The organism is Qipengyuania sp. B-5 (assembly GCF_056857815.1).
In genome coordinates this window covers 1-56,323 of sequence record NZ_JBSXNU010000026.1, presented here as the reverse complement: position 1 = coordinate 56,323, position 56,323 = coordinate 1, and the positions used below count along the sequence as shown (strand labels likewise).

Below are 56,323 nucleotides of genomic sequence, written 5' to 3'. Positions count from 1 at the left end.
CGGGCCCCAGGCCCCCATCTGCAACCACACCGATCCCGAACCGGGACCGCCATTGTAGATGAAGAATACCGGGCGCGAAGTGTCGCGCGGATCCTTTACATAGCTGGTGGTGACCATCACCGCTTCGGGTTTGCCATCATCCGATTCCAGCACATTTTCGCGAATGGTGGCGGTATAACTCATACGCTGTCCACCGAAGGTGCCCGACAGTTCGCGTGACCTGATCTGCGGATCGATGTTTTCTGCAGCGCTTGCTTCGGAGCCTTCGCCGTTTTGAGCGGTTACGGCTTGCGGTGTCAGCGCAAGGGCGCTGGCGGCGGCTAGGTGGGCGATCAGGCGGCAGTTCGATATCATGTTCAGTCCCCTCATGTGCCGGACCTATGCACAAGCGGGGCGAAGCGCGTCAAATGCGCTTGTCGATCAGGGTTTGCCGCCCATCCGTTTGTACCGCGTCTTGCCATAGCGGGTCTTGCGTGTGCCGGGGCGGCCCGCATCGCTGCGCCCTACACGCGGTGCCTTCTTCTCACCATGGCCGAGGCCGAGCTCGTCGTTCTCCAGCTGGCGGATTTCGTCGCGCAGCCTGCCGGCTTCCTCGAATTCGAGATCGGCAGCGGCAGCGCGCATGCGTTTCTCGAGGTCTTCGATATAGGCGCGGAGATTATGCCCGACGAGATTGTTGCGCTCGTCGTCGCCGATGTCGACGGTGACGCCATCCTGCGATGCAGTATGAGCGACGATATCGGCGATATTGCGCTTGATAGTGGTCGGCGTGATGCCGTGTTCTTCGTTATAGGCGCGTTGCTTTTCACGGCGGCGGTCGGTTTCCGCGATGGCACGTTCCATCGAGCCGGTCACTCTGTCGGCATAGAGGATCACGCGTCCTTCGACGTTACGCGCGGCGCGACCGATGGTTTGAATCAGTGAGGTTTCCGAGCGCAGGAAGCCTTCCTTGTCGGCATCGAGAATACAAACGAGCCCGCATTCGGGAATGTCGAGCCCTTCGCGCAGCAGGTTGATCCCCACCAGCACATCGTAAACGCCGAGCCGAAGGTCGCGGATCAGCTCGATGCGCTCCAGCGTCTCCACATCGGAGTGCATGTAGCGCACCTTGACGCCCGCCTCGTGCATGAACTCGGTGAGGTCTTCCGCCATCCGCTTGGTCAGCGTGGTGACCAGCGTTCTGTAGCCCATCCTGGCGGTCTTCTTGCATTCTTCGATACAGTCCTGGACTTGGTCCTCGACCGGCTTGATCTCGACTGGCGGATCGATCAGCCCGGTGGGGCGGATGACCTGTTCGGCGAAGACGCCGCCGGTCTGTTCCATTTCCCAAGTGCCGGGAGTTGCCGAAACGCAGAAGGTCTGCGGGCGCATCGCGTCCCACTCGTTGAAGCGAAGCGGTCGGTTGTCGATGCAGGACGGCAGGCGGAATCCGTGTTCGGCGAGCGTGATCTTGCGCCGGTGGTCGCCTTTCGACATGGCGCCGATCTGCGGCACGGTCTGGTGGCTTTCGTCGACGAACAGCAGCGCGTTTTCGGGCAGGTATTCGAACAGGGTCGGCGGTGGTTCGCCGGGAAGGCGTCCGGTGAGGAAGCGGCTGTAGTTCTCGATCCCTGCGCAACTGCCGGTAGCGGCGATCATCTCGAGGTCGAAATTGGTCCGCTGCTCAAGTCTCTGTGCTTCGAGCAGGCGGCCTTCCTCCTGCAGTTCCTTAAGCCGCTCGGTCAGCTCGAACTTGATGGCTTCGGATGCCTGCTTCATCGTCGGCCCCGGCGTGACATAGTGCGAATTGGCATAGACGCGCACCTTTTCGAGGCTGGCGCCTTTCTTGCCCGTCAGCGGGTCGAATTCGCTGATTTCCTCGATTTCGTCACCGAAGAAACTGATCCGCCAGGCCATGTCTTCATAGTGCGAGGGGAAGATTTCGAGACTGTCGCCGCGCACACGGAAATTACCGCGCGCGAAGGCCGCGTCGTTCCGCTTGTATTGCAGCGCGACCAGCTTGCGGATCAGCTCGCGCTGGTCGACGGTCTCGCCCTTCTTGATGTCGAAGATCATCGCCGAATAGGTCTCGACCGAACCGATACCGTAAAGGCAGGACACCGAGGCGACGATGATCACGTCGTCGCGTTCGAGCAGGGCGCGCGTGGCCGAGTGGCGCATCCGGTCGATCGCCTCGTTCACCGAGCTTTCCTTCTCGATATAGGTGTCGGAGCGCGGGACGTAGGCTTCGGGCTGGTAGTAGTCGTAGTAGGAGACGAAATACTCGACCGCGTTTTCGGGGAAGAAGCTCTTGAATTCGCCGTAGAGCTGCGCGGCGAGAATCTTGTTGGGCGCGAGGATCAGGGCGGGGCGCTGCAATTCCTCGATCACCTTGGCCATGGTGAAGGTCTTGCCGGAACCCGTCACGCCGAGAAGGACCTGTGTCTGTTCGTCCTCCCGCGCAGAACCCACCAGTTCGGCAATCGCAGTCGGCTGGTCGCCGCTGGGCGTATAGTCGCTGACGAGCTTGAACTTCCTGCCCGGCATCGACTTTTCGGGCCGAGCAGGCTTGTGAGGGACGAACTCACCACTGGTGTCAGGTTCTTCGAGTCCGCGTCGGATAACAAGTTCGGCCATGCGCGCACATATGGGAACAGTTGGTTTGCGCGCAACTTCTGTTGCGCTCTTCCACATGACTGCTAGCTTGTTCTCTTCGTCACCGGAGATACCCATGTCGCGCAGCTTTATGATCGCTCTTTCCGCATTCGCTCTCGCCGGTTGCGGAAGTTCCGAAACGGATTCCGACGGGGACGGAAAGATTTCGATCGAGGAAGCGGCGGCTGTGAGCGACGGGGAATTCGTGAAGCCAGATTCCGGGCAGTATCGATCGACCGTAGAATTCGTGGATGTCCAGATGCCGGGCGCTCCGGAACAGGTGCGCGATCAGATGAGGGCGATGCTGGACCAAGGCCCGCAGACCAACGAATATTGCCTTACCGAAGAAGAAGCCCAGAAAGGCTTCGAAGAAGCTATTCGTGAAGCTCAGGCACAAGACAATTGCAGTTTCGAGACCTTCGATATCGAAGCTGGCGAAATCGATGCGGTCATGGTTTGCCAGGAGCCGGGCCGGGGGACGATGCGCATGACGATTGAAGGCAAGGGTGGGCGCACATCTTCCGACACGACGATGACGATGGAAATGAATGGTCCCGACGGAGAGACGATGACACTCGTCTCACGTTCGCAGCAGGAACGCATAGGCGATTGCGAAAGCTGACGCGCCGCGTTCAGGAACCCGACATCGATGCGGTGCATTGTTGCGAAACGATGGCAACGTTACCTTTTTATGAAACCCGACAGGAATGGGGGCGCAGGCTCGCTCTGGCTGCAGAGCCACGCCCGGATGACGTTCGCGGCCCCAAGGCGTTTCTCCTTGCGCGCGAATTCCTCTGGCCGCTGGAGCCGATAAAACGGCGGCTTTCCCCGCTCGAAATATCCCCGGCTGAAAATCCGAAAAATATCATGCTGTTGCCAGGTTTCGGTGCGCATCCCGTCCGTATGCGCTGGATGGCGAAGCAGTTGGAAAAAGCCGGTCATACGGCCAAGAAGTGGGGACTGGGCTATAATCTGGGAGCCACCGCCGATCGGTTTGAGAAAGTCGAGAACCGGCTACTCGAACTGTACCGGACCAAGCAAGAGCCGCTCGTCCTCGTGGGCTGGAGTCTGGGCGGCGTGATGGCGCGCGAACTGGCCAAGAAACACCCCGACAAGGTCGAGAAGGTCGTGACGATGGGCTCGCCCTTTTCAGGCAGTCCGCGTGCCAACAATGGCTGGCGTGCCTATCAGGCCATAGCCGGTCACCGGGTGGACGAGCCGGAAATCGACACCGTGATCTCCGAAAAGCCGCCGGTGGAAACCGTCGCCATGTGGAGCCCGCGCGACGGAATCGTGGCACCCAAGTCCGCCTGCGGAAGGCCCGGTGAACGCGATCGCGCGGTGGCGCTGCGCTGCTCGCATATGGGTTTTGTCTTGACGAACGAGGCAATGTCCGCGCTTCTTTCGGAACTGGACCGCGCCTGAATCCTTTAATCAGGTGAGACAGCGAGGTGTCCTGCCTCGCGATTGCCGGACATTCAGGGGATCCATGAACGGCTCAGCCGAATTCTTCGACGAAATGCGTGAGCCCGATGGCACAGTGCGCCCCGCCTATGCCGACTATTGCAAGTGGTACGACGGGCAGGACCAGAAACTGCTGCGGCGCAAGCATTCCGAAGCGGAAACCAATTTCCGCAAGACCGGAATCACTTTCAACGTTTACGGTGAAGACGAGGCGGAGGAACGTCTCATACCCTTCGACATGGTTCCGCGCATCATCGATGCAGGCGAATGGCGCCGGCTGACGCGCGGGATCGAGCAGCGCGTCAGCGCGCTCAACGCCTTCATGCACGATCTCTATCACCGGCAGGAGATCGTTCGGGCGGGGAGGCTGCCCGAACGCCTCCTGCGGCACAACGATGCCTGGCTACCCAATATGGTCGGCTTCACGCCGCCGGGCGGCGTCTATACCCATATCGTCGGGATCGACCTTGTGCGGACCGGGCCGGACGAGTTCTACGTGCTGGAAGACAATGCGCGGACGCCGTCGGGCGTCAGTTACATGCTCGAAAATCGCGAAACCATGATGGCGATGTTTCCCGAGCTGTTCCTGCGCTGCCCGGTGGAAAGCGTCTCGGATTATCCGCGCCGTCTGGCCAAGAGCCTCGCGGCCTGCGCGCCGCAACGTTCGGGCGGGCGCCCTGTCGTGGCGGTCCTCACCCCGGGCATCTACAATTCGGCCTATTTCGAGCACGCCTTCCTCGCCGACCAGATGGGCGCGGAACTGGTGGAAGGCAGCGACCTTCGCGTCGTCGACGGACGTGTCGCCATGCGCACCACCAGCGGATACAAGGCGGTCGACGTGATCTATCGCCGCGTGGACGACGAATTCCTGGATCCCCTGACCTTCAATCCGGACAGCGTGCTGGGCGTGCCGGGCATTATGGATGTCTATCGTTCGGGCAAGGTCACCATCGCCAATGCGCCCGGCACGGGCGTCTGCGACGACAAGGCGATCTATTCCTTCATGCCCGACATCGTAGAGTTCTACACCGGGGAAAGGCCGCTGCTGCCCAATGTCGAAACCTGGCGCTGTGCCGATGAGGACAGCCTGAAATACGTGCTCGATAATCTGGAGGAGTTGGTGGTGAAAGAGGTCCACGGCTCGGGCGGATATGGCATGCTGGTCGGCCCCGCATCCTCGAAGAAAGAAATCGGGGAGTTCCGCTCGAAGATCGTCGAGAATCCGCAAAATTACATTGCGCAGCCTACGCTATCGCTCTCCACCTGTCCCATTTTCACCAAGAAAGGGCTCGCACCTCGGCATGTTGATTTGCGACCCTTCGTGCTCGTTTCACCCGACAAGATCGACATTACTCCGGGTGGCCTGACCCGTGTGGCCTTGAAGGAAGGTTCGCTGGTGGTGAATTCCAGCCAGGGCGGCGGGACCAAGGATACCTGGGTGCTGAAGGACTGATATGCTCGGACGCACTGCCAACGGTCTTTTCTGGATGTTCCGCTATCTCGAGCGGGCGGAGAATACCGCGCGCCTGCTCGATGCCGGACTGCGCATGGCCCTGACCAAGGATCTCGTCACGGCGGAAGAAGAATGGCGTTCGGTGATCGCCACTTCGGGCCAGAGGGCTGGGTATGAGGCGAAGCACGCAAGCTATACCGGGATGCAGGCGTGGAATTTCATGCTGCGTGAAAAGAGCAATCCGGCCTGCATACTGTCGATGTTCGGCCTCGTCCGCCAGAACGCGCGACTCGCGCGAAACGCCATCAGCGGGGAATTGTGGGAAGCGATCAACGAGAACTGGCTCGTAGTAAAAGAACAACTCTCGAAGCCGGTCGGTGAGAACCGCGTGCTGGACACGGTGGCAACCATCCGCCGTGCCGGTACGCTCGCCCACGGCGCGATGTCGGGTTCGATGCTGCGTGATGAAGGTTTCCATTTCGCCCGCGCCGGTACTTTCATCGAACGCGCCGATTCCGTCGCGCGCATCCTCGACATCAAATACTACCTGCTGCTGCCTTCGCTCTCCTATGTCGGCTCCAGCCTCGACACGGGACAATGGGATACGGTGCTGCGGTCGGTTTCGGGCGATCGCGCCTATCGCTGGCTCCACGCGGGCCAGATCGATGCACGCGGGATTTGCGAATTCCTGATCCTCGACGATCGGTTTCCGCGCAGTCTGGCCTTCTGCCATTCGGCCCTGCGAGAAAACCTGGCCGCATTGGCGCGCCTTCATGGCTCCGAAGGAGAGAGCAATGCCCTTATGCGCGATGCGGATACCAGGCTCAACGATCTCAGTATCGACGAGATATTCGAGCAGGGACTCCATGAATTCCTCGTCGATTTTACTGTGTCCAATTCCGCCATCGCCGAAGCCATTTCCACAGACTACAGGTTTCTCGCCTGATGCGCCTTTCGATCCGCCATACCACCCGATATCTGTTCGACGCTCCGGTCGTTCATGCCCTTCAACGCCTGCGGCTCACGCCTAAGGAAACGCAAGGGCAGGAAATTCTCGAATGGGAAATGGAATACGAGAACGCCCATGAGGAACTGACCTACGAGGATCAGCACCATAATACGACTACGCTGGTCGGGGTTGAGCCGAATGTGCACGAAGTCAGAATTACGTGCCGCGGGATGGTCGATACCCACGATCATGCCGGCGTGATCGGCAGGCACGCAGGGCATCTGCCGCTGTGGAGCTTCCTTTCCCAGACGCGCCTGACGCGGCCGGGGCCGGGTATCGAGAAATTGGTCCGCGAACTGAGGAATTACGAGGGCGAGCGGCTCGATATGTTGCATGAACTTTCTCGCAGCACACTCGAACGGGTGGAATACAAGATCGGAACCACGGACTGGAGCACCACTGCCGAACAGAGCTACGCGGCGAGAAACGGTGTCTGCCAGGATCATGCGCATATCTTTATCGGTGCTGCCCGCGCCCTCGATGTGCCGGCGCGATATGTCTCCGGCTATCTGATGATGAACGACCGCATCGAACAGGAAGCGACCCATGCCTGGGCCGAAGCCTTTGTCGACGGACTGGGCTGGGTCGGCTTCGACATTTCCAACGGCATCAGCCCGGATGAGCGATATGTCCGCGTTGCCACGGGCCGCGATTACCGCGATGCATCTCCCGTCACCGGCATCAGCTTCGGCAATATGCAGCAGGTTCTGGAGGTCGATGTGGCGGTAGAGCAGCAGCACGTGCAGCAGCAGTAACGAAAGACGATTATGACCTATTGCGTGGGAATGAAGCTCGACAAGGGCCTGGTGCTCATGAGCGATACGCGCACCAATTCGGGCGTCGACAATATCTCGGTATTTCGCAAGATGTTCACCTGGCAAATCCCGGGCGACCGGATCATCACCTTGATGACGGCGGGCAATCTCGCGACCACGCAAGCGGTCATCAGCCAGCTTGAGGAACGCACGAAGGAACCCGACGAGCGCGGCAACATCCTGCTCAAATCGCCGACCATGTTCCAGGTTGCGACCGAGATCGGCAAGCTCCTGCGGAACATCATCGGCGAACGGCAGGAAGCGAACGGCGCAAGGGGCAGGGGCCGTTTTACCGCTTCGATCATCGTCGCAGGCCAGATCAAGGGCATGGAGCCGCGCCTGTTCATGGTCTATCCGGAAGGAAACTTCATCGAAGCCAGCCTCGATACGCCTTTCTTCCAGATCGGCGAGACCAAGTATGGCCGTCCGATCATCATTCGCGGTTACGATCGGCAGATGAGCCTTGAGGATGGCGTGAAGCTACTGATGGTCAGCTTCGATTCCACGCTGAAGGCCAACCTCTCGGTGGGCCTACCGCTGGATCTCCAGGTGATCGAACGTGATACCTACGAAGCCGGACACCAGCACCGTGTCGCCCATGACGACAGCTATTTCCAGGTGATATCCACCTGCTGGGGAGACGCGCTCAAGAACGCCTTCCATTCGCTTCCCGACTACAGTTTCTATCGTCAGGACGACTAGGTAATTTTGCGGAGCTCGTCTGGCATTAGGGGTTCCTACTTAGAGAATTTGCCTGAATTTTCTTTTGTAATCTATTGATATAAAAAACTTTATGGTGAAGTGATCGCAGGGTCCGTAATCTTGCGGACTGTGAATTCTGTCTGATCGTGCATTCTTGCAGACATGGGACAGCACACCAAACTCCACATCGTAGACGGGTCTTCGCGATCACGGGCTCGGCAAGCTCGTCTCGGATTGGCGATGGGGCATCATTGCGAGATATACTCCAATATTGCGGAGTTCGTTTCCGTGTTGCCGACCGAAGGTATCGTCCTGGTTCGTGACGAAGAAAACGGGGAGCCCGTCCGCATGGTGCGCAACCTTGCCGATCGCGGGGCCTGGTTGCCGGTGGTTGCTACTTCGGCCGATCCACGACCGGGTCGGGTCGTGGAAGCGATAAAGAATGGCGCTTTCGATTATGTCCGCCTCCCTCTACGCGAAGATCGTCTCCAAAAGGCGGTGGTGCGGATTCTCGAGGAAGCGCAATCCTATATCCTTGCCCGCCGGAAAATCACCGAAGCTCGAAACCGCATCGCCAGCTTATCCCCGCGTGAACGCGAGGTACTCGACTGGCTGACGGAAGGACGCAGCAACAAGATGATTGCGCATGAACTGCGCATCAGCCCGCGGACCGTCGAAATCCATCGGGCCAACATGATGAACAAACTTGGCGCCCACCATCCCGCCGAAGCGGTCCGTATTTGCATCGAAGCAGGCCTGGAAGACGTGCGGCAAGTCAGCGCCGCTTAGAACGGTAGCGTTCGGTCACTGCATTACCGGCAAAAACTGCCGTCCCCCTGTTCGAGGTGCAGATGATCATGATGCGCCGCATTGTAATCAGGGCCCAGGACCGTGCCGAACCGCTTGCAGGCACTGCGATGGACGACACGCAGGAATTCCCGTTCTTTCGCACTGGCGTTCCAGCCGTCCTTGACGCTGATACGCCTGCCATCGGCAAGTAGGAAAGCGCCGATGTCGACGGCTTCTGCCCGGGAGTGAGCGGATAGCCGCCCGGTACCTGCGACGTTGCGGCAAGAGTAACTGCCCATTGTCTCGATCCGGACCAGAGGGCTGCCGAGTATCTGCCGGGCGGCGCGATCGACACCGTAACGCGCCCAGGCGGCAAAGTCGTTCGCGAGCGGGCAGGCAAGTGGTCCAAGATTGGTCACGGTGAGCGGACCGAGATCCCCGCCGACCCGCTCAAGCTGGACGCTGTCGAGCGTGGAGCAGCCTGCGCCGTACATCCGGTCGGGAAGGGGAGCGAATTGCGAGCCTGACCGGCCCAGTTCTGCAATACACTGGCGGGCCTGCGGGCGTTCCCAATTGGCCGAACCACTTCCGGAAGTCGGCGCGCGGGAGACCGGCTCGCGCGTGTCCGGCGCGACGCCGCATCCGGCAAGGGCAATGGCGAGAATGGCGAGGGAGAAGTCGCGCATCCAGCGAACCTATGCCGATGATAGTGAACGGGAAACGAATGGACCCCTGATCATTCTGGCGCGTCCACCTGTTCCCACAATTCGATCTTCACTCCGTCGGGATCGAGCAGCCAGGCGAACTTGCCATAGCCTTCATCGACGCTGTCGAGCACTTCGACGCCAATACCTTTCAGCTGGGCGACGAAGCCGTCGAGATCGTCGACCCGCAGGTTGATCATGAAGCCGCCCTTGCCGGGCTGGATGTACTGATCGTCCTTGAAATGGCTGACCAGCGAATAGGGCTTCTCGCCGGTCTCCTCGGACCAGTTGAGCTGCGGACCGTACTCGCCGTCCAATCCCAGGACGTCGCGGTACCACGCCCGGGTGGCTTCGGGATCCTTCACCACATAGAAAACGCCGCCGAGGCCGGTAATTTTCGCCATCTCACCCTCCCGCTAGGAGCGGCAGATTAACCCCGGGTTTGCCGAGGATACAAGCCCCTCGTGGGAACCTCAGGCCGCCCGTGCTTCGGGCGCGGAGTAGGTCGCCTTGCTCACCAGCACGATGGCCAGCCATGCTGCGATGAAGCCCGGCACGATCTCATACAGGCCGCCGTCGAGGCCCGGCAGCTGGCTGTTCCAGCCCAGCGCGATCCATGCCGCGACCGTGCCCGCGCCGACCACGAGGCCTGCCACCGCACCCGACCCAGTCATCTTTTCCCACACCAGCGAGAGGATGATCAGCGGGCCGAAGGCCGCGCCGAAGCCCGCCCAGGCGTTGGACACAAGGCCGAGCACCTGGCTCTCCGGATCACTCGCGACCCAGATGGCCGCCAGCGCCACTAGCGCCACGCAGATGCGGCCCACGTTGACGCTTTCCCGTTCGCCTGCATCCTTGCGCAGGAAGAGCTTGTAGAAGTCTTCCGTCAGCGAACTCGACGCCACCAGCAATTGCGAGCTGATCGTCGACATGATCGCCGCCAGCAGCGCTGCCAGCAGGAAGCCGGTGATGAGCGGGTGGAACAGCAGGTTCGCAAGGACGATGAAGATCGTCTCCGGATTGTCCACCACGATGCCGTTACGCTCCACATAGGCGCGGCCCGCTATGCCGATCCCGATCGAGCCGATCAGCGCGCCCCCCATCCAGGTCATGCCGATGTTGCGCGCGGTCCTGACCTTTTCGACCGTGTCGATGGCCATGAAGCGCACGATGATGTGCGGCTGGCCGAAATAGCCGAGCCCCCAGGTCACCGCGCTGATGAAGCCCAGCAGCGTCAGCCCCTGCGTCAGGCTGAGGAAGCCTTCGACCGGTACGTCGGCCAGCGAACCGCCGCCTTCGCCGCCCGCGCCGAACATGACCACCAGCGGCATCAGCACCAGAGCCACCACCATGATGCAGCCCTGCACGAAGTCGGTCAGGCTGACGGCGAGGAACCCGCCGACCATGGTATAGGCCAGCACCACCAGCGCGGTGATCCAGATGCCCCACATGTAATCGCTCATCCCCCAGTCCGGCAGGATGCCCGCGAAGCTTGTCTCGAATAGCAATCCGCCGCCGACGAGGCCCGCCGCAGTATAGACCGCGAAGAACACCACCACGATCAGCGCCGAGACCACCCGCAGGGCCACTGCCTTGTCGGGGAAGCGGTTGGCGAGGAATTCGGGGATCGTCAGGGCATTGCCGAGATCCTCTGTCTGCCGGCGCAGGCGGGGGGCGACCACCACCCAGTTGACCAGCGCGCCCACGAACAGTCCGATGCCGATCCAGGCTTCGACGAGCCCAGCAGCATAGAGCGCGCCCGGCAGGCCGAGCAGCAGCCAGCCGCTCATGTCAGAAGCGCCGGCAGACAGCGCCGCAACCGCCGGATGCAGGTTACGCCCGGCGAGCAGATAGCCTTCGGACGTATCGGTCGAGCGCTTCCACGCCCACAGTCCGATGCCGATCATGGCGATGAAATAGAGGGCGAGCGATATGAGTGTTCCCGTCTGCATGAGAGGGCAGGTAACAAATGCAACCGCCTTTGACTACAGGCGCGCCGCCGGGAGACATGGACCGGGTGTTACACAGTCCAGGGCGAAGAGTTTGTCGGCTTGCGCAAAAAGGCGTCAGCTTGCGACTTCCGGCGTCGGCTTGGGCCGGAAAAGTGCCAGCTTATGAGTGCCGACTGTCGGCTTAGAGGCGCGCCATGTCGGTTTGCCGCGCGCGAATGTCGGCTTGCAGGCGAACCCTGACCTGAAGCAGGCCTGACGGGGATGGACGAAGGGAAAGAGCCTTTGCGCAGATTATCACGGGAGGGCCGGTGTAGGAAAATCAATCCATTGCCGGGCCCCTGCAACGATAGCGTCACAATGTCTTGATTCCGTCCCGCAAGCGACACGATTGCGTCAAACGCCGGTCCTAGACGCGCCTCCAACTGGAGGGCTCACATGACTAAAATAACCCGAAATTCTCTCAAACTTGCTGCGAGCGTGGTCGCATTCTGCGTGGCGGCACCTGCGTTTGCCGGAGATATCACCGGCACGGTGACCGATGCCAACGACACGATTGCCCTGCGTGCAGCCGAAGTCCGTATCGTCGAGCTCGACCGTACACTGTCGACCGAACGCGACGGCTCTTTCCGCTTCGCAAATGTGCCCGAGGGCACCTACACGCTCGAAGTACGCTACGTGGGCGCCGACCCGGTCACTCAGAAGATCGATGTCCCGGCAGCAGGAACGGTCGGCGCGACATTGCGCCTGTCCGGCATCGGTAGCGACGATGAAATCCTGGTCATCGGCCAGGCCGCCAACCTTGCCAGCGCCCTTTCGCGCAAGCGCGAGAACGACGTGATCTCCGACGTCCTGTCCCGCGATGCCATCGGCCAGTTCCCGGACCAGAATGTTGCGGAGAGCCTGCGCCGCCTGCCGGGCGTCAATGTGCTCAACGATCAGGGCGAAGGCCGTTTCGTGTCTATCCGCGGCCTGTCTCCCAGCCTGAACGCGACCTCGCTCAACGGCGTACGCTTGCCTTCGCCGGAAAACGACATCCGCGCCGTGGCGCTCGATGTCATCAGCTCCGATATCATCGAATCCATCGAGGTGAAGAAGTCTCTGACGCCCGATATGGATGCCGACACCATCGGTGCCTCGGTCGAAATCGAGACGACCAGCGCCTTCGACCGCACCAAGGACCTGCTCACAGTCAAGCTCGAGGGCAGCTACAACGAGCTGGCCGATGAAATCAGCCCCAAGGGCAGCGTCGACTTCTCTTACCGCGTGAACGAGAATTTCGGCGTCACGGGTGGTTTGTCCTATTACCGGCGCACGTTCGAGACGGACAATATCGAGGCCGACGACTGGGAAGACGACGACGGCCTGATCTATGCCGAGGAATTCCAGTACCGCGACTACGATGTCGAGCGCGAGCGTATCAGTGCCACCCTGGGCCTGGATTTCCGCGCCGGCGACAGTACCGCCCTCTACCTGCGCGGCATCTACAGCCAGTTCGACGACCAGGAATTCCGCCGTCGGTTGACCTTCGATCTGGGCGATGCCGGGGTCTCGGGCAGCAGCGACAATCTCGTTTACGACGATGACGAGGCCATCACCATCGAGCGCGACGTCAAGGATCGCTTCGAAAGCCAGCGTATCCGCAGCATGGTCGCCGGAGGCGAAAGCGACTGGGGTGCCTGGTTTGCCGATTATTCGGTTAGCTGGGCGAAATCGAGCGAGCGCGAGGATGGAAGCATCGACCCTGCCGCTTTCGAACGCGAATACGAAGGTGAAGGGCTTCAGGTAGGTTTCGACGTTTCCGATCCGCGCCTGCCGCAATATTCGGTAATTTCCGACCCGGGCGACTTCTTCGACCCGTTGGCCTATGACCTGAACGATATCGAATTCGTCGCCCTGTCGGACAGCCAGGACGAGGAATATGCGGCGAAGCTCGATTTCGGCCGCCGCTTCGCAACAGACACGGGCGAATTCACTGTGCAGGCGGGTGCAAAGGGCCGCTGGCGTGAAAAGAGCTTCAACGGCACGGTCGAGTTCTACGAACGCGACAATTACACGCTGGCCGATGCGCTTGGGCTGGAGCAGACCTATCGTATCACCGATATCGAGCCTGTTCCGGGATATACCGAAGCGAGCGACTTCTTCTTCGGCAATTTCGACAGCTTCGAACTGCAGGAAATCGACGGTACCTTCGACAGTGCTGTCGAGGATTTCGTGGTCGAGGAAGATATCCTCGCTGGCTATCTGCTCGGTCGCTGGGATAGCTCCACCCTGTCGATCATCGGCGGCGTGCGCTACGAGAATACGTCGAATATCCTGTCCGGCAACGATGTGCTGCTGGTTGAGGAAGATGGCACGCTGCCCGATGGCAGCACCGCGACCGACGATACGGTAATCGTTACCCCGACATCGATCGAAAAGGATTACGATCACTGGCTGCCGAGCCTCAACCTGCGTTACGAGGCAACGCCCAACCTGGTTCTCCGCGCGGCGGGCTATCGCTCGATCGTGCGTCCGGGTCCGTTCCAGCAGGCCCCGCGCTTTGCCGTGGAGGAGGCGGACGATGGCGAACGCGAAGGCGAATTCGGCAATCCCGAACTGCGCCCGGCCGAAGCATGGAACCTCGATGCTGCGGCAGAATACTACTTCGACACCAACGGCGCGATCTTCGCTTCGGTCTTCTACAAGAGCATCGAGGATTTCTTCGTCGAGACCGTGTTCGAGGCGGACGACGGCCCTTACAACGGCGTATTCCGCGGCGTTCCCTTCGACGAGGCGACGATCTGGTTCAACGGTGACAAGGCCGATGTGCTCGGCTTCGAACTCGGCGCATCAAAGGCCTTCACCGGCGCCCTGGACGGGTTCGTGGTACGGGCGAACTATACGTTCACCGACGGAGATGGCACCGTTACGCTGACGGCAGCCGATGGACCGCGCGACATTCCCCTGCCGACGACCTCGAAGCACACCGGCAACATCTCGATCGGCTATGACAAGGGACCGATCGATATCCGGCTTTCGGGCACATATCGCGACAAGTATCTGGATGAACTGGCAGGCGATCCGGAGCTGGATCGCTATGTCGACGACCACTTCCAGCTGGATCTGAGCGCGAAATATCGCCTGAACGACAACATCCAGCTGTTCTACGAGTGGATCAACATCAACGACGCCAAGTATTTCGCCTACAACAACCTTGGCGGCCAGCGTAACCTCTATCAATACGAGGAATACAACTGGACCATGAAGGGCGGCGTGAGGTCGACGTTCTGATGCCCGGCACATTCAAGCTCTTCGTTCTCGCATCCCTCGGTATCGCAGGCGGCTGCGCTTCGATACCGATCCAGGGAGATCCTGCCGTTCCGGTTTTCGCCAAGGCCGAAACCGTGCCGGTAGGGACCGCGGCAGAAGATGCCGCCGACGATCCGGCCATCTGGCGCAATCCGGAAAATCCGGAAAAAAGCCTGATCGTCGCGACCGACAAGAAGGCTGGCCTGCATGTCTATGACCTGCAGGGCCGGCAGCTTTCCTTCTTCGACGGTGCCGGCTTGAACAACGTCGATCTCGCCGAACTGGAGGATGGACGCATACTGGTCGCGGCGAGCGACCGGAGCGATATCGCCACGGCCCATATCCTGCTCGCCTTTCTCGATCCGGCTACCGGGTCATTGAGCCAGGCTGCCCGCCTCTCGGTTGGGCCGGGCGAAGGCTATGGCATCTGCTTCGGCAAAGACGAACGGGATGGCTCGCTGTCGATCTTCAGCGCACCGAAGAACGGCGTGATCTATCGTACCGTGGTGAACACCGGCGGCGGGCAGATCGCCGGGCAGACGCAGGCTGTCGCCCGCGTAGCAAGCCAGCCCGAAGGCTGCGTGGTCGATGAACGCACCCGCACTCTGTACATCGGCGAAGAGGTTACCGGCATCTGGGCGTTCGACATGGACAGCGCGGATATGGACGCCAGCAAGCGTCTGGTTGCCCGGGTCGACAATCGCATGCTCGTTGCCGATGTCGAAGGCTTGGCGATCTATCCTCAGGGTGAAGACGGCGGAATGCTGGTCGCGTCGAGCCAGGGCGACAATACCTATGCCGTTTATGAATTGCCGGAGATGGCACCCGTGGGCCGCTTTCGCATCGCCGCCGGAACTTTCGGCAGTACCGAGGAAACCGACGGTATAGAGCTGGCTTCGGGCAGTTTCGGGTCGCTTTATCCCGGCGGGCTGTTCGTGGCTCAGGACGGCGCGAACGAACCCGAGGCACAGAACTTCAAGCTCGTGTCCTGGGAAGACGTAATGGAAGCATTGGCGGGCGAATAGCCGGTTTTCTGCAACCGCAGAGGGTGGACCAGGCAAATTTGATGCCTGCCACCCTCGTCACCTTCCTCATGACGCGCCTTTTGCGCGGTGCACCTGCCGGTGGGGCTCTTGTGCTGAGACCCTGAATCAGCCGCCCATCGAGCGCTTGTGGCGCTTGCGTTCGTGAGGGTCGAGGATGGACTTGCGCAGGCGGATGCTTTCCGGCGTCACTTCGACCATCTCGTCGTCGTCGATATAGGCGATGGCCTGTTCCAGCGTCATCACGCGGGGCGGGGTGAGGCGGATCGAATCGTCCTTGCCGGTCGAGCGGAAGTTGGTCAGCTGCTTCGACTTCATCGGGTTGACTTCGAGATCGTCCGGCTTGGCGTTTTCGCCGATGATCATGCCTTCGTAGATCTTGGCACCGCCGCTGATGAACAGCTCGCCACGTTCTTCCAGCATATTGAGCGCATAGGGTACGGCCTCGCCTGAGACCATCGAGATGAGCACGCCGTTCTGGCGTCCCTCGATCTTGCCGCGATAGGTGTCGTACTTCTCGAACAGGCGGTTCATGATGCCCGTGCCGCGCGTGTCGGACAGGAATTCGCCGTGATAGCCGATCAGGCCACGGCTGGGGGCGGAGAAGGTGATGCGGGTCTTGCCCTGGCCCGAGGGGCGCATTTCGGTGAGCTCTGCCTTGCGGCGCTGCATCTTCTCCACGACCGTGCCCGAATGTTCGTCGTCCACGTCGATGACGACGGTTTCGAACGGCTCCATACGCTGCCCGTTCTCTTCACGGAACAGCACGCGCGGGCGGCTGATGCCGAGTTCGAAGCCTTCGCGGCGCATGGTTTCGATGAGGACGCCGAGCTGGAGTTCGCCGCGGCCGGCAACTTCGAAACTGTCCTTGTCTTCGCTTTCGGTGATGCGGATGGCGACATTGGTTTCCGCTTCGCGATAGAGGCGGTCGCGGATCATGCGGCTGGTGACCTTGCTGCCTTCGCGGCCAGCAAGCGGGCTGTCGTTGACGGCGAAGCGCATGGCCAGCGTGGGCGGATCGATCGGCTGTGCCTCGATAGGGGTCTTCACCGAAGGATCGGCGATGGTGTTGGCGACGGTGGCCTTCTCCAAGCCCGCCAGCGCGATGATGTCGCCAGCTTCGGCGCTTTCCACCGGCACGCGGTCGAGCCCGTCGAAGGACAGCAGCTTGGTTGCGCGACCGACTTCGATGATCTTGCCATCGGCATCGAGCGCATGGATCGGATCGTTGAGCTTGACCGTGCCGGACTGGACGCGGCCGGTGAGGACGCGGCCCATGAAGTTGTCACGGTCGAGCAGGGTGGCGAGGAAGCTGAACGGTGCTTCCGTATCGAGGCCCGGCGCGGGCACGTGATCGATGATCAGCTTGAACAGCGGTTCGAGATCGCCTTCGCGGGCATTTTCGTCTTCGCTGGCATAACCGTCGCGGCCCGAGGCCCAAAGGCTGGGGAAGTCGAGCTGTTCGTCTGTCGCATCGAGGCTGGCGAAGAGATCGAACACTTCGTCGAGCACTTCCTGCGGGCGCGCATCGCTGCGGTCGATCTTGTTGACCACCACGATGGGGCGCAGACCGAGGCCCAGCGCCTTGCCGGTGACGAACTTGGTCTGCGGCATCGGGCCTTCGGCGGAATCGACCAGCAGGATGACCCCGTCGACCATGGAGAGAATACGCTCCACCTCGGCACCGAAGTCGGCGTGGCCGGGCGTGTCGACGATATTGATGCGCACGCCGTGCTTTTCCACGCTGGTGCACTTGGCGAGAATCGTGATCCCGCGTTCCTTTTCGAGGTCGTTCGAATCCATCGCACGCTCTTCCACGCGCTGGTTTTCGCGGAACGTGCCCGACTGACGAAAAAGTTGATCGACCAGAGTAGTTTTGCCGTGGTCGACGTGGGCGATGATCGCCACGTTGCGAAGGTCGCGGGACATAGTAGTTGCTTTCGTAAGGATGCCGTAGCGGCGGGCGCAAATCGGCCCTGCCAATTCGTGCGCGCCCCTAGCCGATATGGTGCACTGCGGCAAGCTCAGCCGTGTGTGACTCGAAAGGCACACATTGCTTCTGCCTGTCGAAAGCCGTCGCTAAATCCTTGAGAGCAGGGGACAGACCCAATAATCCGCATATGTCTGCGTGGTTTGGGGACTGCATGTCAGGCCAAAGATACGCATCGTTTGAGAGGACGCCTTAATATGAAATTTTCTGCTGTCGGTCGCGCCGCGACCGTTCGTTCCGCCCTGCTGGTCGGCACCGCCGCCCTCGTTGTGCCTTCGGTGGCATCGGCACAGGAAGAAGGTCAGGAACAGGCCGCCGAATACGATACCGCCGAAGAACAGGCGGAAAGCCCCGATCCGAACGTCATTGTCGTCACCGCCACCAAGCGCGAACAGACGCTGCAGGAAGTCCCCGTTGCTGTCAGCGTGACGAGCGCCGAGACGATCGAGCGCGCACAAATCCGCGACATCGCCGATCTGGCGACCGTGGTTCCCTCGCTTCGCGTCAGCCAGCTGCAGAGCGCTTTCGCCACCAGCTATTCGATCCGCGGCTTCGGCACGGACGGCAATAACATCGGTCTCGAACCCTCGGTCGCCATGTTCGTGGACGGCGTTTATCGCAGCCGTGCGGTTTCGCAGATTTCCGACCTTCCCGACATCCAGCGCGTCGAGGTCCTGCGCGGACCGCAGTCGACCCTGTTCGGCAAGAATGCCAGTGCCGGTGTCATCTCCATCGTGACCAAGGAGCCGGAATTCGACTTCAACGGCATGGTCGAGGCGAGTTACGGCAATTACGATGCCAAGGTCGTAAAGGGCTATATCACCGGCCCCATCTCCGATTCGGTCGCTTTCAGTGCCGGCGCTGGCTGGAACAACCGCGACGGCTATTTGACCAATGGCGTCAACGGCCAGGACGTCAACGATCGCAACCGCTGGTTTACCCGCGGCCAGCTGCTGTTCGACAACGGCGGTCCGTTCACTGCCCGCATCATCGGTGATTACGACAAGATCGAAGAGCGTTGCTGCGGCGTCGTGAACGTCCGTCCCTCGGCGGAAATCGGCGCGATCCAGCTGCTCGGCGGGCAGGTCAACGACTTCCGTAACAACCCCGATGGCGATGTGATCTTCACCGATGTCGATCCGATCAACGAAATCGAGAACTATGGTATCTCGGGCCATCTGGACTATGAACTGGGCCCCGTCACGCTGACCTCGATCACCTCCTATCGTGAAACCTCGCTGATGGCGGATCAGGACGTCGACTTCACCAGCCTCGACGCGGTGACCGGCGCGAACATCGGCGATGCCGCGATCGATACCTTCACGCAGGAACTGCGCATCGCGTCGGATTTCGACGGCCCGCTCAACTTCCTGCTCGGAGGCTATTACTTCGACGAGACCGTCGATACGTCGGACCAGATCGTCTTCGGCGAGGATTTCCGTTCCTATGCCAACCTGCTGCTTCAGGGCGCAACCGACGGAGCGCAGAATGTCGATTCGCTGGAAGCCACTCTCTCCGCGCTCGACGGCACCGACTACACCGGCCAGTTCTTCGCCGAAGGGCAGGGCTTCTTCAACAATATCGTGCAGGATAACGAAGCCTACTCGATCTTCGGCAATCTCGACTTCGCCTTCACCGACCGTCTCGTGCTGACGCTCGGTGCCAACTATACCAAGGACAAGAAGCAGATCGTCACCAATTCGACGAGCACCGACGTGTTCTCGAATGTTGATCTGGTTGGTTCGGGCAATCGCGCGATCTTCGCGCAGGGTCTTGCCACGCAAGTCGGTACACTGCTCGGCCTCGGCCGTCCGGCGACGCAGGCTGAAATAGGCGCTTTCGCCGGTGCGAACCCGGCAGGTTTCCAGCAGGTCTCTGCAGGCGTCCAGGCTTTCGCAGATGCGAACGATACGAACCCGGCTGTAAACCCGCTGTTGGCACTCAGGCCGCTCCAGTTCCTGCCGCCCATGCAAAACTGCCCCAACGCAGTCGAAGATTGTGCGACGGACGATGATGACTGGAGCTACAACGTGCGCCTCGCCTACGAGGTCACGCCGACGCTCAATGTCTATGCAAGCTGGGCGACCGGATACAAGGCACCGAGCTTCAACCTCTCGCGTGACAGCCGTCCGCTGGAGGGCGATTTCGCCCAGTTGCAGGCACAGGGCCTGGCGGTCACCAACCTGCGCCCCGGAACCCGTTTCGCCGAAGCCGAAAATTCCGAAGTCTTCGAACTCGGTATCAAGGGCAACTGGGACTACGCCGCTGCAAACCTCACGGTGTTCCAGCAGAACATCAAGGATTTCCAGGCGAACACCTTCACCGGTACGTCGTTCATCCTGTCGAACGCCGGCAAGCAGGAAACCTTCGGCATCGAGTTCGACGGAAATGTCCGCCCGACCGATTCGCTGACGCTGAATGTCGCGATGACCTATCTCGACCCGATCTACGACAGCTTCGAAAATTCGCCGGTGGGCGACCTTTCGGGCGTACAGGTCGCCGGTGTTCCCGAGCTTTCGGCAGTGTTCGGCGCGACCTACAACAAGGAAATCAACGACGCGGGCGATCGCATCATCCTGCGCGGCGATTTCTCCTACCAGTCGCCCGTCCAGATGCTGAACGGCCTGACGAACTACATCGTCACCGATCCGGTCACGGGCGAGCGTGATTTCGAACCGGCCCGCGATGCGGCGCTTCCGTTCACCCGCGAAGTGAACAGCCTCAACGCCTCCATCACATATGCGATGGATATGGGGCTGGAGCTTACGCTGTGGGGCCGCAACCTGCTCGACGAGCGGTACATCACGACGATCTTCCCGGCGGTCGCGCAAGGGCAGGCGATTTCGGGCTATCCGAACCAGCCGCGCACCTACGGCGTCGCCGCGAAGTTCAAGTTCTGATCCGAAAGATCAGATCGGAAATTGGGGAAGGGGGCTTTCGGGCCCCCTTTTTCTTGTTCGGACTAAAGTGCCCGCAATGCCTGTGCGGGTTTCGTGCGAAGCAGCGGCAGCGATCCGCCTACGGCGAATATCAGCACCACGGCCAATCCCACGCCCAGCACGGCGAAGACCTCGCTCCAGTCGGGCAGCCAGTCGAATTCGAACAGCTGTGTCACCACCAGCCACGCGGTCAGGCTGCCGAGGCTGAGGGCGACTATCGCCAGTGCGCCTGCCAGTAGCGCATATTCGGCCAGCTGCATGGCCAGCAACTGCCGCCGATCCGCGCCGAGCACGCGGAGCACGACTGTATCGTAGGTGCGCGAGGCGCGTGCGGCCGCGATAGCGCCGAGCAAGACGGCAAGTCCTGCCAGCACAGCAACGCTTGCCGCAGCGAGAGTAGCCAGGCCAACCTGCTCGAGGATTGTGCGCGCCTGTTGCAGGACACCGCCGACCTCGATCACCGAGGTCGAAGGGAATTCGCGCACGAGGGCCTGCAGCAGCGGTCCGGTGGGCGTTCCTTCGGAAAGCTCTATAGTCGCCGCCAGATTGTGCGGGGTGTCGCGCAGGGCATTCGGGCTGAGCACGAAGACATAGTTGAAGCCCATGCTTTCCCAGTCGATGCGACGTGTGTTGGCGATACGGGTCTCTATCTCCGCGCCCAGCACGCCGAAGGTGAGCTTGTCGCCGATTTCGAGGCCCGCGGCTTCCGCGAATTCCTCGTCCACCGATACCAGCGGTTCCCCCTGGTACATCGGGCCCCACCAATTGCCATCGGTCAGTTCGTTGCCTGCCGGCACTTCTTCGGCATAGGTCAGGCCGCGTTCGCCTCGCAGCGCCCAGGCGCCGTCCGGAATGTCTTCGAGAGTGGAGGTGCGGGTCATGTCCCCGTCCGACCCGAAAGCCAGCACGGCACCGCGCAAGGCGGCCACGGTGCGGATTTGCGCCTCGTTGTCGGTCGCTTCCACCACCGCGCGGAAATCGGCCTCGCGGTCGCGGGGCACGTCGAGCACGAAATAGTCCGGGGCCTGCTGAGGCACACGGCTTTCGATATTGCCGTCTATCGAACTCTGGATTGCGGCGAGGAGGACGAAGGCGGCAAGGCCGAAGCCCAAGGCTGTGACCAGCGCGCCCGTGCTCGAACCGGGCCGGTAAATATTGGCGAGTGCCGCGCGCGCGATCGGACTGGCGGGGCGGGGCAGGGCAGCCGCGCCCTTGCGGATCAGCCAGCCGAGCAGGGCCAGCAGGCCAAGCACTACGGCTGCACCGGCAAGGAAGCCGGCGGCGAGCATGGGACGGCTCGAGGTCAGAAGGGCGAGCGCGACGATGGCTGCCAGCCCGGCGACCACGACCAGAATTGCCGATCTGTCGCGAGCCAGCGGCGCGACCCGCGCGCGCATGAGTGCCATGGCCGGGAAATGCCGGGCGCGCATCAGCGGAGGCGCGGCGAAAACGAGTGCAACCAGCAGTCCGTAAGCGGCAGCGAGCAGGAGAGCGCCGGGATCGATCACGAACCCGGCGTCGACCGGCAACAAGCCCTCCAGCGCAGAGGCGAGTAGCGGGACGGTCGCCACGCCAACTGCCAGACCGGCCAGCGATCCGACTGCGGAGGCTGCGAATATCTGCAGTGCATATATCCGCGCGATATCGCGGCTGTCGGCACCCAATACCTTGAAGGTTGCCACCGATTGTCGCCGCGCGTCGAGATAGGACGAGACACCGCCGCCGATCCCGATGCCGGCGATTACCAGCGCGGCGAGACCGACGAGCGTCAGAAACTCGCTCATTCGTTCGACGAAGCGGTCGGTGCCCGGCGCGGCGCGTTCGGCAGTGTCGATATCGAACCCGGCATCGGGGAAGCGTGCTTCGAGGTCTTCCTCCACCTGTTCGAGGTCGGTGGGGGAAGAAAGCGCCACGCGGGTCTTGCTCTGGTACATTGCACCCGGTGCCAGCAGGCCGGCACGCTGCGGTACGTCTTCGGCGACGATAATGGTCGGGCCGAGCTGGAATCCTTCACCCAAACGGTCGGGCTCATCATCGATAATCCCTTCGACCACCAGCATTTCGGTCCCGACGGCGATACTGTCGCCTTCGCCGACGCCAAGCCTGTCCGCCGCACCCGGGGCGAGATAGGCCTGGTTGCCGCTGGGCGCGCCCACTTCACGGCCACCCTCCAGTGTCAGCGTGCCGTAGAGCGGATAGGCGCTGTCGACGGCCTTCAGTTCGATAGGCGCTGCGATATCGTCCTTGCGCGCCATGGCCTGCAGGCGGGTACCGGCAGAGACGGTCCCGAGTTCTTCCAGCGCGCTGCGCTCTTCATCGTTGAGCGAGCGCTGCCACAGCTCGATCTGGAGATCCCCGCCGAGGAAAGCCTGACCATTCGCCGACAGCTCGCGCTCGATCGCGGCGGTCAGGGAACCGATTGCCGCAAGGGCAGCGGTGCCGAGGAAGATGCACACCAGGAGGAGCCGCAGCCCCTTGAAGCGTGCATTGAGATCGCGGCGCGCGATCCGCCAGGCCGTACCCCAGCTCATGCAGAGGTGTCGCTGGCAATGCGGCCATCGCCGAGCGTCAGCACCCGCTCGCAGTGATCTGCCAGTTCGGGGTCGTGCGTGATCACCAGCAGGGTCGCGCCGGTTTCTGCGCGGCGTTTAAAGAGCAGTTCCACGATTTCGTGACCGGTCGCGGCGTCGAGATTGCCTGTCGGCTCATCGGCAAAGATCAGATCGGGGCGGGGCGCGATGGCGCGGGCGATGGCGACACGCTGCTGCTCGCCGCCGGAAAGCTGCTGCGGGTAATGGTCCAGCCGGTGGCCGAGACCCACGGCCTCGAGTTCGGCCTTTGCCCGGACCTGTGCATCGCTTTCGCCAGCAAGCTCCATCGGCGTGGCGACATTTTCCAGCGCGGTCATCGTCGGCAGCAGGTGGAAAGCCTGGAGGACGATACCGATCCGTCCGCGGCGGGCCCGGGCCAGTTCGTCTTCATCCAGTGTGGCGAAGTTCTGTCCCGCAATCTGCAACGTACCCGAACTGGCACGTTCCAGTCCCGACAGCACCGCCATGAGCGAACTCTTGCCGGAGCCGGACGGACCAAGCAACGCCACGGTTTCCCCGGCCTTGATGGTCAGGTCGAGGCCCTTGAGGATTTCTACCGGTGCTTCGGAGGAGCCGAGGGTGAGGCGCAGGTCGCGCGCGATGATCGCATCTTGAGAAGTTGTCACATGGCTGCGATGGCAGAAGCGCCATATCCACACAAGGAAGTCCGCCGATGCGCCTCAGTAGTTTGTCGATACCCCTGCTCGCCCTTTCGCTCGCCGCTTGCGGAAGCGAGGCGGAGGATGCGGAGATCGCGGATGCTCCCTCCAGCGAAACCGCGGCACCCGAGGATATTGCGGTGGAGGGCGAGGAACGGCGCATCCTTGCGTTCGGTGACAGCCTGTTCGCGGGATACAATCTCGCGGAACACGAGGGGTATCCGGAACGGCTCGAACGGGCACTGCGGCAGCAGGGCATCAATGCCCGCGTGGTCGATGCAGGCGTATCGGGTGACACGAGCGCAGCCGGTCGCCAACGGCTGGGTTTCGTGCTCGACCAGCAGGCGGCAAAGCCCGATCTCGTCCTGCTTGAACTGGGGGGCAACGATATGCTGCGGGGTATCCAGCCCGCCGATACGCGGGCCAATTTCGAAGAAATGCTTGAGGAATTGCAGAGCCGCGAGATACCGGTCCTGCTGATGGGGATGCGCGCGCCGCCGAATTACGGCCCCGAATACCAGCAGCAGTTCGATGAGCTCTATGGTGAGCTGGCCAGCGAATATGATGCGCAGCTGGTGCCCTTCTGGCTGGAAAGCATCTATCAGGACCCCTCGCTGTTCCAGTCGGACCGCATCCATCCGACGGCAGAAGGGATCGATGCGCTGGTGGCCGATACGCTGGACGAGGTTCAGGCGGCTCTGCCCGACGAGGGCTAAGCGGGATCGGCCGTTCCGCCCGACACGCGCCAGATCGCCGCATCCCCGGCGATACTGTCGAATGGCGCGATTTCCGTCCCGGTCATCCATACTTGCGCGCCGCTGGCGGATAGCTGCTCGAACAGCGCCGTGCGGCGAACCGGATCGAGATGCGCGGCAACTTCGTCGAGCAGAAGGACGCCCGCGCGTCCCTGTGCCGCTAGCGCGGCATGGGCGAGGGTGATAGCCACAAGCATGGCCTTCTGTTCGCCAGTGGAACTTTGCGCCGCAGGGACGCGCTTGGCCGCATGGATAACTTCCAGCTCGTCGCGATGCGGGCCGGCAAGCGTGCGCTGGGCGGCGCGGTCGCGCCTGCGGCCCTCGAACAGCGCCTGTGAAAGCGCCTCTGCACTGTCGGCACCGCCCGGCGTATAGGTGATGGCCGGGCGGGCGAAGGGCTCGCTCGGCATATGCGCGATCCGTGCCATCAGCGTATCGACCAGCGCTGCCCGCCCCGCGATCAAGCGGCCACCATGGTCCACCATCTGCGCTTCGATGGCGTCGAGCCATGCAGCTTCGGGAATACGCTCGTCGGAGAGTAGGCGATTGCGTTCACGCAAGGCGCTCTCGTATCGAGCGGCATGTTGTGCATGGGCGGGATCGAGGGCGAGGGACATACGGTCGAGGAAGCGGCGGCGGTCGGCAGAAGGGCCGGTGAATAGCCCGTCCATCGCCGGGGTTAGCCAGGTCAGCGCGATCCATTCGCCCAGCGCCGTGGCTGTGGTGTCCGCCCCGTTGATGCGGACGCGGCGGCGACCCGGATGGGCACTCTCGCAATAGGTGGCGAGGCGCACAGGATCGTTGCCCACGTCGCCTGCAGCCAGGCTGGCCCCGACCCCGAAACCGGCGCCGGCCCCATGCATCACGATTTCCGCAAGATTGGCCCGTCTCAGCCCGCGCCCGGGCGAAAGCAGGGACAGCGCCTCGAGCACATTGGTCTTGCCTGCGCCATTGTCGCCCACGAGCAGGTTGAAGCGCGAGGTGCCGACCAGTTCGGTCGCCTCGTGGTTGCGGAAACGGCTGAGGGAAATGCGGTCAAGCATGGGAGCGCAAGCCCTAGCGATTGCGGATGAGGCTCACCAGCCGAAAGGCGAAATCCAAATGTTGGGAAAATTCACCAACCTTTCGGATTGATGAACGGTGCTGGAGGTCTCGGTTAAGTTTGGAATGGCCGAATTCAGCCAATTTTCGAGTTTGGCACGCCCTTTGCAAAGTAGTTTGTGTTCGCCGGATGGTCCGCCGAACCAGCCAAGGTTTAAGGGAATTATCACAATGTCTGCTTTCGGATTTGCCAGCAACAAAGCTCTCGCCGCTGTTTTCGCCGTCGGCGCATCGGCGCTCATGATGGCTTACGCAATCGTCCCCGCATCGCCCGCAGGCCTGATCGCCTGACGCAATCGCCCACACCCAGTTTATAAAAGGAAAGTTCTCATGTTCGATACCGAAAAGTCTGGCGGCAAATTTCTCGCAGCCGTCTTCTCGCTGGCCGTCTCCGCGGTGTTTTTCGCCACGGCCATCATCCCCGCAATGCCCGGTGGAGTTCTGGTATGAGCCAGCTCAAATTTCGCGACGATGACAATGCTGTAAAGCCGAGCCGCGGGTTTCGCCTCGACCGCCATAACGGCAAGCTGATGGGCGTCTGCGCCGGGATCGGCCGCCACTTCGGGATCGACACCACATTAGTCCGGGTCGGCTTCGTGCTCGGAACACTGCTCGGCTTCGGCAGCTTCATCCTGATCTACCTCGGCATCGCTCTGATCGCCGATTGAACCGGGACGCGGGGGCAATACCGCGTCCCAATTTTTACATGGCCGAGATACCGCCGTCGAGCTTGAGCTCCGCACCGGTCATGAACTTGCTCTCGTCACTGGCGAGATAGACCACCGCATTGGCGATATCGTCCGGCTCCCCCACTTTCCCCAGGGGGATCTGCCGGGCGAGCTTTTCCAGCAATATTCCCTTGTCGAGGCTATGCGCCTTCGCCGTCCCGTCGAGGATCGGCGTGTCGACGAAAGTCGGATGGACCGAGTTGCAGCGGATATCCATGTTGTTTTTCGCGCAGTGCAGCGCAATCGACTTCGACAGCATCCACACCGCCGCCTTGCTCGAATTGTAGGCGGGCATGGTGTCGCTGGCGATAAGGCCGGCGATGCTGGAAATGTTGATGATCGATCCTGGCGCGTGTTCGCGCATCAGCGGCAAGGCCTTCTGGCAGCCGTGGAAAATGGAATCGACGTTGACCGAAAAGCAGCGTTTCCAGTCCTCGAAATCGCAGGTCTCGATGTTGCCCGCTACACCGATCCCAGCATTGTTCACCAGCACGTTGAGCCCGCCCAGTTCGCGTTCCGCCGCTTCGACCACGCGCTCCCATGCTTCGGGGTCGGTAACGTCATGCTGGACACCATAGGCATGGCCGGCACCCACTTCCTCGACGATCCGGGCGGCTGTCGCTTCCGCGCCTTCGCCGTTGACATCGGTGCATAGGACCCGTGCGCCTTCTTCTGCGAGCCTGCGGGCATGCGCAGCGCCAAGCCCCTGGGCGGCGCCCGTTACCAGCGCCAACTTTCCTTTGCAACGGCCTGCCATATTCACTCTCCCTCGATAATTCCTTGCCCGAGCAGAAGGAGCATACGCACGTCGACGCCGCAACCTGCCTTTCTCTTTTCATCGAGAAAGCGGGGTAATTCGGTGCGGGGAACGCGGTGGACGGTGATATTCTCACCGTCGACTCCGCCGCCATCGCCGATCTTCGTCAGGCCGCGTGCGCGTACCAGCGTGAAACTCTCGCTGACCATTCCGGGAGAAGAGTAGAAACAGCCCATGTTCTCGAGCGTAGCGGCGCGGAAGCCGGTTTCTTCCTCCAGCTCGCGCCCTGCGGCGGCCAGGGGTTCTTCGTCAGCGGCGTCATCATCGTCGCCGATCAAACCGGCGGGAAGTTCGATGCAACTGCGCCCCAGCGGAACGCGATATTGTTCGACCAGAAGAACGTGATCCTCCTCGTCAATCGCGAGGATTACTGCCGCCCGGATTCCCCGGCTGCGCGACACATACTCCCAGCGTCCGCGTTTTTTGGCTGTGACAAACTTGCCCTGCCACATCACCTCTTCGGGCGCATCGTGATCGGGAACGGCCACGGTCAGACTTCGATAAGCCGGTCGGGCAGTTCGTTCTCGTCATATTTGTCGCGCGGAAAATGCTCCGAAAGGACCAGGCCCACGTCGCGCACGCCTGCCGCCAGCCCGTCTGCGATGCGGCCGCGGCTGACTTCGGCCAGCATGTCGGCCATGGCTTCGCCCCAGATTTCGGCGTGAACGCGCTCTGCAATGGGCTCGTCGGCCACGATTTCGGCGCGGTGTTCGCGCATCGAAAGGTAAAGCATCACCCCCGTGCGACCATGTGTGCGCCGTTCTGCACCGACCTTGAAATTCCGGATCGCCGCATCTCGGACCCGTTGTTGTTTTACGGGGCCAGGGATCAGGGCGAACTTGAGCGGCTGCCACAGCTGGATGGCCAGTACACCGAAGAATTTTACCAGGCCCAGCGCAAGCACGAGGGTGAGCACCTGCCCCTGCGTCCATTCCACGGTCCAACCACCCGCCAGCCAGTCAACCCAGGAGAGGAAAAATTCGGGAAAGGCAGCGAATATGCTCATCGCGGTAAAGCTGGCACCAATGGCCCACCACAGTGCAATATCGGTGTAACCGTCCGACCGGTCGGCCAGCACGGTGACGATTTCGCCGCTGGTCGTGCTTTCGGCAGCTGCGACCGCATCGCTGACGATCTTGTGCTGTGCTTCGTCCAGATACCGCATCTACCAGCCTCCCGAGGCGCCGCCGCCACCGAAACTTCCGCCACCGCCGGAGAAGCCGCCGAAACCGCCTCCGCCGCCGCCAAAGCCGCCACCGCCGCCCCAGCCGCCACCATTGCCGTCCAGACCGCGTGCAATCGCCTTGCCCGCTTCCCACAGGATGATGTCTCTTGCCGCATTGCCCCACGGGCCGCGGCGATAGCGCCTTCGCCGGCCGCGTCCGCTGAACATCGGCAGGATGAAGAAGAAGACGATGAAGGCGAGCCAGATCAGCCCGCCGATTGGAAATCCGCTATCCTTGCTTTCGCGCTGCTGCTCGGAAGCCTGGGCGATCTGCGCGGCTTCTTCCGGCGGCAGTTCGAGCTGGCGAATAATCTGGTCCGCACCCCAGCTGATACCGCCAGAATAATCACCCTCGCGGAAAAAAGGTTTCATCCCCTCGACATATTCGAAGGCGAGCCCGTCGGGGATGATACCTTCGAGGCCATAGCCGACTTCGACCCGCATCTGCCGTTCATTCGGGGCGACGAGCAGGATAATCCCGTCATCGTTCTCGGCATCGCCAAGCTGCCAGTTGCGGCCGAGCTGATAGCCGTATTCGGCGATGTCGTATCCCTGCAGGTCGGGTACGGTGGCGATCACGAACTGGCGCTGGTTGCGCTCTTCGAACTCGGCGAGCTTGCGGGTCAGTTCGGCTTCGGTTGTCTCGTCGATGATATTCGCCTCATCGACGACCGGTGCAGTGCCGCGTTCGGGGAACACGGGCTGCGCCAACGCAGGCGAGGCGAGGCCGAGCGCGGCCGCCAGAAGCAGCAGCAGACCGAGGATGCGGTTCATGGTCGCGCCTCCCGCGCGCTTCAGTTGGCTTCGGCGTCGCTGCGCATGTCGAGCTGAGGCGCAGTTTCTGCGCCTTCGCTGACGGCTTCGTAAGGCACCAGCGGTTCCGCACCATGGATGATGTTCGCGCCGATCGTATCGGGGAAAGTGCGGATGGTGGTGTTATACTGGCGGACCGCTTCGTTATAGTCGCGAATGGCGACCGCGATACGGTTTTCGGTACCTTCGAGCTGAGTCATGAAGCGGCCGAAATTGTCCTGGCTGCGCAGTTCGGGATAGCGTTCGACCGAAACGAGCAGGCGGCTGAGTGCGCCGCCCAGCTGGTTCTGAGCCTGCTGGTACTGCTGCATCTTGGCGGGATCGTTGAGATCGCCTTCGTCAAGCTGGATCTCGGGCCGTGTCGCCGATGCGCGCGCCTCGATCACCTCGTTGAGCGTCTGTCGCTCCTGCTCGGCGGAGGACATCACGATCTGTTCCAGATTGGGGATCAAATTGGCGCGGCGCTGGAACTGCGCCTCCACATCGGCCCATTTGGCCTTGGCGTTTTCTTCCGCGGCGGGGACGGAGTTGATCCCGCAGGCCGAAAGGGCAAGCGCAAATGCGCCCAGCAGGAAAGTGCGGATGGCGAAGGTACGAGTCATGTCGGCAATTCCTCTTGAACAACCTGAATGCGAAACTGTCTTATCCAGATAGCACGCTGTTCCTGCCTTTCAAGCAATGCAGGCTTGAGCGCTCACAATTCCCGTGCCAGAAATGCGGTTCGGGTCGCAGGGTTGCGAAAAGGATCGGGAATGCTGAAAGATTTCAAGGAATTTGTCGCCAAGGGCAACGTCATCGACCTTGCCGTAGCCGTAATCATCGCGGGCGCGTTCGGGACGATCGTCGCCTCGCTGACTGACGATCTTATCATGCCGGTGGTTGGGGCAATCTTCGGCGGGGCCGATTTCTCCAACTATTTCATCCTCCTTTCCACGCCTGAAGGTTATGAGGGCTCAATGACCGATTACGCCGCGCTCAAGGAAGCGGGCGCCGCAATGATCGGATATGGCGCGTTCATCACGGCCATCGTGAACTTTCTGATCCTGGCATTCATCATCTTCCTGCTGGTACGCTACGCCAAGAAAGTGATGAAGGAAGAGAAGGAAGAAGCGGCCGCCGGCCCGACCGAGCTCGACCTGCTCACGGAAATTCGCGACGAGTTGAAGAAAAAGAGCTGATTTTTGCGAAGATGGGCGGAAGGCGCGGGACTGCTCCGCCTTCCGCTCACTTCACATTAATCCTGAAGGCCTTATATGGGACCTGCCGGTTTCGACCGGCTATGGCGATAAATGGCGCTGTATAATAGGTACAACGGACCCGGGGGCAGTACCCGGCGGCTCCACCATAACCCGCGGAGAAATCGCGGTTTTTGACGGGGCCGAACTAGGATCGACGTGTGCTGAAAGGCAGTGTTTTCGCCCGGGCTGAGTACCCCGTAAAACTGTTCGCAACACACAAGTGCCAACGATAACGAAGCACTCGCTCTCGCTGCGTAATCTGACGGGCTAACGCCCTGATCTTACAAAGCTAAAGCGCGGTTGGACCCACCGGGCAACAGAAGCGGATTCCGGGGCCCCGGGGAGAGGCTAGCAACAGAATCTCCCCACCTTCGAATTCTTTGGCAAGTTCAGTCGACCGGATCTTCTCTGGTCTGACTTTCCATTTTTGCTTCCTTCTCGTAGCGGATCGCGTCGAGAATTTTTGCGCCACCCAGAAACACGGCACCGGCAGTTGCTGCCATCAGAAGATATCCGCCGAGACCGGGGTACTCGACGGTATATTGCGCGCCGCGGGTCATGGCACCGAGGGCGAGGGCGTAGATGATCAGATACGCTTCCCAGCGCGTCTTGATCACGAACAGCCTTTTCACCTTGGTCCACATGGATACGAAACGTTCCTTCCTTAACCTTCCTCTGTGCAATCCCCGTGCCAGCGACACGTTCCTGCCGAGTCAGATGGTTAATCCAGAACCGAGTGTAAGAACGCCCGACGCAGAGTCGAGGCAGTTAACCGTTGTGCACCCGAATTAAACGAGACTGTCCAAGGATAGGACACTCAGCAAAGCTTCGCGCGCTTCGATCACGCGCTTGGCGAGTGCGTCGGTGCCGATGTCTTGCGGACCGATGCTCTCGGGCCACATTTCGGCGATCACCGCCTCTATCCGCTCGGTCTTGGCTTCATCGAGCATAAAGCGCTGATCCACCGTCCTCGGGTCGGCCACCACGCGAAGGCGCAGGCAGGCGGGGCCGCCTCCGTTGGCCATGGACTGGCGCACATCGACCGGAATGACCTTGCGAATGGGGCCGTTGCTGGCGAGCATGTGTTCGCACCAGCTCCACACGCTCGCACTTTCCTGGCACTCGCTCGGCACCACCAGCGCCATCTCGCCGCTCGGGAGCGTGAGCAGCTGCGCATTGAACAGGTAGGTGCGGATCGCTTCTTCGAGGCTGACCGCACTCTCCGGTACCTCGACCACCTCGAGTGAGGGGAAAGCCGCGCGGATCGCTTCATAGGCGCCTTGCTGGTCGGCAAATGCGCGCTCATGGGTGAACAGCACGCGCTCGTTCGCCACGGAAACGACGTCATTATGGAATGCGCCGGCTTCGATAGCGTCGGGGTTCTGTTCGATGAAGATGCATTTGTCCGGATCGAGGCCATGCAGGCGGGCAATGGCGCGGCTGGCCTGTTCATGCTGGCGTGCGGGGAATCTGCCGCCCTGCCTGCCCCAGACGAACACTTCGACGCCCGGCGCATCGTGGCCTTCGCAAAAGCGCATGTGGTTGGCCGCGCCCTCGTCGCCGAATGCAGGCAAAACGGCATCGTGAATAGCGAAATGCTGCTCGTCGCCAAAAGCCAATTTCAACTGCGCTTGCGTATCCCGCCATTCCTGTGCGCGGTGCGGCATAGTGACGAGATTGGCAGGCGTCAGGTGACAGCGACCATCGCGCGTATCCGGTGCTGGACTGACCGTGGCGGCATTGGCGGTCCACATGCTCGATGCCGACCATGCGGCAGCGAGAAGCTGGCGCGGTGCGCTTTCGTCGATGGCAAGGTCACGCATCAGTCCGAAATTGGGGCGGGGCAGCGGCAGGAGAAATCCCTGTGCGAGACCCAGCGCCATGTTTGAACGCATTTTGGCTATGCCCTGCAACGCTGCGGCCCGAGGGTAGGAAATGTCTCCCTTATGGCTTGCGCTGGCGATGTTGCCGAGGCTGAGACCGGCGTAATTGTGGCTTGGCCCTACGATACCATCGAAATTAATCTCGACGAGGCTCATCGTGCTACGCTCCAGACGGTATCGCCTACGCCGACCTCCAGCGCGGCAGCGCTGATTTCGTCGATCGCGACCGAACCGTCATCCCCGAAGTCGCGCATGCCGTAAGCCGATTTGAATTCCCCCAGTTCGCCCGACGCCAGCAAAGCGCGTTCGCCGATGTCGAGATCGACCGCGGCCACCGTCGCTGGCTTGGCGTCCTGCACGCTTTTCACCTGATCGGTGCGCGCGATCATGGTCGGACCGCCATCGAAAATGTCGACATAGCCTTCGGCTGCAAAGCCCTCGTTCTCAAGCATACGCATGGCTGCACGGCCCGAGGGGTGGGGGACGCCGATGACTTTACGCGCTTCGTCGTCAAGCATGGCGACATAAACCGGATGCTTGGGCATCAGATCGGCGATAAACTGGTTTCCGTTGATCGCGTTGAAGTAGTCGGCTTCCTGGAAGGTCATGCCGAAAAACCGCCCGGCGACCCCGTCCCAGAAGGGGGAGCCGCCGCGATCGTCGATCACGCCGCGCAATTCGGCGATAATGCGGTCGGCGAACCGGCTTCGATGCATGGCGACGAAGAGATAGCGGCTGCGCGCGAGCAGAAGGCCAAGCCCGCCGGCGCGTTCACCCGGATGGAGAAACAACCCACCGACTTCGGATGAACCTTCCAAGTCGGTTACGAGGCTCAGCAGTTCGGCGCGCACAGTACGGTCGAGTTCCTGACTGTGCTGGGTCAGAGTGGTCAGTCGATAGGAATAGAACGGCCATTGCTGGCCGACCTGGCTGAAAAGCTGACAGGTTCCGCGCACCTGGCCCGTAGCGGTATTCTCAAGAACGAGTGTGAATTGGTCGTCACCCAGTTTCCCATCATCGCTACGCGAGAAGGCAGCATCGGCACGTTCGAGCTTCTTGGTCAGGGCATTCTTGTCTGCGGGCAGGTTGGTAAATCCGCCACCTGTCAGTTTGGCCATTTCATACAGATGTTCGAGGTCGTCGATATGCGCGGCGCGCAGGCGGAAGGTCACAAATGGTCTCCGGTAGATAGCTTTGTCAGAACCAGCGCGGAGAGCGCCGTACGCTCCCGCAACGAAGGTACGATCATGAATTCGTCAGGCGAATGAATCGCCCCGCCGCGCACGCCCATCGTATCGACCACAGGGATGCCGGTCGCGGCGATATTGTTGCCGTCGCACACGCCGCCAGTGGACTTCCAGCCAATCTGCTGGCCGAGTTCGGCTCCGCATGTTTTGACTAGGTCGAACAGGCGCTGAGCCTTGTCGTCGACCGGCTTGGGTGGTCGCGTGACCCCGCCATGGCGGTGGATGCCGACTTCGTGCTCGGCTTCGACAGTCTTGAGGATCGCGTCGAGATCGCCGCCAAAGCGGTTCATGGCATCGGTCGATTTGGGGCGGATGTTGAAGCGCAGGATAGCGAGGTCGGGGACGACATTATTCGCTGCGCCGCCTTCGATCCTGGCTGGATTGACGGTAATGTCCTCCGCCTCGAGCGCCTTGATCTTCAGGACGAAATCGGACGCCGCGACGATGGCGTTGCGCCCGTCCTGCGGGTTTCGGCCTGCGTGGGCACTGCGCCCGGTAATGGTGATCGAGTAATTGCCCGTCCCGCCCCGCGAGTGCGCGAGCGTACCATCTGGCAGGGCGCTGGGCTCATATGTCAGTGCGGCATATTTCCCGCGTGCCAGTTCCTCGATCAAGCCACGGCTGGCGAGACTGCCCGTTTCCTCGTCCGAGTTGATCATCACATCGTAGCCCACACGCGAAGAGCCTTCGATCGTCTCGAATGTCCTGAGCGAATGGAGAATGACGTTTAGGCCGCCTTTCATATCTGCCGTGCCGGGGCCGTTGAGAGTTTCGTCGTCGAGCCACTTCACCTCCTGGAAGGGATGATCGACAGGGAAAACGGTGTCCATGTGTCCGGTCAGGACGAAGCGACGTTCGGCCTCGGGTCGTACACGCAGGACCATGTGCTTGCCATGCGGCTTTTCGTATTCACGGCCCTCGGCGGAAATTGCGGTGACCGTTGCAGGCTCCACCAACTCGATATCGCCGGGAAGGATAGCGAAGGCATCGGCCAATATCCCTGCCATTTTCTCCAGCCCCTCGATATTCGCGGTGCCGGTGTTGACTGCGGACCATACCTGCACCTCGCGCAGCATCGTGTCCGCGTCTATTGCGTCGAGAAGGGCTTGGGGGGCAGTATCCGGTTTCATCGGCAACTTCCTTAAGGTTCGCGCAGGCCAAGTCCACCCCGCGCCTTGCATTCGTCAACCGCTGGCGGCATAGGTCGTGCCGCTCCTCCCCGGGTCTACATCGCCAGTCGCACGATCTACCCTGAGGAGTTCTATGACCAATTACGTGACGCGCGCCGGTATTCAAACCGATCCAGCTCTTGCCGCGTTTGTCGAGCGGGAGGTGCTGGGACCGCTGGGCCACGATGCGAACAATTTTTGGGAAGGGTTTGCCAGCCTTCTCGGCGATTTCGTTCCCCGCAATCGGGCCTTGCTGGATAAGCGCGAAGATCTACAGGCGAAGATTGATGCCTGGCATATCGAGCGTAAGGGACAGCCGCACGATGCCGAGGCTTATCGCAGCTTTCTCGAAGAGATCGGCTATCTGGTGCCGGAGCCGGGCGAATTCACCATCGGCACGCGGAACGTCGATCCCGAAATCGCGACTATGGCCGGGCCGCAACTCGTCGTGCCCATCCTCAATGCACGCTTCCTGCTCAACGCCGCAAATGCGCGTTGGGGCAGCCTGTACGATGCGCTATACGGCACCGATGCGCTCGACGCTCCACCCGCACGGCCGGGCGGCTATGACGAGGCGCGCGGCGCGGCGGTAATCGCGCAAGGCCGCAAATTCCTCGACGAAGCGCTGCCTCTGTCGGAGCGGAGCTGGGCCGATCTTGAAAGTGAAGATTACGGCAATTTGATAGATCAGGACCAGTTTGTTGGACGTACCGACAAGGGTCTCCTGTTCAGGAACAATGGCCTGCACATAGAGGTGCAGTTCGATCGTGAACATCCGGTCGGTCGCACCGACAAGGCAGGTATTTCGGATATCGTCCTTGAAGCCGCGCTCACCACGATCGCCGATTGCGAGGATTCGGTCGCGGCGGTCGATGCCGAGGACAAGCTGCTCGCCTATCGCAACTGGCTGGGCATCATTCGCGGCGATCTGTCGGAGAGTTTCGATAAGGGCGGAAAAACCGTCACGCGCGATCTGGCGGGCGACAAGTACTATATCGATTCGAACGACACGCACCGCTCGCTTCCCGGCCGCAGCCTGATGTTCGTCCGCAATGTCGGCCACCTGATGACCAACCCCGCCATGTGCTGGGACGGGCAGGAAATCCCCGAGGGTATTCTCGACGCCGTGATGACCAGCGCGATTTCGGCGCAGGACATAGTAGGATTGGGGAAATACGGCAATAGCCGCAAGGGCAGCATCTATATCGTGAAGCCCAAGATGCACGGACCGGAGGAATGCGCCTTCACCAACGACCTGTTCGATGCAGTCGAGGACCTGCTCGACCTGCCGCGCCATACTATCAAGGTCGGCGTGATGGACGAAGAGCGCCGCACCAGCGCCAATCTTGCCGCCTGCATCCACGCGGTGAAGGACCGCATCGTCTTCATCAACACCGGTTTCCTCGACCGTACCGGAGATGAGATCCACACTTCGATGCAAGCGGGCCCGATGATGCGCAAGGGCGAGATGAAGAATTCCGCCTGGCTCAGGGCTTACGAGGCGCGCAATGTCGGGATTGGCCTTGCGCATGGTCTTTCGGGCCGCGCACAGATCGGCAAGGGCATGTGGGCCGCGCCGGACCTCATGGGGCAGATGATGATCGAGAAGATCGGTCACCTGCGCGCCGGAGCAAACACTGCGTGGGTGCCAAGTCCGACCGCTGCAACGCTACACGCCATCCACTATCACCGCGAAGATGTATTCGAAATCCAGAAGGAGCTGGGTGATGCGGCGAAGCTCGAGGAACTCCTGACCATACCGCTGGCCGACGGGGTCAATTGGTCCGCAGACGAAATCCGCGAGGAGCTCGACAATAATTGCCAGGGATTGCTGGGCTACGTGGTGCGCTGGATCGACCACGGAGTGGGCTGTTCGAAGGTCCCCGACATCAATGATGTCGGGCTAATGGAAGACCGTGCGACTTTGCGCATCTCCAGCCAGCATATCGCCAACTGGCTGCTGCACGGCGTGATTTCCGAAGAACAGGTGATGAATTCGCTGCGTCGCATGGCCGCCAAGGTGGATCAGCAGAATGCCAGCGACCCTTCTTATGAGCCACTGCTCGAAAATGAAAATGGTCCGGCATTCAGCGCAGCCAGGGATCTGATTTTCAAGGGCGTCGAGCAACCCAGCGGCTACACGGAGCCTCTGCTGCATCAATGGCGACAGCGTCGGAAATCGGGTGTCTGAAGCTCCGGTCAAGCATATGGTAAACCTTTGAGGATAGGCGGGGCCCGGCAAAATAAAAAAGGGGTCGCAAACCTTGCCCGCCGAAGGTTTACACAAACGCCGCGAAGAGCGGGTCGACCTGCTGGTGCAGGCGAACATCCACGCCCAGCCGGGTAACAGCGTGGTGCATCTATGCAATATATCGTCCGTGGGCGCTCTGATCGAAGGAGAGAGCCTGCCAGGCGTCGGCCATGAGGTCGAGTTAAGACGCGGGGCATTGTCCGTGCCGGGCCGGATCGTCTGGCGAGGCGGCGATCAGGCTGGCATATCCTTTTTCGAGCAGGCGGAAGTGGCAGACTGGTATCCGGACGCCCCGCCACAGGCATCCGTGGACCGCGCGTTCCAGCGGATCATGGAAGAATTCCGCGAGCGGGATGAACCTGCCAAACGTGCGATGCCCGCACCGCTGCATAATTCCTTGATCACGGTCGATGATATGGAGCGCGTGGCAGCTTCGCTCGACGAATTGGCCGATGCGCTGGCGGACAGTCCGCAGGTCGTGATGCGTTTCGCCGAGAAACTGCAAGCACTGGATATCGCCGCGCAATTGCTACGCAAGCTGTCTGCGCAGAAAGGCGAAATCGGTTAGCTCAGGGCGCGGGCGATGGCCACGAAATCGCAAACCTCGAGCGTTTCCGCGCGTCTTTGCGTATCTATTCCGATAGCCTCCAGTGCATCTATAGCTCCGGGGACACTTTTGAGACTTTGCCGAAGCATCTTGCGGCGTTGGCCGAATGCCGCCTCTGTCACACGTTCCAGCACCCTTGCGGAAACGCCCTCGGGCATCGCGCCCGGTTCGACATGGACGATGGCGCTCATCACCTTCGGCGGCGGAGTGAAGGCGCTGCGATGCACCTTCATCGCCAGCTTGGCTTGCGCACGCCATTGGGCGAGGACGGCAAGGCGGCCATAGGCGGACGTGCCTGGCTTCGCGACGATGCGCTGGGCCACCTCCTGCTGGAACATCAAGGTCAGCGATGTCCATTGCGGCGGCCAAGTTTCTCCGCCCATCCAGCGGGTGAATAGTGCGGTGCCGACATTGTAGGGCAGATTGGACAGGATGGCGAAGGGTTCGCCGCCCATCAGCTCATTGTGGTCGAGCTTGAGCGCATCTCCTTCGATCACGCGCAGGCGATCAGGGAAAGCCATAGTCAATTCCGACAAGGCCGGGAGGCATCGCCTGTCCATCTCGATGGCCGTCACTTCGGCACCCGCCCTCAACAGCGCGCGTGTCAGCCCGCCCGGCCCGGGGCCGATCTCCAGCACGCGTTTTCCATCAAGGCTGCCCGGCACTGCGGCAATGCGGTCGAGCAGCTGTTCGTCGAAGAGGAAATTCTGGCCGAGCGCCTTGCTGGCCGAAAGGCCATGCCGCGCAATGACTTCGCGCAAAGGAGGCAGATCAACCATTTGCAGCGCGCCGCGCTGCCATTTCGCCCGCCATTTTGAGGGCGGCGATCATGGCTCCCGGATCGGCGATGCCTTTTCCGGCAATGTCGAAGGCAGTCCCGTGGTCGGGGCTGGTGCGTACGATAGGAAGGCCCAGGGTGACATTCACGCCCTCATCGAAATCGAGGGCTTTTAAGGGAATGAGTGCCTGATCGTGATACATGGCGAGCGCAGCATCGTAAGTTTTGCGCGCACGCGGCGTAAACAATGAATCGGCGGAGTGAGGACCGGTAATGGAATGGCCGTCGGCAACCAGCGCCGCGATGGCAGGCGCGATGATCTGCGACTCCTCATCCCCGAAACGACCGCTTTCGCCCGCATGGGGGTTCAGACCGCACACGGCGATCCTCGGGCTCTCTATGCCAAAATCGCGTCGGAGCGCTGTGGCCACGATCCGCGCACGCCTAATGATTAACTCCTGCGAAAGTCGCTTGGAAACATCTGCAAGAGCACAATGAACTGTCAGGGGAACTGCGCGCAGGCTGGGACCTGCCAACATCATTACAGCATCATCTTGGTCAAGCCCGCAGACTTCTGCGAGGAATTCGGTTTGGCCGGGAAACTCGAAACCAACTGTGGCCAATTGGTCCTTGGCCACTGGTGCAGTGACTACTGCAGAGGCCTTGCCAAGCAGGGCGAGCCGTGTGGATTCCGCCAATGAATGCAGTGCCAGGGCTGCACCTTCTGCGCTCGGCTCGCCGGGTGTGTATTCTGCTTCGGAAGTGCCTAATACCGGCAGGCGATCTTTGAATACTTCGAATGCTTCCGCGGCACTTCCGATCAACCGGATCACGCCACGAGTACGCGAAGCTGCTTCAAGAACCTGTTCACCGCCGACCACGAAAAAGGGCGGCAGCCTTGCTTCCCGGCGCCTGGCCCAGCTTTCCACGATGATTTCCGGCCCTATCCCTGCCGGATCGCCTAGCGAGACGGCGAGGGGAGGCAAGACGCTCAATTGTATTCGATGTAGGCGTCGTTGCGGAGATCGCGCAGGTAGCGCTGGGCGGCCTTGTTGATCCGCTCGTCCTCGATCTGCGCCATGAGCTCGTCGAAATCCGGACCCGATGCAGTTTCCGGGTCATCCCGACCGCAAAGCATCAGGACGCGTACGCCCTCCTCGACGGAGCCGAAGGGAGGTGTGGTCTCCCCGATCTGGAGGTTGAGGACGATTTCCTGCAACTGTTCCGGCAAAGCGCGGGCGCGGATCTGATCGTTCGTGACGACATTTGCCCCTAGTGCGGCGGCCATCTCTTCTACGCTGCCGCAACCCTTCAGAGATCCTATACCTGTAGTGAAGCCTTGCAGTTTCGCCTGGTTCTGCTCGATGGAAGCCGCAGGATCGAAGGTGATCTGAATCTGCTTCAGGCTGAGCAAGGCATCGCGCGGGTCGGCCATGAGCACCTGCCGTTTGTCCCGCAAATAGACGATCCAGTAGCCGCCCGGAATCTTGATGGGTCCAACCAGCTGGCCCGCCTGCATCTGGCTGACGACGGATTCAAGCTGCGGGTCGCCGAGCTGGGCGAGATGGATCCAGTCGAGATCACCGCCGACGGCGGCAGTCGATGCTTCCGAGAACTGACGGGCATAGGCGGCAAAACTTGCGCCTTGACGAAGCTGTTCGATGATCTTGGCGGCGTTGGCTTCGACAGCCGCTTCGTTCTCGGGCGTGGCGGAAAGGAATATCTCCCAGAGCCAGTATTCGTCGGTTCCCTTCGACGCTTCGAGCCGCTCCATCATCTCGTTTACTTCTTCGGCCGAGACATTGACAAAGAAGGCCACCTTCTGACGCAGCAGTCGCTGCCATGCCAGTTCACCACGGATTTGCCGCTTAAGCGAAGCGGCAGAAGAACCCACCTGCGCAAGATAGGCTTCCATGTCTTCGACGCGCTGGTTGTTCTGCGCAGCGACGCGGGCGAAAGTCTGATCGACCTCCGCATCGGAGATTACGATTTCATCGGCTTCGGCTGCCTGGATCTGCAACGTTTCGTCGATGAGGTTGCGCAGGACCTGCGCGCGCACGCGCTGCAACTCTTCACCGCTGATTTCGGCCTGGTTGGCGTTCAACAACAGGGCGACGCGCTGGTCGAGATCAGTGCCGGTAATCACATGGCCGTTCACGACAGCGGTAGCGCGGCGAACATTCGGGTCGGGATCCGCCAGCAAAGTCGGCTGCTGCGGCAATCCAAGCGGATTGGCTTCTGGCGCAGCATCTTGCGCCTGCACGCCTGAAGCGGTGGAGGCCAGAGCCATTGCGGCAGAGAGACCAAGCAGTTTCGATACGATATTTGCGTTCACGCGTGTATTCCCTTGCGGCGCTCTGTTTGCGCCTGAATAGATACGGCTTTGCCTGTCACCGGCTTAACCGTAGCTGATTGCGCCGCGGCGGATAGCGTGTTTGCGCAGCGCTGCCAACATCACCGCGTCAGCGAAAACCCAGATTCTTCAGACTGAAGTATAGCTGGAACGTATCACCCCTGCGCGCGTCACCCGCCGAAACATAGTCGCGTCGCCAGGTCACGCCCAGTTCGAGGCAATCGTCCTGATATGCGACGCCGAGCCGGGTGCGGATCGGCTGGAACCCGTCGCTCGATAGGGTGGGGTCTTCTTCTCGATCGGTGAGGTTGAACACGCCGGAGCCGAACACCGACCAGTAATTGGCAAAAGCGACACGGACGGCAGTGCGCAGCTCTTCACGGTCCTGAAGATCTTCCACGCTGGTGATGTTCCGGTTCAACCGCAAATAGCCTATTTCGGCGTAGGTACGGCTGGAACCCACAGTTGCGTCGAATTCATTGCGACGTACGGCAAGGTTATCCTTGTCGAGTCGGTACCGGTGGGTCAGCTTGACGAAATCCCGATAGCGTACTTCGGTACGTCCCACGAAATCGCTCACCTTCTCGGACAGGCCCGTTCCGTCCGGCAGGATTTCCCGGTCCCTATCCAGCCGATAGGACTGGCCGAGCGTGGTGAAAAACTCCCAGCCCGGTCGGCGCAGTTGCCAGTCGAACCCGTAGGTAATGCGGGCTCCGTCCTCGATCCGGTCATAGCCGGGAAACCGGTTGAGCGCGAAGAGGTTGGAATCTTCGAGATCGATAGCACGCGCGTCTTCGTTCGGAATGGCGAGATTCTTGATTTTCGGGGTCGCTACCAGCTGGATGCGCGGAGTGAACACTTGCTGGCCGCCCAAAAATTCACCGATGAACGGCCATTCGACGTCGACAGCACCCAGCGCCACCCCGCGAGTTTCCCACCCCGGATTTCCGCGATAGGAAGCGGTCTCGTTCAGGAAATTGTCGTCGGAGTGATAGACATCCCCGCGTAGCAGACCGGTCACCGTCACGACCTGTCCGAAACCGGTTATGGCCTTCCGGCTCCATTCGGCCTTGGCAAAGGCGCGTTCCGTATCCTGTCCAGCCTTGCGCATGATCGCCAGGCTGTTGAGCTGCAATTCGAGTTGCCCACCGGCAAACGGATCGTCGATCCGCTGTCTCCAGTCGATCACGGGAAGCGCGATCGGAACCTGGTCCTGATCCTGATTGAGGCGCAGCGTCTGCGTCGCCCATCCGGCAATGGATAGATAGGAATCGCTGTCTATCCGTTCCAGGTCGACCATGGAACGAAGACGGTCATCGCGGCTGATGTCGTATCGCCGCAGGAAGGTCTTGTCGCTCGCCATCCTGACTGAGCTTGTCAGGCTCCATTCGGGTGAGAACTGGAAACGGCCGTTGGCGAACAGATATCCGCGTGGACCCGATTCCGAATTGTCGGTCTGGTCTGCAAAATCTGAAATGCGGCGGCTGTGGGTGACATAGCCCGTTATCTGGTATGCGCCCTTCTCGGTGAGATGGCGCCACTGCGCGGAAACCATCGGCTTGGTATCCGAAAAGAGATAGGCGGACAGGGTCAGGTCTTTGTTGTCTGCCAACCTGACGTAATAGCTGCCTGATACCTCAACCCCGTTATTTTCGGAGATGCGCAAGTCGGGCACAAGAAAGCCCGAAACCGGTCCGCCGTCGGTCCGCACCGACAGACCCGGCAAGGGCAGGATTCGGGCGCCGAACAGTTCGAGGTAGGCTCCGCGAAACCGGACTTGCGAATCCGAAGGATCATAGGTCACCCGATCGGCCGTGATGCGCCAGCTCGGTTCCTTGTTACAGCCTTCGGGCGTAACCACTGCGCAGGCACTGTAAGCCGCCTGCTCAAGCGTGACCGTGCCATCACTTTCGCGAAGACCGCGATTGGCGGCGAGGCGCCCGCCTTGCCGCAATGCGAGCAGCAGGTCTTCCATCGCACCAGCCTCGAATTCGTCCGTCAGCTCTACACGCTCGGTGTAGAGTTGGTTGCCATTTTCGTCGACGAAGCGAACGTTGCCGCTGGCGACGATTACGCCGGTGCGCTGGCTCCAGCTGACAGTATCGGCACGCAGCGAACGATCCCCCGTTCGCATGACCACGTTGCCCTCCGCAGTGGTGGTTTCGGCCTCGGAATCGTAACTGAGGATATCGGCGGCAAAGGAAATCTGGCGTTCGCCTGCGGCATTGAATTCGACACTTTCCGGCGGAAGATCGCTCTCGGAAGCAACGACGACCGGCTCCTGCGTATCTTCGGGCGGGGGCAGGTCGGTAGGGTTCTCGCCTTCCGGCTGTTCTACAGTGCCGACGCCTGCCGCCGCGCCATCCTGGGCTATGACCGGAGAGGCGGACAGAAGGGCAATGGCGGCGCTTGCGGTCCCCCACAAGTGCATAGCATCGAAGGAGGATTTCGCGCGGGCCCGGTGCATGGCTTGCCTATCGCACCAGCCACGCCTAATCGCAATCGCGTTCATCCGGGATGCCCACCATCGAGGCGTATGCCGGCCATCAGAGAATTCGGGAGAACCCATGCACATCCAGTTTAGCCAGTCCCGTCCGCAAGGCGCGCGTCTCATTGCGCATGTGGTAGACAAGGGCAAGCTTCCTGCCGCCACAAATGCAGCGATGCGCGCTGGAGCGCAGGCAGCCCGTTTCAAGGGCAATGTCGGACAGACCTTCGATGGCTTCGTGGAAGAAGCGGGCGAAGTTGCGCGCCTTGCGCTGGCCGGTGCGGGCGACCGGAACGACGAGGCGCGGTTTGCAAATCTGGAAAAGGCCGGCGCAGCTCTGGCTGGCAAATACCAGTCGAGCGGCGACAAGAACCTCGTACTCGACCTATCGGAAAGCGATCTTTCCGCTGTCGAAGTAGCGCATGTCCTCCTCGGTCTCCGCCTGCGTAACTGGCGCTACGACGTCTATCGCACGAAGATGAAGGACGATCAGAAGATTACGCTCGAAGGCGTTACCGTGGTCGGAGCGCCCCAAGGCATGGAAGCAGCCTGGGCGGACGGAGCCGCGCTTGCGGAAGGCGTCGAATTCACTCGTGAGCTGGTCACCGAACCGGCAAACATCCTTTATCCCGAGAGCTTCGTGGAGCGCTGCCAAGAACGCTTCGAAGGGACCGGCGCGGAACTGATCGTTCTGGACGAAGCCGAGATGGAAAAGCTCGGCATGGGCTCGCTTCTCGGGGTCGGGCAGGGATCCTCGCGTGATTCCCGCATCCTCGCCATCCGCTGGAACGGCGGCGGTGGCGAGGCTCCGATTGCCTTCGTCGGTAAAGGGGTGACCTTCGATACCGGGGGCATCTCGATCAAGCCGGGACCGGGCATGGAAGATATGAAATGGGATATGGGTGGAGCGGGAGCAGTCGCGGGCGGCATGCTCGCGCTGGTCAAGCGCAAGGCCAAGGCCAATGTCGTCGGTGTGATGGGCCTGGTGGAGAACATGCCCGACGGCAACGCACAGCGTCCCGGCGACGTGGTCAAATCGATGAGCGGCCAGACCATCGAAATACTCAATACCGACGCCGAAGGCCGCCTTGTCCTGGCAGATGCGCTGCATTGGACGCAGGTGGAATTCAAACCTTCGCGAATCGTGGATTTCGCCACGCTAACCGGAGCGATCATCGTTTCGCTGGGCCATGAATATGCCGGCCTTTTTTCGAACGACGACAAGCTCTCCAAAGATCTCGCCGAAGCGGGAGAAGCTGTGGGCGACAAGGTCTGGCGGATGCCGCTCGACAAGGCGTATGACAAGCTGATCGATAGCCCAATCGCCGATATGAAGAATATCGGCGGCAAGGGGGCCGGTTCGATCACCGCCGCGCAATTCCTCCAGCGTTTCATCGCCGATGGTACGCCTTGGGCTCATATCGATATCGCCGGCATGGCATGGTCCGAAAAGCAGGGTCGCACATGGGACAAGGGTGCGACGGGCTATGGAGTGCGCCTCATCGACCGGCTGGTTGCGGATACCGCTGAAAGCTGAACCAAAGCCGCGCTAAGGCGCAGCGAGGCAAGCGATCATTCTTAGTCGAAAGGGCCATTTCAATCCGCGTCGACTTCTACCAGTTAAGCCGCGATCCGGTGGATGTGACGGTAACCAAGCTCGCCCGCAAGGTAATGCAAGCGGGCGAGCGATTGCTGGTAGTGGCCGCTGACGAAGTTCTGCGCGAGCGTCTTTCACAGGTCATGTGGGAGCAAGGCGGCACCAGCTTTCTCGCCAACGGGGCTGTGGACGACCCCCACGCTGCCTGCCAGCCGATACTGATTTCGGATTACTGCTCTGCACCGAATGAAGCGCGAATAGTCATCTTAGCCGATGGGCGATGGCGCGAGGAAGTCGGCACCTTCGATCGTGCGATGCTGCTTTTCGACGCGGAGGCAGCCGACGCTGCGCGGGATCTCTGGCGTGAGCTTGCTGCACGCGACGGCATCGACAACCGTATATTCAAGCAAACCCCGGAGGGCGGTTGGCGCGAAGGTCGTTGAGCTTTCAGGAACTTGCCGTGACTTCGCCCGTCGAACGGGTATGAGACGCACGCTTTCCAGCCTCTGGCTATCTGCTCTCCTCCTCTCTGCCTGCAATAGTGCCGACAATATTGGCAACGCAGATAAGAATGGGGGCGATAATATCGAGCCGGTCGGCTCCTACGATATCGATCCCGCAAGTGGCGAAGTTCGCGCTACGCATACCGATGCGGACGGAGTAACCACCACGATGCGCGCGGGCAAGGATGTCCCGCCCGACCTGCCTGAGCCCTTCCTGCTGTATCCCGGCGCGCAAGTCACCGGCACAACGCGGGTTGATCACGGCGAGGGTACCTTTGTGACACTGGATTTCACCACGTCCGACGAACGAGCGCAGGTCGTGGAATACTATCGCGAACAAGCGCTCGAAGCCGGAATCGACCCGGAAGTGGAGATCGACGGTACAAACGCGACCACCCTTGGTGGCGAAAATCGCGAGGACGGGATCAGTTTTACACTCAGCGTGACGAAGGAGGGGAGCATGACCGAGGCTCAGCTCAGCGTCGCCCGCGGCTTCGAGTAATTCTTGCCCCCGCTCGCGACGGACGCTAGGGGCGCGCGCGAGAACTCTCTCCCCCAGCAAATTCTTCGCAAGGAATACATATCATGGCGGTTACCCGCACCTTTTCGATCATCAAGCCCGATGCCACTCGCCGCAACCTGACTGGCGCGGTTACGAAGATGCTCGAAGATGCCGGCCTGCGCGTCGTCGCTTCGAAGCGCATCCACATGACCAGGGAACAGGCCGAAGGCTTCTACGCAGTCCACAAGGAACGCCCCTTCTTTGGTGAACTGGTCGATTTCATGATCTCTGGGCCGGTTGTCGTGCAGGTTCTCGAGGGTGAAGACGCTGTAAAACGCAATCGCGACGTGATGGGCGCTACCAATCCGGCGGATGCCGACGAAGGCACCATCCGCAAGACCTATGCAGAATCGATCGAAGCCAATTCGGTCCACGGTTCGGACAGCGACGAGAACGCCAAGACCGAAATCGAATTCTTCTTCGCCGAAGACGAAATCGTCGGCTGATTATCTGGCGGAGAACAGATTTCTTCGAAAAGTCTCCGCAAGAAACAAATGTGTTATTAGACGGGCGCATGTTTTGCTAAGCATGCGCCCGTTATGGTTTTTGGCTCGCTCCTTCTCAAACGCCCCCGCGCTGCGCGCGAAGCGAAGGTGCGCGAAATGGCAGAAGCTCTTAACGCACTCGACTATCAGCGCGCCGCCAGGCTCGTGACAGAAGATGTTGTCGTGTCGAAGGTAATGGGGTGGCGTACCCGGGGCTTCGATGCTTTCGTCGAAAGAGACCGCGCTTTCCGCGGAGGTGTCAGCAGACCTAAAATCAATATCGACGATATGATCCACCACGATGGGGAGCTTCTCGTCCGAGGCAGCGTTCAGAGCGATTCGCCCGATGTCGGCGGGCCGAGCATGTGGCGGATTGGCTTTGACGGCCCGCTGATTTCGAGCATCGAGATCACACGCTCGGAGAACACTGGGCCCGACTGCCTTTAGGCCAGAAATTCTTTCATTATCTTGCTGTGATGCGCGTGCGAGCCACTTCGGGAACGCGTCTGTTCTCTTGTCATCGCGCGCTCTGCGGCCGTGTTGAATCCCATATCGAGTTTTTCATAGGTGGCCGCCATGGTTCCGCGCCAGTCGCGTCCAAGTTCGGTGAAACGGACATCAGCGGTCGTGCCGTCGAAAGCGGATAGCGCTTCGTCCATCCGTTGGTCGCGAAGTTTCATTTTGCGTGCCCATTCGTTCTCCAGCGCGGCCAGGTCGTGACGGTCGCTCTGAAAAGCCATCTGACTTGCGACCATCGATACGCTACTGGCCAGCACATCCTGCGCATCGCGATAACTGCGCACTACCCGCGCATCAGGAAACTCCGCGAGCAGAGCTTCGCCATCTTCCGCGAATTGCGGGCATTTGAGCACGCGCGGCATATGCGCATTACCGCGAAATGCGGCATCGGTTCGTAGAATTCGGACGAATTCGCGATAGAGGGGCCCAGCGTCTCGCGCCTCGCTGAACGCAAGGAAGGAAGGAATATGCCACTGTGCCTCGAAGGCCGTCGGGGAAAGCGCTGCGCTTAACCAGCCGATTTCCTCGTCGGTACGGGTGGGGCCAAAGGGGTGGAGCGTGTCCAGCCAGGGGTTGATTCTGCGTGCCATGAACAAGGCTGCCCATGCCTTGATTGGACGCAGATCGGGCGTGGCTGGCACGGGGTCATGGCTATCGCAAAAACGTGTTCCCGCATGGCGCGGATCGGCAGCAATCAGGCGTTGCAAGCGTGTCGTACCGCTTCGCATCTGTCCCAACACGATGATAGGCGCGGCGATCGGCGTCCGGCCAAGCTCCGGTTTTTCCCACCACAACCTGCCCAGCGCGTGGCGCTTGCGAACCGCGTTCTTCAACTGGCCATACGCCATGGTATGGCCGAGCGCATTGAGCTGTGCCTCTTCGATGAGAGAGGCACATAATCGCTCGAGTCTCAGCCGGAAATCGACAACTTCCTCTTCGCTGCGAATCGAACTTTCGTCTTCAGGCGAATATCCTTTGCTGCCGGCTCTCCAGATATAGTCCGGCTCGAGTCTGGGTTTTTCGTCCCAACCTCGTGCCCACACTTCGGAAATCAGCCGGTTGGCCCGCTCTGCCATTGCCGAACGGGCGAACGGATGCGGGCGGGGCGGGATCAATGCCGCCGGTCTTTCCAGCGCGTATAAAGGGTCTGGCCCAGTTTGCGCAGCAGGTGCGCGCCGATGAGCACGCCAGCAGTGATCAGCACTGCGTCGAGCATATCTACTTCCTCGGTCTGCCAACTGTCGTCCGGCTGGAGCGCGATCATGACGAACGCAAGAATCGCAAGGAGGAAGAAGATATAGGGTGTCAGGCGTCCCATCAGAATTCGTCCGCCACATTCATGAGTTTTGTCGCAGACTTCGGTGCGACGCTGCGCCAGCTTCGTTCAAGCCATTCGCCGACATGTTCCCAGTCCAGTTCAGGGCGATTGAGGATGAGCCCGATCCACCCGCTGGCACCGTAATAGGCAGGCTTGAAATAGGTCTGCGGCTGCGCTTCGACGAGGTCCAGAAGCTCGTCCATGCCACTCGTCTTGACCAGCAAGGCGGTGTAGTCGCTGCCATGATGCCTGTCGCTGAAATAGGCGAAGTACTTGCCCGATTTCTCGCTTCCGGCGCGCCAGCCCGGTGTACCGTGACTTTCGCGTTCATGCGTCTGCGGCAAGGCAAGCGCGAGTTCGCGAATCTTGTCCAGCAAATAGGACGGATCGCTTTCCCGGCGAACATAATCGCCTAACACGCGCGGGTAGAGCTGATGTTCTGCAAAACGGACACGTTCGGCCAGACTGCCGGGAGTTTCGCCATCCCGGATTTTCACGCGTATCTGTCCAAGCACTTCGCCGGCATCGAGCTCGGACGTGACGAGATGGACAGATACCCCGCCGTGACGGTCGCCAGCGTCGATCGCACGCTGGTGAGTGTCCAATCCGGGATATTTCGGCAGCAGTGAGGGATGGATGTTGAGCATCCGCCCCTGCCAGTTTTCGACGAACCGTTCGGTCAGGATGCGCATGTAACCTGCAAGAGCGATATAGTCCGCTCCTGCGTCTCGCGCGGCCTGTTCCATCGCAGCGTCGTGTTCGGCGCGCCCCAACCCCTTGTGTGACAGAGCGAAAGTAAGGACCCCTTCCGCTGCGGCCAGCTCAAGTCCCTGTGCTTCTGGATCGTTCGCTGCGACCAATACCACTTCGTAAGGCGAATCAGGCAGCTGTGAGGCATAGAGCAGCGCGGCCATGTTGCTGCCGCGCCCGGAAATGAAGACCGCAATCTTCGCCTTGTCAGCCAAGATGGACTGCCTTCCAGTCCTCGCGTGCAGACCAAGTTCCCTGCGAGCCTCGGACCGTACAGCCTTTATCTCCGCCCACTATTCGTCCAACTGCCAGAACTTCCTCGCCGGCCTCCTCGAGACGGCTGCGGACGAGTTCGACCTTGGACGGCGCGACTGCCAGCACCATGCCGACACCGCAGTTGAAGGTGCGCGCCATCTCGCCCGGTTCGATATTTCCCTGCGCCTGCAGGAAGGCCATGAGCCCGGGTTGGCTCCAGCCATCGGCATCGACTTCGGCATGTGCGCCTTGCGGCAGTACCCGCGGAATGTTCTCCAGCAATCCTCCGCCAGTGATATGGGCCATGGCGTCGATCAGGCCGTCGCGAACGAGGGGAAGCAGGGTCTTCACGTAGATGCGGGTAGGTTCGAGCAGGGTCTCCACGAGAAGCCGGTCCCGATCGAACAGGGCGGGACGATCGAGCTTCCAGCTTTTGTCTTCTGCAAGACGGCGCACAAGGGAAAAGCCGTTCGAATGAACGCCCGAGCTGGCGAGACCAAGCAGGACATGACCAGAGGCAACACTTTTGCCGGTCAATTGTTCGCCGCGTTCGACCGCCCCGACGCAGAAGCCGGCAAGATCGTAATCCCCACCGGCATACATGCCGGGCATTTCCGCCGTCTCGCCACCGATCAACGCGCATCCGGCCTGTTTGCAACCTTCCGCGATCCCCGCGATCACACGCTCGGCAACGCCATTCTCCAGCTTGCCCGTCGCGAAATAGTCCAGGAAGAACAGCGGCTCCGCGCCCTGAACGATAAGGTCGTTGACGCACATGGCGACAAGGTCGATCCCTACTGTATCGTGACGGTCGGTATCTATGGCGAGCTTTAGCTTGGTGCCCACGCCATCGTTGCCGGCGACCAGAAGCGGATCCTTGTATCCCGCGGCTTTGGGATCGAAAAATCCACCAAAACCGCCGATTTCGCCGTCTGCACCCGGACGCATGGTGGCTTTGACCAGCGGGCCGATCGCCTTGACGAGCCTGTTGCCCGCATCGATCGAAACCCCGGCTTGTTCATAGGTATAAGAAGGCGTGTCACTGCTCATCCAAGCGCCTTTGCGCAATTTGCCTGTAATTTCCAGCATTCCTGCTTGGATTTCCCGAATGCTTTGGGCAAAAGGCGCAGCAAGTACCCATGCGGACGTTTTTCCCCCTCAGCCGGCGCAACCGAATCGCCCTTGCCGCTACCGGTCTTGCGCTGGCAGGCGGAGCTGGCTGGTTTGCGCAAGCGCAAGTCGGGGGTGAACGCGGAATTGCACCGGTTGCAGCATCGCGCGATATTCAGGTTTCGGGTATCGAGGTAGATGTGCGCGCCGATAGCGGCATCGAGGCGCGCCAAGAGGCTTGGCTCGAAGCACAGGTCAAGGCGTGGGAAAGACTCGATGGGCCCGATCTGCCCGAATCACGCATCACCGGACTGGTGTCCGCTATCGTTATCGAACAGGAGCGCCTCGGTCCCAAACGCTACGTTGCCACGTTAGGCGTGGTTTTCGACCGCGAGCGTGCGGCGGCCTATCTGGGCGATGAAGGGGGGGCTGCGCGCAGTGCGCCGATGCTCCTCCTTCCGGTGACCGTTTCAGGCGGTACACAGCTCATGTTCGAACAGCGCAACGACTGGCAGCGCGCCTGGGCCGAGTTCCAGACGGGGCAAAGTCGCGTGAACTATGTTCGTCCGCAAGGATCGGGCGGCGAATCGCTTTTGCTCACTTTTGGCCAAACCACGCGGCGCAGTCGGGTGTGGTGGAACAATATTCTCGACGAATTCGGCGCGGCGGACGTGTTGGTCCCGATTGCGAAACTGCGCTACACCTATCCCGGCGGACCTATCGAAGGCACGTTTACTGCACGGCATGGCCCCGACAGCGAATTTCTCGATAGCTTTACCATGCGTGCCGAAAATTCCGCACAGTTGCCAGCGATGCTCGCAAGCGCGGTGCGGCGCTTCGATGCAATGTTCCAGGCGGCCTTGGCGGAGGGCACGATCAGGCCCGATCCCACGCTCAACGTGAAAACCGGCGATCTCAATCCCGCGATCCAGCGGCTTGTCGACCTCGGCCGTCAGCTTCGCGCGCAGGATCAGAGACGCGAGGAAGCCGCCCTCGAGCCGACAGAGGCGAGCGATGGTGCCATTAGCGCCGCGCCGATCAACCGGCCACCGCCCGAGGGCTCGGTCGCTCTCTATACGGTCCAGTTCCAGTCGCCGGATGCAACGGCCTTCGGCGCAATTCTGGCCGATGTTCGCGGTACTCCGGGTGTACGCTCTACCGGGGTGCGCTCGACAGCTATCGGCGGCACTTCCGTCATGACTGTAAGTTATTCCGGATCGATCGGCAGCCTTGCCGAGGCACTCCGCGCCCAGGGCTTTACGGTACAGCAGGGAGCGACCGCGCTCTTGATCAGCCGCTAAGCGCCGCGCAAGCTGGTTGTTATGACGCAAATCGCGCTTCCCCTCTCCCATCTTGGGCCTCAGGAGCCCGCCAGTATCGTAGTGGGAGAAGGCAATCTGCAGGTGGTCGAGGCGCTTGCCGCATCGCATGACTGGCCGTTCGGTACTGCAATTCTCGACGGTCCATCGCGTTCGGGCAAGTCTCTGTTTGCCAGCTGGTTTGCGTCCCATACGGGCGGCGGAGCAATCGACGATGCCGACACCAGGGACGAAACGGAAATTTTTCACGCCTGGAATCGTGCGCGGGAAGACGGTTACCCCTTGCTCCTTACGGTAAGCGGCGAAGGGTGGGAGATATCGTTGCCCGATCTGAGAAGCCGTATGGGCGCTGCGCTTCAGCTCGAAATCGGCCCCCCCGGCGACGAAATGGCTGCCAAATTGATGTTAAGCCATGCCATGCAGCGAGGGCTCGCATTGGGTGAGGGCGCGCCTGCCTATCTGGTCCCCCGGATGGAGCGCAGCTATGCAGCAATCGAGCGGATCGTTGCCGAAATCGACCGGCTCAGCCTTGAACGCAAGCAGCCTGCCACCATGTCCATCTGGCGCGATGCGCTGGAGGCCGTGGAGGGTCCAGAACAGGCGCGCTTGCTTTGATTTGCGACAAGTGAGAGGATTGCGGCCATGTTCGAACGGCTGATCGCCTATCTGGACTCGATCAAGGCGCGCGATCCTGCGCCCCGCACCCGTTGGGAGGTGCTGCTTTATCCCGGCGTCTGGGCGCTGGCATATCACCGCGTCGCCCACTGGCTGTTCGAAGCGGACCTCTTTTTCCTTGCCCGGCTCGTGAACCACTGGAGCAGGATGGTCACAGGGATCGACATTCATCCGGGTGCCAGGATTGGCCGCAACTTTTTCATCGATCACGGCTTTACCGTTATCGGCGAGACAGCCGAGATTGGCGATAATGTCACCATCTACCAATGTGTGACGCTCGGCGGGACCAATCCCACCAATGGACAGGGCGGCAAGCGGCACCCCACAATCGGCGACGATGTCATCATCGGTTCGGGCGCACAGGTTATCGGCCCGATCACCGTGGGACGCCGTGCGCGAATTGGCGCCAATGCCGTAGTGACCGATGAAGTCCCTGAAGGTGCGACGATGATCGGTCTCAAGGCGCGCAGCACGCTGGTTCCTGCCGAGGACTGGGTGAAGGAGTTCCTGCCCTATGGGACCCCTTGCGACGATCCGTGTGTGCCCAGCCGCGACTGCGTGGAAAAGCTGGAAGCCGAATTAAAAGCGCTGCGCAACGAACTCGATACCCTGCGCGAGGAACGTGAATCCGCTTCGACCAAGCGTAACGGAACCAACGATTGATGGTGCAGCCCGGCGGCGCGACTGTCGTAGCCTTTCCCGGTCGCAAACCCGAACAGGTCGGCTTCACGCGTGAAGAACTGACAAAGATACTCGACGTTTATGGGCGGATGGTCGCAGCCGGACAGTGGCGCGATTATGCCATGGATTTCACGAAGGATGCTGCGACGTTCGCGGCCTTTGTGCGACATGCGGAGCGGCCACAGGCGCGGGTCGAGAAGCGGCCTTCACTCCGCGGTAAGCAGGGTATGTGGACGCTATTCGGCGAACACGGGCAGGTGCTCAAGCGCGGTCACGCGCTGGCGGGAGTCATGGCGCCCATCGAGCGCCGGTTGCTGAAGGCGATAGATTGAAACGAAAAAGGGCCCGTCCTTCCGGACGAGCCCTTCTCTCGGTGGTCCGATTGTCAGGCGGTGGCTGGAAGCCGGGCCTGCATATTACCGGGCAACCCTTTAACCACGTTGCGGCGGATCGGGGTCCATAGCGCGCTCAGCGTAAGCAGGGCTGAACCGATGACCAGCGCGGTTAGGGCGAAATTGAGTTCCACCGCTCCGAATTCCCGGAACAGGAAGGTCAGGGCGATCAATACGTAGGCCAGTGCCGAAACAAGTAACGCGCGGCGATCGACCGCCAGCGCCACGATGCCGAAGACGATATAGACGCCGAGTACCGCCAAAGCTGCGCCCGCCCCGATATTGTCACCCTCGGTAACGCCGATCAGGGCGAAGATCGGATGCGCGATAGCGGGAGCGGCAAGCAGGTGGAGCCAGAAGGCTACATCGCTCCGGCGCGTTTCGCGACGCGGGTCGCTGATGTCCCAGCGCATTGCGAAAGCGAAGACCGCCAGGCCCGCGACGAAGACGAGGCCGAGGATAATCGTTTCGATATCAGGGTTATTCGGACCGACCGCTGCGATGATCAATGCGATAACGGTGCCCGCGATAGCCGCTGCACCTGCGGCAATTGTGATCGGCACCATGAAGCGTTTCCAGTGCAACCAGGCTGCACCGGCAGTCAGAAGCCCGGATGCTGCGATGAGCAGCGTCGCCAGGGTTTCATTGCCTTGGCCGCTATCGATACCGGCGATCGTGACAGCAAGCCCGAGGAGTCCGAAGAATAGACCGCCCACGAACCCGAGCAGCAAGAGGATGCTGGGAAGCGCCATACGCTTCTTGGCGGTGAAGAACTCGGCCAGCATCCAGGCGGTACCAGCGACAAGCAGGCCACTTACGGGCGAGGGGCCATCCTGATTGCTCCAGATGGCATCGCCGATGGCACCCATAGCCATGAGCAGGATTACAACCCCGATGCTGACGAAGATGTCGTTGAAGCCGGTGATGAGGCGGAAATGCTCCGCATCGGCGGGCATTGCGTCGCGCGATGCGGCGACATGTGCACGCAGGGCACTGGCGGCATCGGCGCTGATCGCGCCTGCGGCCACTGCCGAATTCAGGTCTTCCTGGCTATACATTGCCATCTCTCCCCGTTGATAATCGAGAAAAGATAGTCCTAGTGTATTAATACGTCAATACGGTCGCGCGAAGGCGAGAAAAACCCCCGGTTCAAGGCATGAACCGGGGGCATTATTCCCTTTTGCCGTGCTCAGCCGCGGGCGGAGGCGGGGCCCGTGCCGGTTACTTTCTGCATGGCAGTAAGGATATTACCCGACTGCTCGCTGCCGGACTGCGGCGCCTTGAGGTTGGAGAATTCGCTGATCTTGTCCCAGTTGGCAGCGAAGCCTTCAACCGTCCGCTCTTCGTCCTTCAGCCAGACGGCGTCGTTCATCACGGTCCATGCCGAGTGGAAGCCGCCGGCACCTGCACCGACGATGGCGTTGGTGGGTGCGTCTTCGCTGACGAGGAAGAGCGCGGCCGGAACCACGTTCACTGGGTCGAACAGCTTGAAGGCCTCTTCGGGGAACAGATCTTCGGTCATACGCGTCCCTGCCACGGGCGAGATCGTGTTGACCTTGATATTGTATTTCGCGCCTTCGAGCTGGAGCGTCTTGGTGAGGCCTGCAAGGCCTAGCTTGGCAGCACCGTAGTTCGCCTGGCCGAAGTTGCCGAACAGTCCGGTCGATGAGGCGGTCATCAGCACGCGGCCATAGGCCTGCTCGCGCATGGTTTCCCAAGCCGCCTTGGTTACATTGGCAGAACCGTTCAGGTGTACGTCGACCACGAATTCGAAATCATCCATCGTCATCTTCGCGAAGGTCTTGTCGCGCAGGACGCCGGCGTTGTTGATGACGATGTGAACGCCGCCCCATTTCTGCTTGGCGTCGGCGACCATCTTTTCCATCTGTTCGAATTCGGTGACGCTGCCGCCATTGGAAACAGCTTCACCGCCGGCCTTTTCGATTTCCTCGACGACCTGCAGAGCCATGTCCGAATGCCCGGTACCGTCGCGCGAACCACCAAGATCGTTCACCACGACCTTCGCACCGCGGCGGGCGAGTTCGAGTGCGTACTCGCGGCCCAGGCCGCCGCCTGCGCCGGTGACGATGGCTACCTTGTCCTTGAAGTCGATGCTCATGGGGCTGCTCCTGCTTTTTCGTTTACGTAAAGGTCAATTGCCATGGCGAAGTGGCACTTTCGGGTGGCGGTTGCAACCGTATGCGCGCCGATCCGCCGTGCCGTAAGGGCAGGGCGTGCAATCACAGCTGCTCGAGCGCGTCCACCAATTGAGCTAGCGAATCAATCGCAGCGTCCGCGCCGAGTTCTTCACGGGACTTGTCGCAATAGCCATAGCACGCTGCGACGACTGGCACATTTGCCGCTCGCGCAGCTCTCATATCGTAGCTGCTGTCGCCTATGAAGACCATGCGTCCGCCGCCACAGCACTCACGCGCCTTGAAAAGTGGTTCGGGGGAGGGCTTGGCTATGTGCCGACCGTCGGGTCCCTTGCCGATGCTGTCACCACCGATCACGCAATCGAAGCGGTTACTTAGGCCCTGTTGACAAACTTATTGGTCCAGAGGCGGGCGGCGGCGATATGTATGAAGCCGAGATAGCTTGCTGAGGTTTTGTCGTATCGGGTTGCGAGGCGGCGCGAGCATTTGAGCTTGGCGAAGCACCGCTCAATACGG

At 61.0% G+C, this 56,323-nt stretch carries 55 protein-coding genes, 1 other RNA gene and 1 pseudogene (1 of these 57 cut by a window edge); 26 read left to right on the top strand and 31 right to left on the bottom strand.

Annotated features, from left to right (window positions below; genetic code table 11):
• Positions 1-369 carry the beginning of a S10 family peptidase gene (locus tag AC13CE_RS02745; RefSeq protein WP_482971398.1) on the bottom strand. The gene continues 1,161 nt to the left of window position 1, outside the view, so only the first 369 of its 1,530 coding nucleotides appear in the window; its start codon is at positions 367-369; the stop codon falls past the left edge of the window.
• 51 nt (positions 370-420) lie between these two features.
• Positions 421-2,616 (bottom strand): excinuclease ABC subunit UvrB, encoded by a 2,196-nt coding sequence (gene uvrB / locus AC13CE_RS02740; RefSeq protein ID WP_482971397.1) that lies wholly within the window; start codon positions 2,614-2,616, stop codon positions 421-423.
• Positions 2,617-2,710: 94 nt separating this feature from the next.
• Here uvrB and AC13CE_RS02735 point away from each other — a divergent pair, with 94 nt between their 5' ends.
• From AC13CE_RS02735 to AC13CE_RS02705, 7 genes are all read left to right on the top strand, one after another.
• On the top strand, positions 2,711-3,256 hold the full coding sequence (locus AC13CE_RS02735) for a DUF3617 domain-containing protein (protein WP_482971396.1): 546 nt from the start codon (positions 2,711-2,713) through the stop codon (positions 3,254-3,256).
• Positions 3,244-4,059 (top strand): esterase/lipase family protein, encoded by an 816-nt coding sequence (locus AC13CE_RS02730; RefSeq protein ID WP_482971395.1) that lies wholly within the window; start codon positions 3,244-3,246, stop codon positions 4,057-4,059. The genes AC13CE_RS02735 and AC13CE_RS02730 overlap by 13 nt, the downstream gene beginning before the upstream one ends.
• 64 nt (positions 4,060-4,123) lie before the next feature.
• Positions 4,124-5,551 carry a circularly permuted type 2 ATP-grasp protein gene (locus tag AC13CE_RS02725; protein WP_482971394.1) on the top strand — a complete coding sequence of 476 codons (1,428 nt, stop codon included), beginning with the start codon at positions 4,124-4,126 and terminating at the stop codon, positions 5,549-5,551.
• Position 5,552: 1 nt separating this feature from the next.
• Entirely contained in the window at positions 5,553-6,497 is a 945-nt protein-coding gene (locus AC13CE_RS02720) for an alpha-E domain-containing protein (protein ID WP_473821263.1), read from the top strand.
• The gene (locus AC13CE_RS02715) at positions 6,497-7,315 is read left to right on the top strand and encodes a transglutaminase family protein (protein WP_482971393.1); all 819 of its coding nucleotides are present in this window, start codon (positions 6,497-6,499) and stop codon (positions 7,313-7,315) included. The genes AC13CE_RS02720 and AC13CE_RS02715 overlap by 1 nt, the downstream gene beginning before the upstream one ends.
• A gap of 12 nt (positions 7,316-7,327) precedes the next feature.
• Positions 7,328-8,077 carry a proteasome-type protease gene (locus AC13CE_RS02710; RefSeq protein WP_482971392.1) on the top strand — a complete coding sequence of 250 codons (750 nt, stop codon included), beginning with the start codon at positions 7,328-7,330 and terminating at the stop codon, positions 8,075-8,077.
• A gap of 288 nt (positions 8,078-8,365) precedes the next feature.
• Entirely contained in the window at positions 8,366-8,866 is a 501-nt protein-coding gene (locus tag AC13CE_RS02705; RefSeq protein WP_482971391.1) for a response regulator transcription factor, read from the top strand.
• Between the two features lie 23 nt (positions 8,867-8,889).
• On the opposite strand, the gene AC13CE_RS02700 is transcribed toward AC13CE_RS02705, so the two are convergent.
• The 3 genes from AC13CE_RS02700 to putP all read right to left on the bottom strand — a co-directional run bounded on the left by AC13CE_RS02700 (position 8,890) and on the right by putP (position 11,522).
• A complete protein-coding gene (locus AC13CE_RS02700; RefSeq protein ID WP_221539284.1) occupies positions 8,890-9,552 on the bottom strand; it encodes an extensin family protein in 663 nt (220 codons plus the stop codon).
• Between the two features lie 50 nt (positions 9,553-9,602).
• Positions 9,603-9,974, bottom strand: a complete 372-nt coding sequence (locus AC13CE_RS02695; protein ID WP_482971390.1) for a VOC family protein — start codon at positions 9,972-9,974, stop codon at positions 9,603-9,605.
• A 69-nt stretch (positions 9,975-10,043) separates the two neighbouring features.
• A complete protein-coding gene (gene putP / locus AC13CE_RS02690) occupies positions 10,044-11,522 on the bottom strand; it encodes a sodium/proline symporter PutP (protein ID WP_482971389.1) in 1,479 nt (492 codons plus the stop codon).
• 435 nt (positions 11,523-11,957) lie between these two features.
• Here putP and AC13CE_RS02685 point away from each other — a divergent pair, with 435 nt between their 5' ends.
• Positions 11,958-14,792 carry a TonB-dependent receptor gene (locus AC13CE_RS02685; RefSeq protein ID WP_482971388.1) on the top strand — a complete coding sequence of 945 codons (2,835 nt, stop codon included), beginning with the start codon at positions 11,958-11,960 and terminating at the stop codon, positions 14,790-14,792.
• The gene (locus AC13CE_RS02680) at positions 14,792-15,835 is read left to right on the top strand and encodes a phytase (protein WP_482971387.1); all 1,044 of its coding nucleotides are present in this window, start codon (positions 14,792-14,794) and stop codon (positions 15,833-15,835) included. The genes AC13CE_RS02685 and AC13CE_RS02680 overlap by 1 nt, the downstream gene beginning before the upstream one ends.
• Positions 15,836-15,961: 126 nt before the next feature.
• Here the strand turns inward: AC13CE_RS02680 and typA are convergent, their stop codons facing one another.
• Positions 15,962-17,782: a translational GTPase TypA gene (gene typA / locus AC13CE_RS02675; protein WP_482971386.1), complete on the bottom strand. Its 1,821-nt coding sequence runs from the start codon at positions 17,780-17,782 to the stop codon at positions 15,962-15,964.
• A 258-nt stretch (positions 17,783-18,040) separates the two neighbouring features.
• Here typA and AC13CE_RS02670 point away from each other — a divergent pair, with 258 nt between their 5' ends.
• Positions 18,041-20,743 carry a TonB-dependent receptor gene (locus AC13CE_RS02670; RefSeq protein ID WP_482971385.1) on the top strand — a complete coding sequence of 901 codons (2,703 nt, stop codon included), beginning with the start codon at positions 18,041-18,043 and terminating at the stop codon, positions 20,741-20,743.
• 62 nt (positions 20,744-20,805) lie between these two features.
• Here AC13CE_RS02670 and AC13CE_RS02665 read toward each other — a convergent pair whose 3' ends face one another.
• Both AC13CE_RS02665 and AC13CE_RS02660 read right to left on the bottom strand, forming a co-directional pair.
• Positions 20,806-23,313 (bottom strand): ABC transporter permease, encoded by a 2,508-nt coding sequence (locus tag AC13CE_RS02665; RefSeq protein ID WP_482971384.1) that lies wholly within the window; start codon positions 23,311-23,313, stop codon positions 20,806-20,808.
• A complete protein-coding gene (locus tag AC13CE_RS02660) occupies positions 23,310-23,999 on the bottom strand; it encodes an ABC transporter ATP-binding protein (RefSeq protein ID WP_473821761.1) in 690 nt (229 codons plus the stop codon). Before AC13CE_RS02660 ends, AC13CE_RS02665 begins: the two co-directional genes overlap by 4 nt.
• A 47-nt stretch (positions 24,000-24,046) precedes the next feature.
• Between AC13CE_RS02660 and AC13CE_RS02655 the strand changes: the two genes are divergently transcribed.
• The gene (locus AC13CE_RS02655) at positions 24,047-24,748 is read left to right on the top strand and encodes an arylesterase (protein ID WP_221539264.1); all 702 of its coding nucleotides are present in this window, start codon (positions 24,047-24,049) and stop codon (positions 24,746-24,748) included.
• Here AC13CE_RS02655 and recF read toward each other — a convergent pair.
• Complete coding sequence (gene recF / locus AC13CE_RS02650) at positions 24,745-25,830, bottom strand: DNA replication/repair protein RecF (RefSeq protein WP_221539262.1); 1,086 nt, start codon at positions 25,828-25,830, stop codon at positions 24,745-24,747. The genes AC13CE_RS02655 and recF overlap by 4 nt on opposite strands.
• A gap of 33 nt (positions 25,831-25,863) precedes the next feature.
• The gene (locus AC13CE_RS02645; protein WP_221539260.1) at positions 25,864-26,130 is read right to left on the bottom strand and encodes a hypothetical protein; all 267 of its coding nucleotides are present in this window, start codon (positions 26,128-26,130) and stop codon (positions 25,864-25,866) included.
• A gap of 88 nt (positions 26,131-26,218) precedes the next feature.
• Between AC13CE_RS02645 and AC13CE_RS02640 the strand changes: the two genes are divergently transcribed.
• Together AC13CE_RS02640 and AC13CE_RS02635 are read left to right on the top strand one after the other, a co-directional pair.
• Complete coding sequence (locus AC13CE_RS02640; protein WP_221539258.1) at positions 26,219-26,338, top strand: recombination protein F; 120 nt, start codon at positions 26,219-26,221, stop codon at positions 26,336-26,338.
• Positions 26,335-26,556 carry a PspC domain-containing protein gene (locus AC13CE_RS02635; protein WP_221539256.1) on the top strand — a complete coding sequence of 74 codons (222 nt, stop codon included), beginning with the start codon at positions 26,335-26,337 and terminating at the stop codon, positions 26,554-26,556. The genes AC13CE_RS02640 and AC13CE_RS02635 overlap by 4 nt, the downstream gene beginning before the upstream one ends.
• Before the next feature lie 34 nt (positions 26,557-26,590).
• Here the strand turns inward: AC13CE_RS02635 and AC13CE_RS02630 are convergent, their stop codons facing one another.
• The 5 genes from AC13CE_RS02630 to AC13CE_RS02610 are packed head-to-tail and all read right to left on the bottom strand — an operon-like array spanning position 26,591 to position 30,073.
• Positions 26,591-27,373, bottom strand: coding sequence for an SDR family oxidoreductase (locus AC13CE_RS02630; protein ID WP_221539254.1), 783 nt, complete (start codon positions 27,371-27,373; stop codon positions 26,591-26,593).
• 2 nt (positions 27,374-27,375) lie between these two features.
• Positions 27,376-27,921, bottom strand: coding sequence for an NUDIX hydrolase (locus tag AC13CE_RS02625; RefSeq protein ID WP_345719436.1), 546 nt, complete (start codon positions 27,919-27,921; stop codon positions 27,376-27,378).
• A gap of 2 nt (positions 27,922-27,923) precedes the next feature.
• On the bottom strand, positions 27,924-28,598 hold the full coding sequence (locus AC13CE_RS02620) for a TPM domain-containing protein (protein ID WP_221539252.1): 675 nt from the start codon (positions 28,596-28,598) through the stop codon (positions 27,924-27,926).
• On the bottom strand, positions 28,599-29,432 hold the full coding sequence (locus AC13CE_RS02615) for a TPM domain-containing protein (protein WP_221539249.1): 834 nt from the start codon (positions 29,430-29,432) through the stop codon (positions 28,599-28,601).
• A 20-nt stretch (positions 29,433-29,452) separates the two neighbouring features.
• Positions 29,453-30,073: a LemA family protein gene (locus AC13CE_RS02610; RefSeq protein ID WP_482971383.1), complete on the bottom strand. Its 621-nt coding sequence runs from the start codon at positions 30,071-30,073 to the stop codon at positions 29,453-29,455.
• Between the two features lie 150 nt (positions 30,074-30,223).
• On the opposite strand from AC13CE_RS02610, the gene mscL reads away from it, so the two are divergent.
• Together mscL and ssrA are read left to right on the top strand one after the other, a co-directional pair.
• Positions 30,224-30,649 (top strand): large conductance mechanosensitive channel protein MscL, encoded by a 426-nt coding sequence (mscL, locus tag AC13CE_RS02605; RefSeq protein ID WP_473822781.1) that lies wholly within the window; start codon positions 30,224-30,226, stop codon positions 30,647-30,649.
• Positions 30,650-30,695: 46 nt separating this feature from the next.
• Positions 30,696-31,040: a transfer-messenger RNA gene (gene ssrA, locus AC13CE_RS02600) on the top strand.
• A gap of 58 nt (positions 31,041-31,098) precedes the next feature.
• On the opposite strand, the gene AC13CE_RS02595 is transcribed toward ssrA, so the two are convergent.
• The 4 genes from AC13CE_RS02595 to AC13CE_RS02580 form a co-directional block, all read right to left on the bottom strand.
• Positions 31,099-31,353 carry a hypothetical protein gene (locus AC13CE_RS02595; protein ID WP_482971382.1) on the bottom strand — a complete coding sequence of 85 codons (255 nt, stop codon included), beginning with the start codon at positions 31,351-31,353 and terminating at the stop codon, positions 31,099-31,101.
• Between the two features lie 144 nt (positions 31,354-31,497).
• A complete protein-coding gene (locus tag AC13CE_RS02590; RefSeq protein WP_482971381.1) occupies positions 31,498-32,748 on the bottom strand; it encodes an N-succinylarginine dihydrolase in 1,251 nt (416 codons plus the stop codon).
• The gene (locus AC13CE_RS02585; protein WP_482971380.1) at positions 32,745-33,764 is read right to left on the bottom strand and encodes an arginine N-succinyltransferase; all 1,020 of its coding nucleotides are present in this window, start codon (positions 33,762-33,764) and stop codon (positions 32,745-32,747) included. Before AC13CE_RS02585 ends, AC13CE_RS02590 begins: the two co-directional genes overlap by 4 nt.
• On the bottom strand, positions 33,761-34,969 hold the full coding sequence (locus tag AC13CE_RS02580) for a hydrolase (RefSeq protein ID WP_482971379.1): 1,209 nt from the start codon (positions 34,967-34,969) through the stop codon (positions 33,761-33,763). The genes AC13CE_RS02585 and AC13CE_RS02580 overlap by 4 nt, the downstream gene beginning before the upstream one ends.
• 133 nt (positions 34,970-35,102) lie before the next feature.
• Here AC13CE_RS02580 and AC13CE_RS02575 point away from each other — a divergent pair, with 133 nt between their 5' ends.
• Positions 35,103-37,199: a malate synthase G gene (locus tag AC13CE_RS02575; RefSeq protein WP_482971378.1), complete on the top strand. Its 2,097-nt coding sequence runs from the start codon at positions 35,103-35,105 to the stop codon at positions 37,197-37,199.
• A gap of 73 nt (positions 37,200-37,272) precedes the next feature.
• Positions 37,273-37,827 (top strand): PilZ domain-containing protein, encoded by a 555-nt coding sequence (locus AC13CE_RS02570; protein WP_482971377.1) that lies wholly within the window; start codon positions 37,273-37,275, stop codon positions 37,825-37,827.
• On the opposite strand, the gene rsmA is transcribed toward AC13CE_RS02570, so the two are convergent.
• From rsmA to AC13CE_RS02550, 4 genes are all read right to left on the bottom strand, one after another.
• A complete protein-coding gene (gene rsmA / locus AC13CE_RS02565; RefSeq protein ID WP_482971376.1) occupies positions 37,824-38,645 on the bottom strand; it encodes a 16S rRNA (adenine(1518)-N(6)/adenine(1519)-N(6))-dimethyltransferase RsmA in 822 nt (273 codons plus the stop codon). The two genes, AC13CE_RS02570 and rsmA, sit on opposite strands and share 4 nt — an antisense overlap.
• Positions 38,638-39,639 (bottom strand): 4-hydroxythreonine-4-phosphate dehydrogenase PdxA, encoded by a 1,002-nt coding sequence (gene pdxA, locus AC13CE_RS02560; RefSeq protein WP_482971375.1) that lies wholly within the window; start codon positions 39,637-39,639, stop codon positions 38,638-38,640. The genes rsmA and pdxA overlap by 8 nt, the downstream gene beginning before the upstream one ends.
• Complete coding sequence (locus AC13CE_RS02555; RefSeq protein WP_482971374.1) at positions 39,636-40,979, bottom strand: peptidylprolyl isomerase; 1,344 nt, start codon at positions 40,977-40,979, stop codon at positions 39,636-39,638. Before AC13CE_RS02555 ends, pdxA begins: the two co-directional genes overlap by 4 nt.
• A 127-nt stretch (positions 40,980-41,106) precedes the next feature.
• On the bottom strand, positions 41,107-43,464 hold the full coding sequence (locus tag AC13CE_RS02550) for an LPS-assembly protein LptD (RefSeq protein WP_482971373.1): 2,358 nt from the start codon (positions 43,462-43,464) through the stop codon (positions 41,107-41,109).
• Between the two features lie 100 nt (positions 43,465-43,564).
• Here AC13CE_RS02550 and AC13CE_RS02545 point away from each other — a divergent pair, with 100 nt between their 5' ends.
• The 5 genes from AC13CE_RS02545 (at position 43,565) to AC13CE_RS02525 (ending at position 47,079) form a co-directional block, all read left to right on the top strand.
• Entirely contained in the window at positions 43,565-45,022 is a 1,458-nt protein-coding gene (locus AC13CE_RS02545; RefSeq protein WP_482971372.1) for a leucyl aminopeptidase, read from the top strand.
• Entirely contained in the window at positions 45,019-45,525 is a 507-nt protein-coding gene (locus AC13CE_RS02540; RefSeq protein WP_482971415.1) for a DNA polymerase III subunit chi, read from the top strand. Before AC13CE_RS02545 ends, AC13CE_RS02540 begins: the two co-directional genes overlap by 4 nt.
• A 40-nt stretch (positions 45,526-45,565) precedes the next feature.
• Entirely contained in the window at positions 45,566-46,087 is a 522-nt protein-coding gene (locus tag AC13CE_RS02535; RefSeq protein WP_482971371.1) for a hypothetical protein, read from the top strand.
• Positions 46,088-46,170: 83 nt separating this feature from the next.
• The gene (gene ndk / locus AC13CE_RS02530) at positions 46,171-46,593 is read left to right on the top strand and encodes a nucleoside-diphosphate kinase (RefSeq protein WP_473821388.1); all 423 of its coding nucleotides are present in this window, start codon (positions 46,171-46,173) and stop codon (positions 46,591-46,593) included.
• Between the two features lie 156 nt (positions 46,594-46,749).
• Entirely contained in the window at positions 46,750-47,079 is a 330-nt protein-coding gene (locus AC13CE_RS02525; protein ID WP_221539218.1) for a nuclear transport factor 2 family protein, read from the top strand.
• Here the strand turns inward: AC13CE_RS02525 and AC13CE_RS02520 are convergent.
• From AC13CE_RS02520 to purM, 4 genes are read right to left on the bottom strand one after another with little or no spacing between them, the layout of a single operon-like run.
• Positions 47,076-48,266 carry a sulfotransferase gene (locus AC13CE_RS02520; RefSeq protein WP_482971370.1) on the bottom strand — a complete coding sequence of 397 codons (1,191 nt, stop codon included), beginning with the start codon at positions 48,264-48,266 and terminating at the stop codon, positions 47,076-47,078. The genes AC13CE_RS02525 and AC13CE_RS02520 overlap by 4 nt on opposite strands.
• Positions 48,263-48,469 (bottom strand): hypothetical protein, encoded by a 207-nt coding sequence (locus AC13CE_RS02515; protein ID WP_221539214.1) that lies wholly within the window; start codon positions 48,467-48,469, stop codon positions 48,263-48,265. Before AC13CE_RS02515 ends, AC13CE_RS02520 begins: the two co-directional genes overlap by 4 nt.
• A complete protein-coding gene (gene purN / locus AC13CE_RS02510) occupies positions 48,469-49,434 on the bottom strand; it encodes a phosphoribosylglycinamide formyltransferase (RefSeq protein ID WP_482971369.1) in 966 nt (321 codons plus the stop codon). Before purN ends, AC13CE_RS02515 begins: the two co-directional genes overlap by 1 nt.
• Complete coding sequence (purM, locus tag AC13CE_RS02505; protein WP_482971414.1) at positions 49,427-50,524, bottom strand: phosphoribosylformylglycinamidine cyclo-ligase; 1,098 nt, start codon at positions 50,522-50,524, stop codon at positions 49,427-49,429. Before purM ends, purN begins: the two co-directional genes overlap by 8 nt.
• Positions 50,525-50,613: 89 nt before the next feature.
• Here purM and AC13CE_RS02500 point away from each other — a divergent pair, with 89 nt between their 5' ends.
• Genes AC13CE_RS02500 through AC13CE_RS02485 form a run of 4 tightly spaced genes read left to right on the top strand, consistent with a single transcriptional unit; the run spans position 50,614 to position 53,591 of the window.
• Positions 50,614-51,885, top strand: coding sequence for a heavy-metal-associated domain-containing protein (locus AC13CE_RS02500; RefSeq protein ID WP_482971368.1), 1,272 nt, complete (start codon positions 50,614-50,616; stop codon positions 51,883-51,885).
• Between the two features lie 21 nt (positions 51,886-51,906).
• Positions 51,907-52,518, top strand: a complete 612-nt coding sequence (locus tag AC13CE_RS02495) for an HdaA/DnaA family protein (RefSeq protein WP_482971367.1) — start codon at positions 51,907-51,909, stop codon at positions 52,516-52,518.
• A gap of 27 nt (positions 52,519-52,545) precedes the next feature.
• Positions 52,546-53,241, top strand: coding sequence for a serine O-acetyltransferase EpsC (epsC, locus tag AC13CE_RS02490; RefSeq protein WP_482971366.1), 696 nt, complete (start codon positions 52,546-52,548; stop codon positions 53,239-53,241).
• A complete protein-coding gene (locus AC13CE_RS02485; protein WP_482971365.1) occupies positions 53,241-53,591 on the top strand; it encodes a DUF2794 domain-containing protein in 351 nt (116 codons plus the stop codon). The genes epsC and AC13CE_RS02485 overlap by 1 nt, the downstream gene beginning before the upstream one ends.
• 53 nt (positions 53,592-53,644) lie before the next feature.
• Here the strand turns inward: AC13CE_RS02485 and AC13CE_RS02480 are convergent, their stop codons facing one another.
• From AC13CE_RS02480 to AC13CE_RS02465, 4 genes and pseudogenes are all read right to left on the bottom strand, one after another.
• Positions 53,645-54,709 carry a hypothetical protein gene (locus AC13CE_RS02480; protein ID WP_482971413.1) on the bottom strand — a complete coding sequence of 355 codons (1,065 nt, stop codon included), beginning with the start codon at positions 54,707-54,709 and terminating at the stop codon, positions 53,645-53,647.
• A gap of 131 nt (positions 54,710-54,840) precedes the next feature.
• Complete coding sequence (locus AC13CE_RS02475) at positions 54,841-55,770, bottom strand: SDR family NAD(P)-dependent oxidoreductase (protein ID WP_221539201.1); 930 nt, start codon at positions 55,768-55,770, stop codon at positions 54,841-54,843.
• Positions 55,771-55,891: 121 nt separating this feature from the next.
• A pseudogene (locus tag AC13CE_RS02470) lies at positions 55,892-56,176 on the bottom strand (HAD family hydrolase); the annotation flags it as partial.
• 5 nt (positions 56,177-56,181) lie between these two features.
• A partial coding sequence (locus tag AC13CE_RS02465) for a transposase (RefSeq protein WP_482971412.1) occupies positions 56,182-56,323 on the bottom strand: 142 nt, incomplete at its 5' end.

What these genes read in the sequence shown, in the direction of transcription:
- AC13CE_RS02725 (WP_482971394.1), top strand. Translation starts at nt 4,124, where the DNA reads ATGAACGGCTCAGCCGAATTCTTCGACGAAATGCGTGAGCCCGATGGC.
- AC13CE_RS02655 (WP_221539264.1), top strand. Translation starts at nt 24,047, where the DNA reads ATGCGCCTCAGTAGTTTGTCGATACCCCTGCTCGCCCTTTCGCTCGCC.
- putP (WP_482971389.1), bottom strand. Translation starts at nt 11,522, where the DNA reads ATGCAGACGGGAACACTCATATCGCTCGCCCTCTATTTCATCGCCATG.
- AC13CE_RS02665 (WP_482971384.1), bottom strand. Translation starts at nt 23,313, where the DNA reads ATGAGCTGGGGTACGGCCTGGCGGATCGCGCGCCGCGATCTCAATGCA.
- AC13CE_RS02515 (WP_221539214.1), bottom strand. Translation starts at nt 48,469, where the DNA reads ATGGGACGCCTGACACCCTATATCTTCTTCCTCCTTGCGATTCTTGCG.
- AC13CE_RS02475 (WP_221539201.1), bottom strand. Translation starts at nt 55,770, where the DNA reads ATGAGCATCGACTTCAAGGACAAGGTAGCCATCGTCACCGGCGCAGGC.
- AC13CE_RS02535 (WP_482971371.1), top strand. Translation starts at nt 45,566, where the DNA reads ATGAGACGCACGCTTTCCAGCCTCTGGCTATCTGCTCTCCTCCTCTCT.
- ndk (WP_473821388.1), top strand. Translation starts at nt 46,171, where the DNA reads ATGGCGGTTACCCGCACCTTTTCGATCATCAAGCCCGATGCCACTCGC.
- AC13CE_RS02550 (WP_482971373.1), bottom strand. Translation starts at nt 43,464, where the DNA reads ATGCACCGGGCCCGCGCGAAATCCTCCTTCGATGCTATGCACTTGTGG.
- AC13CE_RS02480 (WP_482971413.1), bottom strand. Translation starts at nt 54,709, where the DNA reads ATGTATAGCCAGGAAGACCTGAATTCGGCAGTGGCCGCAGGCGCGATC.
- AC13CE_RS02610 (WP_482971383.1), bottom strand. Translation starts at nt 30,073, where the DNA reads ATGACTCGTACCTTCGCCATCCGCACTTTCCTGCTGGGCGCATTTGCG.
- AC13CE_RS02670 (WP_482971385.1), top strand. Translation starts at nt 18,041, where the DNA reads ATGAAATTTTCTGCTGTCGGTCGCGCCGCGACCGTTCGTTCCGCCCTG.
- recF (WP_221539262.1), bottom strand. Translation starts at nt 25,830, where the DNA reads ATGCTTGACCGCATTTCCCTCAGCCGTTTCCGCAACCACGAGGCGACC.
- purM (WP_482971414.1), bottom strand. Translation starts at nt 50,524, where the DNA reads ATGAGCAGTGACACGCCTTCTTATACCTATGAACAAGCCGGGGTTTCG.
- uvrB (WP_482971397.1), bottom strand. Translation starts at nt 2,616, where the DNA reads ATGGCCGAACTTGTTATCCGACGCGGACTCGAAGAACCTGACACCAGT.
- AC13CE_RS02640 (WP_221539258.1), top strand. Translation starts at nt 26,219, where the DNA reads ATGTTCGATACCGAAAAGTCTGGCGGCAAATTTCTCGCAGCCGTCTTC.
- AC13CE_RS02700 (WP_221539284.1), bottom strand. Translation starts at nt 9,552, where the DNA reads ATGCGCGACTTCTCCCTCGCCATTCTCGCCATTGCCCTTGCCGGATGC.
- AC13CE_RS02735 (WP_482971396.1), top strand. Translation starts at nt 2,711, where the DNA reads ATGTCGCGCAGCTTTATGATCGCTCTTTCCGCATTCGCTCTCGCCGGT.
- AC13CE_RS02495 (WP_482971367.1), top strand. Translation starts at nt 51,907, where the DNA reads ATGACGCAAATCGCGCTTCCCCTCTCCCATCTTGGGCCTCAGGAGCCC.
- rsmA (WP_482971376.1), bottom strand. Translation starts at nt 38,645, where the DNA reads ATGGTTGATCTGCCTCCTTTGCGCGAAGTCATTGCGCGGCATGGCCTT.
- AC13CE_RS02590 (WP_482971381.1), bottom strand. Translation starts at nt 32,748, where the DNA reads ATGAGCCTCGTCGAGATTAATTTCGATGGTATCGTAGGGCCAAGCCAC.
- AC13CE_RS02595 (WP_482971382.1), bottom strand. Translation starts at nt 31,353, where the DNA reads ATGTGGACCAAGGTGAAAAGGCTGTTCGTGATCAAGACGCGCTGGGAA.
- AC13CE_RS02715 (WP_482971393.1), top strand. Translation starts at nt 6,497, where the DNA reads ATGCGCCTTTCGATCCGCCATACCACCCGATATCTGTTCGACGCTCCG.
- epsC (WP_482971366.1), top strand. Translation starts at nt 52,546, where the DNA reads ATGTTCGAACGGCTGATCGCCTATCTGGACTCGATCAAGGCGCGCGAT.
- AC13CE_RS02680 (WP_482971387.1), top strand. Translation starts at nt 14,792, where the DNA reads ATGCCCGGCACATTCAAGCTCTTCGTTCTCGCATCCCTCGGTATCGCA.
- AC13CE_RS02685 (WP_482971388.1), top strand. Translation starts at nt 11,958, where the DNA reads ATGACTAAAATAACCCGAAATTCTCTCAAACTTGCTGCGAGCGTGGTC.
- AC13CE_RS02620 (WP_221539252.1), bottom strand. Translation starts at nt 28,598, where the DNA reads ATGCGGTATCTGGACGAAGCACAGCACAAGATCGTCAGCGATGCGGTC.
- typA (WP_482971386.1), bottom strand. Translation starts at nt 17,782, where the DNA reads ATGTCCCGCGACCTTCGCAACGTGGCGATCATCGCCCACGTCGACCAC.
- AC13CE_RS02525 (WP_221539218.1), top strand. Translation starts at nt 46,750, where the DNA reads ATGGCAGAAGCTCTTAACGCACTCGACTATCAGCGCGCCGCCAGGCTC.
- AC13CE_RS02500 (WP_482971368.1), top strand. Translation starts at nt 50,614, where the DNA reads ATGCGGACGTTTTTCCCCCTCAGCCGGCGCAACCGAATCGCCCTTGCC.
- AC13CE_RS02615 (WP_221539249.1), bottom strand. Translation starts at nt 29,432, where the DNA reads ATGAACCGCATCCTCGGTCTGCTGCTGCTTCTGGCGGCCGCGCTCGGC.
- AC13CE_RS02720 (WP_473821263.1), top strand. Translation starts at nt 5,553, where the DNA reads ATGCTCGGACGCACTGCCAACGGTCTTTTCTGGATGTTCCGCTATCTC.
- AC13CE_RS02580 (WP_482971379.1), bottom strand. Translation starts at nt 34,969, where the DNA reads ATGAAACCGGATACTGCCCCCCAAGCCCTTCTCGACGCAATAGACGCG.
- AC13CE_RS02575 (WP_482971378.1), top strand. Translation starts at nt 35,103, where the DNA reads ATGACCAATTACGTGACGCGCGCCGGTATTCAAACCGATCCAGCTCTT.
- AC13CE_RS02485 (WP_482971365.1), top strand. Translation starts at nt 53,241, where the DNA reads ATGGTGCAGCCCGGCGGCGCGACTGTCGTAGCCTTTCCCGGTCGCAAA.
- mscL (WP_473822781.1), top strand. Translation starts at nt 30,224, where the DNA reads ATGCTGAAAGATTTCAAGGAATTTGTCGCCAAGGGCAACGTCATCGAC.
- AC13CE_RS02630 (WP_221539254.1), bottom strand. Translation starts at nt 27,373, where the DNA reads ATGGCAGGCCGTTGCAAAGGAAAGTTGGCGCTGGTAACGGGCGCCGCC.
- AC13CE_RS02545 (WP_482971372.1), top strand. Translation starts at nt 43,565, where the DNA reads ATGCACATCCAGTTTAGCCAGTCCCGTCCGCAAGGCGCGCGTCTCATT.
- AC13CE_RS02710 (WP_482971392.1), top strand. Translation starts at nt 7,328, where the DNA reads ATGACCTATTGCGTGGGAATGAAGCTCGACAAGGGCCTGGTGCTCATG.
- AC13CE_RS02635 (WP_221539256.1), top strand. Translation starts at nt 26,335, where the DNA reads ATGAGCCAGCTCAAATTTCGCGACGATGACAATGCTGTAAAGCCGAGC.
- AC13CE_RS02695 (WP_482971390.1), bottom strand. Translation starts at nt 9,974, where the DNA reads ATGGCGAAAATTACCGGCCTCGGCGGCGTTTTCTATGTGGTGAAGGAT.
- AC13CE_RS02645 (WP_221539260.1), bottom strand. Translation starts at nt 26,130, where the DNA reads ATGAGCGCCGATGCGCCGACGGCGAAAACAGCGGCGAGAGCTTTGTTG.